Origin of the sequence: Capnocytophaga cynodegmi DSM 19736 (assembly GCF_000379185.1) — a bacterium.
GTDB classification, from domain to species: Bacteria; Bacteroidota; Bacteroidia; order Flavobacteriales; family Flavobacteriaceae; genus Capnocytophaga; species Capnocytophaga cynodegmi.
Map to the genome: position 1 here is coordinate 1 of NZ_KB900707.1, position 57,671 is coordinate 57,671.

A 57,671-nucleotide genomic window follows, 5' to 3' on the forward strand; every position below is an offset into this window, starting at 1 on the left:
GACAAAATGAAAACATTTATTTTGACGAAGAATTATATAAAAATCGGTTTAAAATAGAGAGGAGTTTTGCGTGGCTTGATGGTTTTAAAAGATTGATTATAAGATATGAAACCCTAAACACAACTTGGATGGCTATGTTGTATATAGGGATTATACTAACATTTATTCGAAAAGTTTAAACAAGTTTAATAAAAAAACTCGCAATTTCTTTGCGAGTTTTTTTTATATATTTCACTATTACAAACCTTTATTAGATAGTTCCTGCATTATTTCTTTCCCTCCCGAATTAAGAACTTTTTCAGCACATTTTTTACCAAACTCTTCAAAGTTATTCTCATTTGTTTTTTCAGAAATATACACTTTTTTTCTTCCATCTAACGAAAATAAGGCTCCCTCAAACAAGATTTCACCTTCCTTAATTTGAGCAAATGCACCAATCGGAGCTGTACATCCTCCTTCGAGTGTTTTCAAAAATTCTCGTTCTATATGTGTGCAAACATCTGTATGTAAATCGTTTAATTTAGAAACTGCTGCACAAGAAAAAGCATCTTTTTCATTCACAACCACAACCATAGCCCCCTGTGCTGGAGCTGGAATCATCCAATCTAAAATAATGTGATTTTGAGGTTTTTTATCAATTCGCTCTAATCCTGCGGCAGCAAAAATAGCTCCGTTCCAATCATTTTCGTGTAGCTTCTGTAAGCGAGTATTTACATTTCCTCTCAAATTTTCTACCTTATGTTCTGGAAATTTATGTAACCACTGAGCCTTCCTGCGTAGGCTTCCAGTAGCAATTATTGCTTCTGTTTGCAGAAAATCTAAACTATCTTTATATACCAAAATATCGTGAACATTAGCACGTTTTAAAACAGCTTTTTTCACAATTCCCACTGGTAATGAGGTTGGTACGTCTTTCATACTATGCACAGCAATATCAACTTTTCCAGTTATCATTGCTACATCTAAGGTTTTAGTAAAAATCCCCGTAATTCCCATTTCATATAAGGGCTTATCCAACACCAAATCGCCATCAGATTTTACCGAAATTATTTCGGTCTGATATCCTAAATCTTCCAATTTATTTTTAACAGTATGAGCCTGCCAAAGGGCAAGCTCACTATCACGAGTTCCAATACGGATTACTTTTGTCATTCTATTATTTTTTTATTCAACCACCTCTAATTGAAACACTTGTTGCATCCAATTAATACTTTCTTCTGAAGCCTGTGAATCTTTTAAATGGTTTACAAAATGTGTAGTTATCTTTTGAATGATACGACTACTAATTATCTCAGCTTGTTGCTCATCAAAATTCTGAATTTTTTTGCGTTGAAAATCCAACTCTGCCAATTTCAAACTTTCCAATTTCGACTTTAAAGCCTGAATAGTTGGCGCAAACTTTCTGCCATCAAGCCATTGAAAAAACTCAGATTTTACCTCCTCGATAATATTTAGAGCATCGGGTATGGCTTCTTTTCTTCGCTCAAGAGCCTCATCTGTAAGTTTTGAAAGAGCATCCATATGAACCAAAGTTACCCCTGAAATTCCCTCGACATCTTCATTTACATTTTTAGGAACGGATAAATCTAAAATAAGTATTTCTTTATCTTCAGGAATAAGTTCTTTATAAACAGTGGGTTGTGGTGCTCCTGTAGCAACTACAAGTACATCAGTTTTCTCAATCTCAGACTTTAAATCATCGTAACTTTTTACAAGCAAATCAAATTTTCCTGCTAATTGCTCGGCCTTTTCTTTAGTTCTATTTATAAGTGTAATATGCTTATTATGAGTATGTTTTATTAAATTCTCACACGTATTTCTACCAATTTTACCCACTCCAAAAAGCAATATATTCTTATTTGAAACATCAGGAACATTCCTTAAAATGTACTGAACGGCAGCAAAAGAGACAGAAGCCGCACCAGAGGAAAGCATTGTTTCATTTTTAATTCGTTTACTGGCATTAATCACGCTATTGAGGAGACGCTCCAAAAAAGAATTAGCCAATCCTTTCTTTCTTGAAAGTGAAAAACTTTGCTTTATTTGACCTATAATCTCAAAATCACCCAATATTTGGCTATCCAACCCTGTTCCTACCTGAAACAAATGTTGTACTGCATCTCTGTTTTTAAATACAAAGCCTACATTTTGGAAATCATCAACTGAACCATTCGAAAACTCACAAAGTAACTGAATCAATTGGAAAGGATGTTCGGCATATCCATACAACTCAGTACGATTACAAGTTGAGATAACCAAAAGTTCCTCAATGTTTTCGTTTTTTGCCTTATCCAATAGAAGTTCCTTATTTTCAGCAGATAAGCTAAATAATCCACGCATTGAAGCATCAGCTTTTTTATAACTTAACCCGATGCAATAGAAACTTTTATTTTTAGAAACACTGTACTGATTCATAACTATTTTTCCCGTTTTCAATGGCAAAAATAATGACATACGGAAAATAAAAATAACGCTAAAAGAACTTTTTTTGTCGTCTTGTGTTTGTCTTTCATTTTTTTGTTTTATATTTGCACATATCTTCATAATTATCAGAAGAATACGCAAAAAACACACAATGAAATATAGAATAAATCTAAATAAATTTATATGGAAAATTTAGAGCTTTTGTTTTCAAAAAATACCGCAGAAAGTCCCTCAGATGTACTCATCATTAATAAGGATATTATCTTCATCAAAACGGAAAATGACACTCACGAAAATTTTGAACTGAAAAAGGATATTAATCAAAATTATATTCAAATACACTTCAATATCAAGGGATTATCACAATTCTTATTCAACGAAGGACATTATAAAATACCACTAAATACCGAGCGAATGTTGTTACTCTACAACCCTCAAAGAGCTCTTCCTTTGCATCAAATCACGACTCCAAAATCACAAACTGCATCTCTTTTAATTTCAATTCATAAATTTCATTCCTTATTTTCAAATGAAGCTGGATACATTGATTTTTTGAGTTTGGAAAACAAAGACAAAAAATACTACAATGAAGATAGCATTTCACCTGCAATGATGGTGGTTTTGCATCAGATGTTACGTGCAAATTTTCAAAAAAACTTGCAACCTCTTTACATAAAAGCCAAGGTATATGAGCTGTTAGCCCTCTATTTCAATCGTTCCAATGAAGCTGATGTTGAACAATGTCCTTTTTTGGCTGATGAAGAAAGTATTTCAAAAATCCATCGAGCTAAAGAGATAATTATCAATAGGATGGCTGAACCACCAAGTTTACAAGAACTGGCTAATGAAATAGGATTAAACATCAAGAAACTAAAAGAAGGTTTTAAACAAATTTACGGCGACTCTGTTTATGCCTTTTTGTTTGATTACAAAATGGAGGTTGCTCGAAAAATGTTAGAAAGCAAAGAACTAAATATCAATGAAGTAAGCACAAAAGTAGGATACAGCACACCAAGCCATTTTATTGCTGCTTTCAAAAAAAAGTATGGAATTACTCCAAAAAAATACTTGATGAAAACCGAAAGATAATTTTGATAGAAAATTACTCAAAAAAACAAAAGATTGAAGTTTGTATATCAACTTCAATCTTTTTTGTTATTAATCAGATATTTATGAGTTGTTACTTTGCCAATCATTCAAAGCTTCAATTATAATATCACAACCTTCTTTAATTTCTTCTTCACTTAAAGTTAATGGCGGTGATAGACGAACGGCACGTGTTTCAAAAAGTAACCAATACACAATCAGACCTTTATCTTGAGAGTAGAGTACAACGTGATTAGCAATTTCTGCCGATTTTACGATAACAGCTAACATCAATCCCTTTCCGTTAATACCCTCAATAAGTGGATGTTGCAGATACTTTCGGAATAATTTTTCTTTCTCTAATGTTTGTTCCATCAAATTGGTAGATAAAAGTTCCTGCAAAGTTGCCAACGACGCTGCAGCAATTACAGGATTTCCTCCAAAAGTTGTGATGTGTCCTAACTTTGGAGAGTGAGAAAGCAATTTCATCAATTTATGTGATGAAACAAAAGCTCCCACAGGCATTCCACTTGCCATTCCTTTTCCGATTGCTATGATATCTGGCACAAAACCATAATTCTGAAAACCAAATAGTTTTCCTGTTCTTCCGAATCCAGGCTGAATTTCATCAATGATGAGCAATGCTCCAACTTCCTCGCATCGTTTTTTGACTTTTAAAAGATAATCGTTCTGCGGTTCAATAAATCCAGCTCCTCCCTGAATGCTCTCCAAAACCACACCTGCTGTACGATGCGTAATTTTCTGGATATCAACTTCGTTATTAAATTCAATAAAATCTACATCAGGAATAAGCGGACGAAAGGGCTGTTTACGCTCCTCATATCCCATCAAACTCATTGAGCCTTGCGTATTGCCGTGATAGGCATTTTTTGCTGCTATTATCTGTGTGCGTCCAGTGGCTCGTTTTGCCAATTTCACCGAACCTTCAATGGCTTCTGTTCCTGAATTCACTAAATACGTAGTGTCCAGATTTTCAGGAAGATTTTCAGCCAATAACTTGCAAAAATCTACCGCAGGTTTCTGAACATATTCTCCATAAACCATCACGTGCATATAGGTTTCTACCTGATTTTGAATAGCTTTTACTACTTTAGGGTGACAATGCCCAAGTGTACACGCCGAAACTCCCGCCACAAAATCAAGATATTTTTTTCCATCCGTAGTATAAATGTAACTACCACTGGCGTGAGAAACTTCCAGCAACATTGGTGAAGGTGAGGTTTGAGCCTGATATTTTAAAAAATCGCTTTTTTGTGTCATAGATTTCCTTTTTTCAAAAAGCAAAATTAGTCTATTAGTAAAAAAACTACAAATCAGAACTGATTTTTTTATTTTTTATCATTTGTAACATCGAAAATTTATTTAGCTGAAGTTTTGGTCTTCTTTTTTATTAATTTTGTAAAAAATCATTAACTTTGCTCAAGCGATAAAATTATTTATTTAATAATTAATACCATATATTTATGAAAAATTTTTTGTACATTGTTGCTTTATTAATTACCTCATTTCAAGAATTGTACTCTCAGGAAACGTCAGTTTTAGCATCGAAAGAAAAGGAAGAAAAAGTTTATGATGAAACAAGACCTCTGGATAGTTTTGCTTTATTTCCTTCTTGTGAAAATATCCCAAAGAATGAAGAAGTACAGTGTTTCAAAAGAAATTTGGACAAAACTGTTGAATTTCACATCAAATATCCTAAAGAAGCTCTTGAAGCAAAAATTCAGGGGCGTGTAAATGTAACTTTTCGCATCAACACAGACGGAAGCATTACCATTCTTCACGTCTATACTCGCCACAAAGTATTTGAATATGAGGCACGTCGGATTTTTTCCTATATCCCTAAGTTAATTCCTGCAAAACAAGACGGAAAAAACGTACCTTTGACTTTTACATATCCTATTGTTTTCAAGTTATAATTTAAATTAAACATATCACGTATGAAAAATTATCTTTTACTGATTATCATTACCTTATCAAGCTTTGGAGCTTTCGCTCAAAACAAAAATTCTTTTGTATTGAAAGGGAAAATTGAAAATCTCCAAAAAGGTGATACTCTGTCACTTTATCCTATTACAATATCCGAATTTGAAAAAGAAGATGAACACAGAACGCTGATCTCTAATCAAGAAAATACATTCTCTTTTACAATTCCTACAAAGCACTCGCAATATTACGGATTGACTTTTTCATCAAAAAAAGACAACGAGAGTCATAGTTTTTCTTTTTTTGCAAAGCCTGGAGATACTATTTCCTTAACAAAGGAAAAAGAAGCTCATTCTTCAATTAAAGGAGGCGTTTACGATACTCCTCTGTATGCTCGATTAGCTAATCTTTTCTTCTTGAAGGGATACAAAGAAGGTAATGTTTTAAAGAAAATAAAGGAGGCAATCAAAAATAATGATGATGAAACAGCTAATAGGTTATACGAAGAATACAGCAAATTACAAAATGATTTTAGCTATCACAACTTGATGGATTCCATTGCTAAAAACGTTAAAGATGGTGAGTTTGCCGTACTTATGTATTTAAGTGTTAGTTATTCTTGGAATTACCAGCAAGGAAATTCACATTACCAGCAGTTGCATCCCAAAGCAAAATCTTCGTACTACGGAAAGATTTTTGCACAAATTCTAAAAAAAGAACAAAAAGTGAGTGCTGGTGTACGAGCTCCAAAATTTGCATTAACTTCCTCAACTGGGAAAAAAGTTTCTCTTTCGGACTACAAAGGGAAATATCTGCTTATGTACTATTGGAATCCACTGTGCGGAGCTTGCATATCCACACGTCCCGAAATAGATTCAATTTATGAAAAATATGCTAAACAATTAGATGTACTTTCTATCACGCCATCACCAAAAGAAACACATTTAGAACGACAAGCTGATTTGTTTAAAACAGAAGGTATGAAGGAAAAATATCTTGACCCACCTTTTAACAAACCTTGGAATTTGGTTTTTACTTCTGATAAAAAAAACGCAAAAGCACTTGAAGTTTACCGATTACGAATGTTTCCAACACTCACACTGATTTCACCTGAAGGAAAAATTCTTTTCAGGACATACACAAACACTCAGAGACTTGAACGCATATTGGCTGAGCATTTATTGTAATTATTTTTAATAAAATTCAATATTTCTAACTAAATTCATAAATAACAAACACTATCGTAATTCGACATACATTATGGAAATTACACAGAAAAAAATAGAAGAACTTGCTCCTAATGCTGAAGCTGCCAAAAAGGGGCGAGACTTAGCAAAAAAAAATAAATTTTCGAACCTGAAAATTTCAGCAGAAAAAAACTTAATTTGGGGGGAATGTGCAGGGAGCGGAAAAAATCCGTATTATTGTTCAGCAGATTATATTGATGCTAACAATCCTGTATTTCGTTGTAATTGCCCTAGTAGGCAATTTCCTTGCAAACACACCATCGGGTTGCTTTATTGCTATGAATCAGATAATAAAGCGTTTGTTCCTGCCGAAATTCCTGAAGATATTCTTTCAAAACGAGAAAAAATAGAAAAAAAACAAGAAAAGAAAGCTCAAGAGAAAGAATCTATCAAAGAAAAAGCCGAAAAACCAAAGAAAATCAACAAAAACTCTATCATAAAGAAGATAGATACACAACTCACAGGTATTCAATTAGGACAAAAAATACTAAAAGATATCGTTCAAACAGGGCTCTCATCAATTGATGCAAAATTACACCGCACCTTACAAACTCAAATAAAAGAGCTTGGTAACTACTATATCGGAGGCATTCAATCAGCTTTTAACGATTTACTTTTAGAGTTAGAAAACGTTGCTAATGAAGAATATACATCAGTAGTAAATCAAATAAATTATTTGTTCGCCCTTCTGAAAAAAGCTACCGATTATCTCAACAAACGAAAAGAAAATCCTGAAGGAAACCCTGAATTGGACTCTGCCATTGAGGAGCAAATTGGGTATGTTTGGAAGCTGGTGGAATTGATGCAATACGGATTGTATGAGGAAAATGCTCAGTTAGTGCAACTTTCTTTCAATAGTTATGACAACGAAGCCAGACGAGAGTACGTTGACGAAGGTATTTGGCTAAATTTGAAAACAGGAAAGATATATAAAACAAAAAATTATCGTCCGTACAAGGCTTCAAAATATATCAAAGAAGATAACAGCCAGTTTGATGTGTTACAAATCAGAGATTTATACATTTACCCAGGCGATCAAAATCCGCGTATTCGCTGGGAAAATGACGGAGTTACAGAAAGAAAAATAACAACCGAAGACCTTAAAACTATCGTATCGTTATCCTCTGAAAACTACGCTGATATGGTTAAGTCAGTGAAAAATACAATAAAAAATCCGTTAATGGACAAACACCCTGTAACATTAATCTCTATAAGCAAATGTTATCTGAATGGAGAAAATTTAGTTGTAGAAGACAAAATAGGTAACAAACTAACAATCAAAGACATTGAAAATCAAAAAATATCATCAGCAACAAATCTGAAAGCCATTTTGCCCTCAAATACAGAAGGTTTTGCTCTTACAATTATGATGAACAATGATGTGCAAAGCGGACTACTTTCAGCACAACCAATGGCATTAATAACAAATGATAAAATTATCCGATTGTTATACTAAACTCAAAAAATGAAACAATGGAAATATTATACAATTTACAACAGGAAATCAATCGACTATTCATCGCGGGAAGCAAATTTGCAAAGGCAGATCCACGTTTGCAAAAGCACATACCAACCCTCAACAAATTAGGAGAAAAAGCTCCTGTATTTGCCAAATTAGCAAAGGATATTGAAGAACTCCTCCAAACAGATAGCCAACAATCAGCCGAAAAATTGATGGAAATTTCAACGCTTTTGTATTCTATCTTATACACTCAGGGACAAACTATTGAGGCTAATACAACACTAAAGGAACAAGTTCCAAATATTCCTCTTTCACAAATCAATACAGAATTCTCTTACCTACAATTAAAACCTGTTATTCAGGCTTTAACCACAAGTAATTCAGGTCGTTTGGAAATTCTAACAGATGCTTTTGAACGTAACATCTTCAAAGATTCACGCACGTTTCCTTATTTGAATATTGCATTGGCTGATAAATATTCCGATTTATGTGACTACATCGAAAATACAATTATTCCGTCTGTTGGCAAAGCAATTATTCCTTTTTTGGCAGAAGGTTTCAAATATGAAGACAAAACAGAAAACGTACGTCGTTTACGATTGTTAAATCATTTTGGATATGACCAAATCGCTATGATGATTGAAAAGATTTTCGAGGAAAATTTACCAAACCTACAATCAGAAGCGATTAACATCTTAAGTAATGATTCTAAAAATGAGGAATTTATAACAAATCTGACAAACGATAAAAATAAAACTATCAGAGGTGCCGCTTATCGTGCATTGGCAAAAATTGGTACACATTCAAGTTTGGAAAAATTATACAATCTTTACGCCAATAACAAGAATAAAACCAATCAAACTCTTTTGGCGGAGGCTCTTTCTATTGGAAAAATTCCGTTTTTCTTCAAACAAACTTATAATTTGGTGTTAATTCACTTTGAAGAGTTACTAAATATAGACAAATCCGATAAAAAAGCGCTTGATAATGCAATGGATAGATTCTGTACAGATATGGAACTATTCAAAAATAAGGATTATCCTGAGGTTTATGACTTCTTTGAGCGTATTTTTACTGATAAAACTTACACAGAGCTTATCAAAAAAGCGAAATTACATCATTATGATGACACAATTCACTCGAAAATCATTGAAGCTCTTAATACATTTGACACTTACAGAGTACTCAGTTTCTATGAAAGAAATATCAATAATCTACCTTCAAAGAATTGGTATTATTCGGCTTGGTATAATTATTTCAGTAAGGCTGTGAATTTCTATCCAAAAGAGAAGATTTTTGATATATTTAGTCCGCAATTCGAAAAGAATATTTCAATGAGCAACCTCTACGGAGTTTTCACAAATAATAAAGATTTCCGTTACAACGGGTTGGAAGTTTATACTGATAAAATAGCCCCAAGATGGATAGAAATCTTTTCAAACTACATTAAAAATAGCAAAAAATGGGATTATTCATATTTCCAAGCTCTTTTTATTGTCAATAAAATGGAGTATGATAAAGAAAAAGTACGTGATTTGATTGACATTGTACTCCCAAAAGTGCCACACGATGCACGAATCCCATTGTATGAAATCATAATGGAACAAGATTTTAAAGATAAATTCAAAATGATTTATGATTCCATTGAAAAAGCACCAAAAAATACTTACATTTACGCTTTTTCCAGAATAAAAGACGTTGGTTTTTGGACTCAATTCCCGAAAGAATACGCCGAGAAATTCAGGAATTTGTACGAGAAAACAAAAATGGAAGTATATAACGAAATTGCAGAAGAAATTGAAAGTCAAAAATAAATAATAAAAAAAGCCAAATTGGAATTCCAATTTGGCTTTTTCTTCTTTTCAAGATTCTTTACTTATCGGTTAATAAAACATTGACTTCCTTTGAAATATCCGAAAAGAACCGAAAAAAATCCTGTTCAAAATCGGTTTCATTATTTTGTAAAAATTGTGGAGCAAGTCGCATTTTGGAACGGAAGTCGGTACGTCTATCCATCTGATAAAATATTTTTTCGATCCCTTCCAAAGTTTGGTAACTTTCCAACCAATTTTCCTTTATCATATAAAAAATCAAATAGTTAGCACGTTCGTTAAGCAAATGTTTATGCTGCTGCAACAACATATAAAAATCCTGAACATACTCATTTAAAGGCTCTTCGGAATATTTTTGCCAATTTTTAGCCAAAAAGTAATCGTAAAAAATATCAACAATCACCCCAGAATAATGTCCAAACTCGGCAATCAAACGTTTTTTACTTCTTCTGAAAATAAGATGTTCATCTGTAAAAGTATCAATTCTCCGGTGAAGCAAAATGCCTTTTTGCATCATTTCTGGGTAATCCAAATATTGTTTTCCTCTGATGGTATCGGCAATGAAATTTCCTATCTTTAGTAAATCGTCGTTCCCTGATAAATAAATGTGTGCTAAAAAATTCAATTTCTGAAAAGTTTATATAGGCAAAATTAAATAAAAATGTACTTTTGCAAAACAAACATACATTTTTTAATCAATTTCATTATGCGTTGGCTTTTCCTTTTATGTTTTGTACTTTTGGGTTGCTCTGCCGCTAAGGAAAATTTTACGCACAAGCAACAACCTCCAAATATTATTCTTTTTATTGTAGATGATATGGGATGGCAAGATACTTCTGTACCTTTTGCAAAAGAAAAAACTTCTTTGAACAATACATACCATACTCCAAATATGGAACGATTAGCAAATCAAGGAGTTAAATTTACACAAGCATACGCTACGCCTATTTGTTCTCCTTCACGAATTAGCCTTTTAACGGGAAGTAATATGGCTCGTCATCGGGTAACTAACTGGACGTTAGAATATAACAAATCCACTGACGCAAAGGACGAAGACCTACAATTTCCTAATTGGAATATAAACGGATTTGCCACAGAGCCTAACATCCCAAATACATTTTACGCAACATCACTTCCTGAAATTTTACAACAAGCTAATTATCATACCATTCACGTTGGTAAAGCTCATTTTGCATCAATGGGAACTCCTGGAGCTGACCCTCTAAATATCGGATTTGATGTGAATATCGCTGGACACGCTGCTGGAGGATTGCAATCATACGAAGGAGAATCCAATTTCGGTAACATTCCATATAAATCAAGTTACTTTGCTGTTCCAGGACTTCAAGAATTCTACGGAAAAGACATTTTCATAACAGAAGCCCTCACTCAAAAAGCTCTAAAGGCTCTGGGCAAACGTCCTAAAAACAAACCTTTTTTCCTTCACTTATCGCATTATGCCGTTCACGTACCTATTATGGGCGACAAACGTTTTTTGCAGAAATATCTCGACAAAAAAATGCATCTTACTGAAGCTCAATATGCAACTTTAATTGAGGGAGTAGACAAAAGTCTAGGCGATTTAATGAATTATTTAGAAAAGAATAAACTTGATAAAAATACAATCATTATTTTTCTTTCGGACAACGGAGGGTTAGATGCTTTAGCCAGAGGACTTCCCCAAAATAGTTGTAATGCTCCTCTATCCAGTGGAAAGGGAACGCTTCGTGAGGGAGGAATACGAATTCCTTTAATTATTTCTTCACAGAATGGAGAAATAAGAATCAAAACTTCTCACGAAAATGTAATTATAGAAGACCTTTTTCCTACGATTTTGGAAATGGCAAAAATATACGATTACAAAACAATTCAAAAAATTGACGGAAAGAGTTTGTTACCTATTTTATCTGAAAAAGAACCTAAACCTCTTAGTAACAGACCTTTATTTTGGCATCTGCCTAACAAATGGTTCGACACCAATATGGAGCTTTCAATTGCTCCTTCAAGTGCTGTGCGTGAAGGTGATTACAAACTCATCTACTATCATAATACACAACAGAAAATGCTTTATAATTTAGCTACTGATATCGGAGAGAAGAATGATATTTCAGCCAAAAATCCTAAAAAAACAAAAGAATTATCAAAAATTCTTTCAGATTATTTACGAAATGTAGATGCACAAATGCCTATTAATAAGAAAACTGGGAAACAAGTTCCTTTTCCTGATGAAGTTAAATAAATCAACTAAAAAATAATTATTTATATGTCAAATAAGAAAGAAAATGTGCTACGGCTTCCTGCCGAATTGCTATACGCTCACGAATTGGAAGCACTCAAAATAGAAGATAAAAACGAAGAAAAGCCCTTAGGTTGGCAGCTTTCACCAAAAGCAGTACTAAAATTTATAATCGGAGGAAAAGCAAATGGTGTAGACATCACTCCTAAGTACATTGGTCATAATCGCTTGGTTGAAATTGCCATTGCTACCTTACTTACTGACCGCTCCCTTTTGCTTATTGGTGAGCCTGGAACAGCCAAATCGTGGCTCTCTGAGAATCTTACCGCTGCAATCTGTGGCGACTCCAACAAGGTAATTCAGGGTACAGCTGGAACTAGCGAGGAGCATATTCGTTATTCGTGGAATTATGCAATGTTACTGGCAAATGGTCCTTCTAACGAAGCACTTATAAAAAGTCCTATTTACAAGGCGATGGAAACAGGCTCCGTAGCTCGATTCGAAGAAATTTCGCGATGTGCATCAGAGGTGCAAGACGCCTTAATTTCAATTATGTCCGAAAAAACAATTGCAATTCCCGAGCTTGGAACAGAACTCTCTGCACAACGTGGATTTTCTATCATAGCAACAGCAAACACACGTGACAGAGGTGTAAATGAAATGTCATCTGCCTTGAAAAGACGTTTCAATATCATTGTGTTACCTTCTCCAGCAACGCTCGAAACCGAAGTTTCTATTGTTACAAAACGTGTTGCAGAAATTTCTAATAACTACCAGTTGAAAGCAAGTTTGCCAACCAATGAAGCCATTGAAAAAATTGTTACTATCTTCAGAGAATTGCGAAAAGGAATGACTCTTGATGAAAAGCAAAAATTAAAATCCCCAAGCGGCGTTATTTCTACAGCGGAAGCTATATCGCTCATCACCAATAGTATGGCTCTTGCGGGAAGTTTTGGAAATGGCTCGGTAACAGATGAAGATTTAGCCTCGGGATTACAGGGAGCCATCGTAAAAGATGAAGATAAAGACAAACTTGTTTGGAAAGAATATCTCGAAAATGTAATGAAAAAACGAGGAGCTTCGTGGCGAGAACTTTACAATCATTGTACTGAAATCAATGGATAAAAAATTACTTTCTTTTAAAGAATTTTGTATTCACAAGATAATTTTTCAATCACAAATTATAATAAGTAATTCAATATGAATACTTTTGGAGTTCGTCATTTATCACCTGGAGCTTCTTTCCATCTTCTGAAATTTTTGGAAAAACACAAACCAAAATGCATTTTGATTGAAGGTCCTTCTGATGCTACAAACCTCATTACACACATCACTCAAAAAGACGTAAAGCCTCCTATTGCGATGCTGGGATATACTACGGAACTACCTATTGAAACTGTTTTATATCCTTTTGCAAGTTATTCTCCAGAGTATCAAGCCATCTGTTGGGGAGTAAAAAGAAAAATTGATGTTCGTTTCATTGATTTGCCTTCGGAAATTATGCTAAAACTTCAACAAGAGCGTACTTACGAAAAAAATGATGAAAAAGCTGCTGATTATTACTCTTTTCACAACAAATTATACGACCAACTTGCTGAAAAATATGAAGAAACAGACTATGAAAGTTATTGGGAACGAAATTTTGAACACAATTTAAATGAAGATATTTTTCGTCAAGGATTGGACTATCAATCTGAACAAATCAGGGAACTTGTCATAGAAAAAGAATACGAGTCGGTTCCTTATGATTTTTCCTACAATATGATTCGGGAATCCTATATGAAACGAGAAATTCAAAAAGCACTAACTCATTACAAACCTGAAGAAATTGTAGTAATTGTTGGAGCGTATCATTTGGCTGGTATCCGTAGCAATTTACCTGCTATGACCGATGAAGAACTCAAAAAACTACCTCGAGCTACTTCAAAAATTACCCTTATGCCCTACTCCTACTTACGTTTGAGTAGCCGAATGGGATACGGAGCGGGAAATAAGGCTCCACACTACTTTGAATTAATGTGGCAGACAATGCAAAATGGAGAATTAAGCAATTTGTCCGCTATTTATCTTTCCAAAGTAGCCTCAGAATTACGAAAAAAAGGGGATAATGCCTCATCTGCAAGTGTAATCGAAGCCATTCGTTTGGCGAATGCCTTAACTGCAATGCGTGGTGGTACAATGCCCGTTCTGAAAGACTTGCACGATGCTGTAACTACGTGTTTTGGAGCAGGAGAATTATTTTCTGTTGCAGAAGCCATCAATAGGGTTGATATTGGGACAGCAATCGGAAGTTTACCAGAAGGTGTCGGTCAAACTCCTGTGCAAGAGAATGTAAATCAAGAATTAAAACGCCTAAAACTAACACAATATAAATCTGCTGTTGCTCAGGAATTGGTACTCGATCTTCGAGAAAATCTGAAAGTGAAAACCGAAGAAGCGGCTTTTATCGACCTTAATCGTTCTATTTTTTTGCATCGTTTAAGTGTTTTGGGAATTCTTTTTGCAGAAAAACGAAAAACATCGCAAGATAGTGCGACTTGGGCTGAAAAGTGGATATTACAATGGTCTCCTGAAGTGGAAATCCAAATTGTTGAAGCCAATTTAAAAGGAGAAACTATTGAAATTGCAACGGCTTTTCATCTTAAGGAACTACTAAACGAATCAGAAGATATCTCAACAGTGGCTTCCATTGTTCGACAGGCGTGTGAGTGTCATCTTACAAATTTATTTGAAAACGCTCTCAGCACACTTCAACATTTACTCATTGATTCGAACAGCTTTACAGAAGTTGCAAATGCTGCACACGAATTAGCCATACTAATACAATATGACGACCTTCGGCAATTTGACTTAGAACCGCTGAAACCTGTACTGCAACAATTATTCCTAAGAGCTTCTCTTTTGTTAGTAGACGCTTCATCTTGTGATGAAAAAGCATCAAAAAATGTAGCACAAGCAATTAACACGATGGAGCTTATTTCACAACATCAATATGATTTAGTAGATGTTGAAACTTGGCAAAAAGAACTTTCACATCTTGCTTGGAGAGATGATTTGAATACTCGACTTTCGGGAGTTGCTTTTTCTATATTATTGGAACACAATATAGTTTCAGAGGAGGATTGTGCAAAGGAAGTTTCGCGAAGACTGTCCATTGGAGTTCCTGCTGATTTGGGAGCAAGTTGGTTCGAAGGGCTTTCGGGCAGAAATCGTTATGCTCTTCTTTCAAGAATATCACTTTGGAAAGAACTCGATTTGTACATACAGCAATTGGACGATGATGAATTTCTCCGTTCAGTGGTGTTTCTTCGTAGAGCTTTTGCCGACTTTGAACCTAATCAAAAAAATAGCATCGCAGAGTTACTGGGTGACCTCTGGGGGACCGGTTCTGAAGCAACAGCCGAAACTCTACAAGCTGAATTAACGGAAGATGAAACCTCGAAGTTAGAGGCTTTAAACGACTTCGACTTTGATTTTTAATTTTTTTTTCTATATTTGTGCTTTAACCTAAAAAATTAAGACTATGTCATTTACATTACCGAAATTATCGTATGCTTACGATGCTTTAGAGCCTCACATCGATGCTCGTACAATGGAAATCCATCATACTAAGCATCATAACGCTTACACAACTAATTTAAACACAGCTATTACAGGCACCAATTTGGAAGGAAAAACCATTGAGGAAATCCTTAAAAATTTGGATATGAGTAACGGAGCCGTACGCAACAATGGAGGTGGTTTTTATAATCATAACCTATTTTGGGAAGTAATGTCCCCTAATGGAGGCGGAAAACCAACAGGAGATTTAGCCAAAGCCATTGACGAAAAATTTGGAAGTTTTGATGCTTTTAAAGAAGAATTTGCTAAAGCTGCTGCCACTCGTTTTGGTTCAGGATGGGCTTGGCTTTGTGTACACAAAGGTGGGAAATTGGAGGTCTGTTCTACCCCAAATCAAGATAATCCCTTGATGCCTGACACAGGTTGTGGAGGAAAACCAATTCTTGGATTAGATGTTTGGGAACACGCCTATTATCTGAATTACCAAAATCGTCGTCCTGACTATATCCAAGCTTTCTTTAATGTAATTAATTGGGAAAAAGTAGCTGAATTATTCGCTAAAAACAAGTAATTTAGAATATTACTCATTGAAAAAAAGCTCAAAAATCTGATGATTTTTGAGCTTTTTTATTTTTCTATTTATTTTCAGTAGAAGGCTCTTCTATAATTTTACCTCCTTTGCCAAAAACTTTATGTATCAATTCTTTAAAAGTACTAAAATCAACTGAATAAGTAATACCTGCACCTTGTGTATAACCTATTCTGTCCAATAAATATTGTTGCCACTCATTCTCTCTGAAGAAGAATTTTGCTGTGAGGTTTCCCGTCTCTGTCAAACGAAGTACAACCTCTGCATTTCCTGCCACAGCCGTTCGAGTTACGCCCCCAACAGGAATTCCCACCTTAGCATTTACAGAAGCCCATTCCGTAATTTGTGTAGAAAAGGTAAACCCTAAACGGTCGCTATTATTTATTTCCGAAGCACTATCTATCGTTCCAGCCTCGTATGAAACCCCTAAATTTAGTTTGTTATCTTCATCTGAAAGCAATTGATTGAAAAGTCCCGCAGCTGTCTCAAAAAGATTGTGTGCCACCAAACGATTATCTGTATTTCGCTCACTCATAAACGAGCCTTGAGCCAATAACGAAAACGCTTGTAATCGTTTTCGGTCTTCGTCTGCCATTCGATAGTTCAGTTCGGAAACCAAACTCGGGTTGCTATCTGGAAATGTAATGTCAAATAATGTTTCAGGTTGTAACAATTCTCCTTCAAGCTTAATAACTACCTGTGTAGGAATTTTTCGATTATATTGTGATGATTCCAACAACACTGACGGATTGGCATTCAAAGTGTAAGCCGCTTTCAAATCACGCAATGTTGCCTTTAGTGGGTCGCCACTCCAAGAAATAGAACCACCAGGAAGAACCGTAAACCTTTTATCAATAATATTTTCAAACTTAAAATTATAGTACCCTGAATACGTGATAAAGTCACCCCACATATTGAATTTTCCGTTAGTATTAATCTCAATAAGAAGTGTTCCCTCTCCGCGACCAACAAGATTACTACCTGTTTTCTTATCCATAATTATTTCAACTTCAGCATTAGGCATCACGTCCATATTGAACTTAAGTTCCAATCCTTTGACCGATTCCAGAGTGCGTTCTACCTTAATGTTTTTATTTCCTTCTTCAATGAATGTTATAAAGGAATCATCTCCTACCCCTTCTGAATCGGCAAGCGGAATTTTGAAAGCTGTTCCTTCCTCCGTTTTGGCATCTACTGATATAACTAACTCATCTATAGCTCCTTTAACTGTAGCTTCTCCTTGTATAAATCCTGTTCCGTAGAAAAGTGCGTCATCAGTATATTTCGTATTTAAAACTAAAAATCGCTTTCCTAATGACTTTAAAGTTAAATCAAAAAACCAATCAGACAGATTGTTGTGCCGTATCGAACCATCAAATAAAGCTTGAGTTTTGAAAGCCGTATCGTTAAGAGTCCAATTTCTGAGCTCAAAAGTTTGATTATTAACTTTTATTTTAGCATTATCCTGAAAATCAGCATTCAAATTTAAATATGTGATTCCCATTCCTCCTTTTTCAATTGAAAGCTCTCCGTCCATTTTAGGATTTTCAATTTTCCCTTTTATATCAATTCCTCCTGAAAGCCAACCTCTTAAATCAAATAAAATTCCTTCCGCAAACGGGTTGAAAGGAGCTAAATTGAAATCGTGGAAATTAGCTTTCAAATCTAATAGTGTTCCTTCTTTTCCGTCAAGATTAATTTTGCCTCCCATCTGGAAACCTCTCGTTTTTCCATTGACAAAATGAGCAGAAACATCGAAAGAAGATAAATCATCATTTCCGAAGATACTTGCCTCTAAATCACCATAATCATATCCATTCAAACGGAAATAACGAATAAACAAATCAGATGATGGATAAAACAATTTACCTTTTTGAACTAACGATAAATGTCCGTGCATTGTTCCCCTCAAATCTAATCCCTTCATTTCGGGAGTAACTTTTTCTAACGAAACATTATTAGCTACAATATGAATATTTTTATAATCATTTTTGGTCACTATTCCGCTCAAATTGATATGTTGGTTACGGTGAGCCATTCTGAAATTATCAATTTTGATAGTATCAGCAGCACGATTGATTATAATTTTATTTTGCTTGTTGGAATTATCCCGATTGATAAACCAAGCACTTTCCTTAAAGTTAAATAAGGATTTTTTTAAACCAATTATAGATTCTTGTTTTTTGTTAAGTGTATGATAGAAATTAAGTTCGTAAATGTCTTTTCCTGTATCTCCTCCCTTAAATTCTGTTCGGAAAAATAGCGTATCCTTAATTGTCGCGTTGATTAAATTAAAATCACTTATGGTATACATTCCTAAATCCACTTTTTCTATCTCAAAAAAGGTATTGTAAAGTGGATTTTTATTATCAATTTGAAAGTTTACATTATCTATTTGATAATCATACGCATTAATATCAGGAGATTTTAATTGCATTTTAAAACTTCCTTCATCAGCGACTATTTTCCCTTTCAGCGTTGTATTCTTCCCAATTTTAACTTTAGGGACAAATACTTCAACTATCTTGTTATATATATTAAAATTAAAATCAATATATTGGTTTTCAGATATTTTATATGGATTATAATGCGTATAAATACTACCTAAGGCATTTTGCAGAATTCTTTTAGCTTCTGCCATTTTAAATCTTCCTTCCAATTTACCACTGATTATGTCAGGTGAATTGATGGTAATTTTCTTAACTCCTTCCTTTGAAATTGAGGAAGTTACCTCAAAATCACTAAACGAAAATACATCAGCAGAATTGGTATATTGTGCATTTTTAAAACTTATGGTTCCAACAATATCATCCAAGTTATTTCCTTGAATATCAAAAACAATACTTCCTTTGAGTTTAGAAATTGAATCTGACTCCATAAACCTGAGTGCATACAAATCTGCTACATCAACATTAGCTTGAAAATCAAACTTCGAATTATTTTTTGAAAAATCTGCCAAACCACTAAAATCCATTTTAAGATTTATATCATTGGCTGAAATTCTTCCGTTAAAAACTTTATTTTTAAACTCTCCATCTACTGAAATATTATTGTACTCATACCCATTAAATTGGAAGGTTTCTGCTTTTCCGTATGCTTGCATTTTCAAAGAAGCCAAATCAAACCCACTTCCTTTCACAGTCATATGAGCTGTTAATTTTCCAAAAGAACGATCAGCAAGTAAGGCACCAAAATCAAGCCCTTGTGTTACTATGGTTCCTTCGTATCCCATATTATTTATATCTTCCAAATTTTCGAGCATTCCATCAACAGAAGCATTTCCTTTGTTGGAACGTAATTCCAAATTTGCTTCCAAAGCCGAGGTTGTGTACAAAAGGTCGCCGTGAATAGAAAACATTTCCAAACGCTGCACCTCTGACGGAATATTTTGCCCCAACAACACAGGCATCAATGTAGCCAAATCATTATAAATGGTTTCCAAATAAACATCTTTTCCTCTTATGATGATTTTTTTTCTGTCATCAAGTAAATTTTTAAAAGCAAAATTACCCTCAACAATTGTATTCTGGTAGGCAATTTCTCCTTCAGATACTTTCAAATCATTTAAAACACCTTGTATTGATAAATTTTTTATATTCAATGATTTACCTAATCCAAATCCATCATAAAATGTATTCAAATCTGTAGTTTCCAAACTTGCTTTTGAAATTTTAGCATCAAGAAGAACCTTATTTTCAAAGTCATCAAATCCTTCTTCGGTAGGAAATAACTTTACATACCCTTCAAGTGATGATTTATCGGTTTCAAAAACTAAATTTTCAACACTCATAAGTGAATATGTAAAAGCAAAATTTGTTTCTAAATTAGTAACATACAGATTTTTATCATATATGAAGTTTGCCTTTTGAACATCAAAAAATATTTCTGAATCTAAAATCTTGAAATCTTTCAAGTTAATATTCATATTTTCAACCCTTACAACAGAAGGATTCTCTTTATTTTCATCAGAAATATAACAGTTACTATTGGTCAAGTTAATAGACTTGGCTTTCATTACAAAACCTCCTGTACTGGGCTTACCTGAATCAAATTTGGAAACAAATACATCAAAATTTGATATTGTATCTCCTTTATGAGTTTTCATATTGAAAATCAATCTATCAGCCTGAAGTTTACCAAAATATAAATTTCCTTCTGTGAGTTGTTTAAAATTCAAAATTGACGTTTCCAACTCCTTTGCGGCAATCAAAGTATCTTTCCTAAAATCATTGATTAACAATTCTTTGATAGATACTTTACCATTTATTTTCAGATGTATCTTCTCTATCTGTATGTCCACATCATAGTCCGTGTTGAGCCAATTCACTACCTTTTTGGCAATAAACGTTTGAGTTACAGGTAACGTTAATAACAAAGCAACCACTCCTAAAATCAGGAGCGTAATCCATACAATCCGAAATAATATTCTACCAAATCTTTTGATTCTAAGCATCAAAATTTTTCTTTAAGCGTTAAATTTATAGATTGCAAATTTAGATTTATTCTTTAACAGCGACAAATTTTTTTATAAGTATTTACAAATCTATTGGTTAAGAGTAAAAAATCAAAAGTAATACAATCTAATATAAATAAATTTAAAAATAGTTAGAAAATTTCTTGAATATGAAGTTACTGAAAAGTCTAAAATTATAAAATCATATACTTTGTTGTAGTATTCAAAAGAAAATATAACAAAAGAAAAGTGCAACAAATCGTAATCATTAATATAAATTTTCTTTAACTTATTGATAACTAAACAAACGTCAAATATGTGTGAAAAAATATATAAAAATAAATTGTTTTTTGAATTTATATGTCGTACATTTGTAGTCCGCTTTTTTTAGCATTTTAATAAAAAATACGATAAAAAACATTTAAAAACAAAAAATAAAGACTATAAAAGCTTATTCAGTTAGAAAAAACTTAGAATTTTAAGAATAAAATTATTAATTTAAAGACGTAGATATGGTAAATTTGTTAAGAAAATCTGGACGTACTGGTACGCGATGGATTTTGCTTGCGTTACTCACACAAGGATTTTGGACAGTTTCTGCCTCTGAAAAAGTTGAGGCTCCTTTAACAGACATTCTTGTTCAACAGCAAACAAAAAAAGTCAGTGGTACCGTAACTGATGCTTCTGGTGTTCCTCTGCCAGGAGTTAGTGTTTTAGTAAAAGGTACAAGCATTGGTGTAGCTACTGATTTTGATGGTAACTTTGAGGTTAATGTCCCTGAAGACAAAACAGAATTATTGTTCTCATACATTGGATTCAAAGAGCAAACAATCAAAGTAAGTAAATCACAATCAGGATTGAAAATTGTTCTGCAAGAGGATGTTATGGAGTTGGAAGGTACCGTGGTAACTGCCTTAGGTATCAAGCGCCAAGAAAAAGCTTTGAGCTACAACGTTCAGCAAATAAAATCCGATGACTTAACCAAAGTTAAGGAAACAAACTTTGTCAATAGTTTGAATGGTAAAGTAGCTGGAGTTAATATTCAAAGGAGTGCTTCTGGTGTTGGTGGTGCTACCAAAGTGGTAATGCGAGGTTCTAAATCACTTGATGGTAACAATGGAGTGCTTTATGTAATTGATGGTGTACCGATGTTTAACTTCCAATCAAGAAAAGGTGGTGATGGAAAATTCGCTAAACCAACAGGGGGTGAAGGTATCTCAGATATTAATCCAGATGATATCGAAAGTATTAACGTACTTACAGGACCTTCTGCGGCAGCACTTTATGGTAGTGAAGCAGCTAATGGTGTCATCCTAATCAACACTAAAAAAGGTAAAGATGGTAAAATGGAAGTTAACCTTTCAAGTGGTGTAGAATTTATGACTACAGGTGTTGTTCCTGAATTTCAAACTACTTATGGAAGTGCTTCTGGTTCATCATCAAGCTGGGGAGAAAAGCTAGCTACACCTTCTAACTACGACCCCTTGAAGTTTTTTAGAACAGGGACTAACATAAATAATTCATTTACACTTTCTACAGGGAATAAACAAAATCAAACTTTTGTTTCTCTTTCACAAACAGATGCAGCAGGTATTGTCCCTAACAATGCATACTATCGTTACAATGTGGGTGCTAGAAATACCTCTTCTTTCTTAAACGACAAGTTGCATTTAGATATTAGTGCGAATTATATCCGACAAGGTGATCGCAATATGATAAATGGTGGTGGGTACTACAACCCTCTATTTGCTCTTTACTTAATGCCTAGAAGTTTGGATTACAGAGATTTTGAAGTTTACGAGCGTTACAATCCATCAAGAGGAATTTATGAGAAGTACAAAAATCCTTACACGGACGAAAACGATAAAATAGGAAGTCTTTTTGCTGAAAATCCTTACTGGATTGTTAACAGAGAGTTATTCCTATCTAATAGAAAACGTTATATGTTCTCAGCTAGTTTGAAATATGACATTTTGGATTGGTTGAACATTTCTGGACGCGTTCGTATTGATAATTCTGAAAACACTTTGGAGGAAAAAATATACGCAAGTACCACTCCTCTTTTGGCTATTTCAGAAAAAGGACGATATGCTAATTCAAGTTTAAAATATGATCAAACTTATGCTGATGTTATTTTGAATGCGAACAGAAATTTTGGAGAAAACTTCAATTTAACAGCTAACTTAGGAGCAAGTTATAATGACAGATACAACCACGGAATTTCAATCGGAGGCCCTTTGCTGTATGTTCCTAATTTATTCTCAGCTAACAACTTAGACCCTTCTAAACCAGGTCAAGGACAAACTTATGACAGAAATAAAAACGTTGCTATTTTCGCAAGTGCGGAATTAGGCTACAAAGGTATGTTATACTTATCACTAACAGGGCGTAATGACTGGTCTTCTCAATTGGTAAATTCTGTAGAGCCTTCTTTCTTCTATCCTTCAGTAGGTCTTTCAGGCGTAATTTCAGAGATGGTTTCACTTCCTGAATTTATTACTTACTTGAAAGCACGTGCTTCTTATACTGAAGTAGGTTCTCCTATCAGTAGAACAGGTCTTACTCCTGGTACTATTACTTATCAGTTAACTGCTGCTGGATTGCAATCAAATTCAACATATCCTTATCCTGAATTCAAAGCTGAAAGAACACGCTCTTTGGAGGCTGGGTTGAATGCCAAATTCTTCGGAGGAGCTTTAGGATTTGATTTAACTCTCTATAAATCTAATACATATAATCAGTTCTTCGAGCAAGAATTATCAGCTTCTTCAGGATTTACTAAATTCTTCTTACAAGCTGGTAATGTTGAAAATAGAGGAGTTGAATTAGGTGTAAACTTCAATAAAGACATTGTTAAAGATCTCAATTGGAATACATCACTTACCTATACTAGAAACGTGAATGAAATCATTGAGTTAGTACGTGATTACAAAAACCCTTTCACTGGAGAGTTGATGAATTTCACAGAAACACGAAGAGGAGGATTCTTATTGAAAGAAGGAGGAAGTATGTCTGATGTAACCGTTTCAGGAGTTTTATTACGTGACGTTAACGGAAGACTAATCGAAAACAATTCTGGCAAATACGAAGTTGACAAAACCCAAGAGATAAAAGTAGGACGCTCAACTCCTGATTTTTCAATGGGTTGGAGAAACTCTTTTTCTTACAAAAACTTCGACTTTAGTTTCTTATTTAATGGAAACTTTGGTGGTGTAGTTCTTTCTGGTACTCAACCAATGTTAGATGCTTTTGGAGTATCTAAAGCTTCTGGTGATGCAAGAGACAATGAGGGAGTTCTTGTAAATGGAGTTAAATACCCAGCACAAAAATATTATGAAAGTATTGGAGGAGAAGAAGCTTTATTAGGTTATTACACTTATGATGCAACAAACGTTCGCTTACAAGAGGCTTCTTTAAGCTATTCATTAGATGGAAAAATCCTTAATGATAAAATAAAAAGATTAACGTTTTCATTAACAGGAACAAACTTGTGGATGATTTACAATAAAGCTCCTTTCGATCCTCAACTTACAAGTGGAACAGGAACGTATGCAGCAACTGAATTCTTCCAAATCCCAAGTATGAAAACATATGGATTTAGCGTTAAATTGCAATTTTAATTAAATAAAGAAGATGAAAATGATAAATATAAATAGATATAGAACAATTTTACTATCATCTATATCGTCAATGGTTCTGCTTTCCTCTTGTACAAAGGATTTTGCAGAAGTAAATACAAATCAATTACTACCTGACGGACATCAAAAAACACTTGATGGATTAGCTTCAGGTGGGCTTTTCCCAGGATTCATTCAAAATGTAATTCCTACTCGTAGTCCAGGGCAAGATACTGACTTACCTAACAGATATCAAGTAGCTTTAAACTTGGCTGGTGACAACTGGTCTGGGTATTTTTCTCCAGGAAATAGTACTTGGAATGACAGTAAAAATTACACCAACTACTATGTTATAGATGGATGGTCAAACTATACATTTAGTACAATGGTGGAGAGAATAATTAATCCATTTATGGAGATTAAAGCCGCAATGCACGATGTGGAGATTGCAGAAGATAAGTCACTGATATATCGTAAGAAAGATTTAGCAAGTCAGAGTGTTTTCTCTGTTGCCCAAATCATTAAAATAATGGCATATCATAGAACTACAGATATGTTTGGACCAGTTCCTTATAGCAAAATTGGTGCAGGAAGATTAACAGTTCCTTATGATTCTCAGGAAGATGTATATCGCTCGTTTTTAAAAGAATTAGATGAAGCGGTAACTACATTGAATGAATACTTTGCTTCAGGAGGTTCAAAAATTATTGCAGATTACGACCCTGTTTATCAAGGAAATACTGCTAAATGGATTAAATTAGGAAACTCTTTGATGTTGCGTTTGGCTATGCGTGTTCGTTATGCTGATGCAGCCTTAGCCCAAGAATATATCAAAAAGGCATATGAAAATCAGGGAGGTCTGTTGGCAGGAAAAGAAGATACTGCTAAATTGCAAACAAATGGCAAATTCATTTACTTCAACTCTGTAGAGTTATTATGGAAAACGTATGGTGAGGTAAAAATGGGAGCTACCATTTACTCTTATTTGAAAGGATATTCTGATCCTCGTATTTCGAAATATTTCCAAAAAGGAGTTGATAGTGATAAGGAAGATTACTACGCAGTACGCTCAGGAATTACAAAAATTACAGATAACCGCTATAAAGACTTTTCTAACCCTAACATACAGGAAAGCACTCCTACTTACTGGATGAAAGCATCAGAGGTACAATTCTTATTGGCAGAAGCTGCTCTTTTTGGAATTATTTCTGGGGATGCTGAAGAGTTTTATAACAAAGGAATTGCACTTTCTTTCCAAGAAAATGAATTACCTGTGGATTTGTACACTTCTGTATCTGGTACTCCAGCAAAATATACAGACTCAAAAAATAGTGACTATAGTGCAGAGGCTGTGAGTAGTATTGACAAAAAATGGAAATCAAGCTATACAGAAGAAGAGAAATTGGAGCAAATTATTACTCAAAAATATCTAGCAATATACCCTGATGGTCAAGAAGCTTGGACTGAGTGGAGAAGAACAGGATATCCTCGTATGTTCAAGGTGCCTGTAAATAATTCAAACGTATCTGCAAAAGATATTAACGCATCAGGAACAGATGGAGGAATGCGCCGCTTACCTTTCCCTCTTAATGAGTATCGTTTGAATAGTGACAATGTGAATGCAGCAAAAGCCTTGTTAGGAGGAAACGATGATGCTGCAACAAATGTTTGGTGGGACAAAAAATCTAAAAAATAATGTGTATGAAAAAGTATATAACTATTTTAGCTGTTGCTTCTATTGCTTTTACATCGTGCAATAAAGAGTGGACAGAAACAGAATCAAAGGCTTCTGAATTTGAAGAAGTTGCTCTTAGTGATTTGAGAGAGAAGCGTGATAATGCTAAGTGGCAGGCAGAAGCCGAACGAACAGAAGAAAACAGGAGAGTTCTAGATGCTTATTGGGCACAATTGCGCGAATACAAACAAAAAGCTTGGCTAAATACAGGAGAAGAAGGCGGACAAGTACCAATGGTGTACTATTGGTTTGATGGGTCTTCTTGGAAAGCTGCTAATGGGATTGCACGTGGATGGCTACAATCTGTGCCTGACTCAGTAACAGCGGTATCTATTTGGGGAGGTCTTGGAGGTTTACATCCAAAAGACTTAGATGCCAATCGAAAGAAAGACGCTGAAATATTCCAGAAAAAGGGAGGAGCTATCTTGATGTGTTGGCAGACTCCAAGCGTTGGAACTTCTTTGCCAGGTAAAAAAGGTGATGAAAAAAGTAATGGACATAAATACTTCCGTGAAAAATATCCTTTTAGCGAAAATTATGCTCAGTGGCCACAAATATATGCCCGTGAGCTTTCACGTTACATCATTGCTTTAGGTTTTGACGGATACGATGTGGATTGGGAAACTTGCGGTGACCACGGAAGTGTAAGTGAAGAAGGAACACCTCTGATGATTTCAAAAAATAATTATGAGAACATAGCTAATTTTGTAAAGGAAATGGCTAAGTATTTCGGCCCTGTTGGTGAACATCATCACGTAAAAACACAAGCAGAAAGAGAAGCTAACTTAAAGGCTTTATTTGATGCTTCAACTGAAGGATTTCACCCTAATGAAAAAGAATTTATTGATGATTTTAAACCCTATGTACCGTCGGATTATTTAACAAGAAGGTATTATTTTTGTGCAGACGTTCCTTGTGATATAGCACCTATATTTGGTCATAACTCTCAAACACCTCTTTTGATAGCTGATAATCCTTTTGCTATTTATTTTGATAAACACTTCATGCAAGATTACACGAGAAATGGTGTAAATACTTCTGGGGCTTTTCCTCCAATGTTGGGTGGACCAAATTATAATTCAACTAGTGCAAATTTCCAAGCAGGAGGATTTAGCGTAATGATAGGTAAAGGAAAAGACGTTAAAGCTAGAAAAGTATGGGGCTTAGGAGCTTATCACGGACAAAGTGATTTTCCTGTAACAAGCGAAAGTGATGCAAACTTTAAAAAGTATTTACAAGAGAACAATCTTAAAAGAAAATACTTACACTATGCTTGGACACGTGAAGCAATCCGTATTGCAGATCCACGACCTGATTATTCAGGCTATGTCGAAAAAGAACCTTATATCATTACACCTTAATTTTTACTAAAATGAGAAAAGCAATAAAATTAGCTATGTTAGCCCTTACATTGGGCGTTATAGGATGTCAGGAAAAATTAGATACTATCAATACAGATGTAGAAAAAAATCCAAGCGGAGTATTTTTACATATGAATACTAAGACTGCCGTTTTGAAAATACCAAAATCAACTGAGGGAGGACAAGTATTTACAGAAATACGTATGTCGGGGTTGGCAAATAAAGACGTACAAGCCACCATTTCCGTAGTCGATTTCTTGGAGGAATACAATAAAGCTAACAATACTCGATTTCGGTTTTTACCCATTTCAGAGTATGAACTTTATGAAGTTGATAATCCTACGAATATTTCTTCCAATGGTAACCTAACAGTTACTATCAAAGCTGGGCAAATTTTTGAAAAAGTAGGTGTGCGTGTTAAACCTCTTAATGAAAAAGAGTATCCTATTGGAGTAAACTATAGTATTCCATTAAAAATTACAGGTACTTCTGCAAAACAAGTTTTGAGTGAAGACAAAGCTCTTATTTCTTTCGAACGTCCTTTTAAAACTTCTGTAGCAGAAATAAAACAGGGACATGCCATTGTCGTAAAATTAGCTCCTGAGGTAGAAGAAAGTGAAGAAATCACAGTACAGGGGCAATTTATGTGGAAAGCTTGGCATGCATATTCAGGATCAACAATGAATATGAGTGTTATGGGAATAGGTCCTTATACACGTATTTTCCCTGATCAACTTCAAGTAAAAGACGGAGGAGGAGATAACCCTGATGACAAAGCAAAATACAATTTTGAGCTTAACAAATGGCATCAAATTACATTTACTTGTAAAGACAGCTATTTCAAAGTGTACGTTGACGGAAAGCTAATACACACTTTCCAAAGAACAGGAGTTAAGCTTTCTAAAGAAATGCATATCCCAATTGAAAATCCTCAAACCTCATATTCAACAAACCGTTACTTCAGAGAGTTTCGTTTGTGGAACAGGGCGTTAACTGAAGCAGAAATAGCAGCTAATGTGTATTTACCTGTTGATCCTGAAAGTGAAGGACTTGTTGCATATCTTCCTATAAATGAAGATACCAAATTTGAAGATAAATCGAAATATAATAACGAGGTAATTTTTAGAAAAGGAACTGGAGGAACTAAAGGAATTCAGGATGGAGATAGTTGGCACATAGATGTTAAGTACGATGATTTTAAAGTAGAGTGGACAAAAAATGTAAAATTTCCATCGCCTGAAGGACATACAGGATTGTATATTGAAGAGGATTAAATAGTATTTTAGAAAATTGATTGTAAAGAAGATGATAAAAAAAGTCATTTATACAATAATTACCATAGGTCTATTTTTATCTTGTAACAAGGACGAAATCGTGGTTGAAAAAAACAATAGTACCAATTGGGGGATTGATAAAAAGATAATAGACGATGATATCCGTAATCGTATTGGATATGACCCTCGTTTTGAGTACATTCGTTTTAAAGAAACAGTAATTGATGCACCTATGCTTTCTTTAGGTGAGATTCCTTTAACTGGTCAGTACACGTACCAAGTTGTTTTTGAAAAAATTGGAGGTAATATCTCAGAAGATTTGCAAGTAACTATTAGTTACGATGCTTCTCTTTATGAGAAAATAAAAGGAGATTACTCAGGCTTTGAATTAGGAGAAACCTCATTAGTAAAAGTCCTCCAGTCAACAAAAACAATGACGAAAGGTACAGATGATGTAACTTTTGATCTTACTATCAACAATGGCTATAAGTTAGATAAAAAGTTTGTTATTCCTTTTTCAGTAAAAATGAATAATGAAAATGTCAAGGGAATTAGCAATAAGGACTATTTTGTAGTTAAAATTTTTCCAGAACAGGTTGAGTTAAAACCAATAAGTACAGAAATCGAGAAAACGATATTTCTTAAGAATGGAACTCTTTCAACAAATTCAACAGAAGTAGGGGTTACTTTTCGTAGTACTAAGGGGATGTTATCTGGTGTTAAAATAGGTTTGATTCGTGATGATAGTGTAAATCTAACAGATGGTCAGGTGTTAGTACCTAAAGCTATTGAAGGGACATTACCTAAAGTTGATTTTTCAGGAAGTGAACAAACACTAAACTTTAATTTAGATATAAGCAAATTGAATTCTGAATTAGGAGTTTACGTATTGCCTCTGAAATGGGTACTATATGATAGTAATGGAAAATCCTATGATTTAGGTAACAACAAGATATCTATCCGTATTGTAGTTAAAAGAAGTGAGTTGACACAAAATGAGGAAAACTCACAGGGTTCTCATAACGAACATCCGCTTGGAAAGTTGATTACGGATAAGCCAAACATTGCTTTTTCTTACTACGATGATACAGATACTGGTAACGATGAAAGAATGTTGGACGGAGATTATAATGAAACAACTTATTTCAGAGGAGGACCTGATCAATATCTTACTTTCATTTTTGATTCTGTAAAAAACATCAAATCTGTTCGTTTTAAAATGAAATCTACTCATGGTATGACAAGGTGTAACGTATATGGAGCACAAGATGAAGATGGGTATGATTCAAAAGAACAAGGTTGGGCAGATTTTACTGAGGAAGGAGAATTTTATACAATTACTTTTAAAGAAGCAATACCTGTTAAACATCTATATTTTACAAACTTTACCTCAAACACGAGGGGAGGAATGTTCGCTTGGTTTGAAATTTACGAAGTTGACTTCTACGAAGAATAAAATAACAGATGTTAATGAGTAAAACTTATTAATCTTTATGAAGAAAAATGTTTCGTTTATTTAGCAGAGTTTTTATTATTTAAATTGTTGGATATAGTGAGACATTTTTCTTCTAAATTTTGAAAAACCTCTAAAAAGAACTTGTCTGTAAGCAGTAAAATCTTTACTTAACTACAAGCAAAAAGTTTCTTTTACAATGGTTGGATATATTAAATATCATAAAAATGTCAAACGAAGAAATCGTGTGACCTAAAATAATTTACAATGAAGACACATATTTTAAAAACTACAGTTTTATCTCTTTTGTGTGTAGGCTTCTTTAATTCTTGTAATAAAGATGAAATTACAGTTGAAAAGAACAATAGCATCACTTGGGAGATTGATAAAAAAATAATTGACGATGATATTCGCACTCGCATCGGATATGACCCACGCGAACAACAAGTCTATTTTTATAAGTCGGAGACAGACATGCCTATGTTTTCTCTTTCAACACTAACAATTTCAAATGAGAATAAAGTCAATGCTGTTTTAAACTTTACAAATAAAGTTGAAAAAGAGTTTAAAGCTTCTTTAATCTATGATCCTACATTATATGAATCTCTCAAAGAACAATATCCTGATTATCAATTAGGAGCAGAAGATTTAGTATCCATTTCAAAACCAGAAATAACAATCACTCAGGGAAGTAGGACTGCAAGTTTTGAGCTTTCAACACAAAACAGAAGTGATTTTGATAAGCAAGTAATACTACCTTTTTCATTGAAAATAATAGGTGATGATAGTGTTAAAATTCTTAAAGGTAGCGAGTTTTTCGTGGTAAAGATTTTCCCTAAAGGAATAACATTAAAAATTAATCATCCGTATATTAATAAAACTGTTAATATAGACGCTGTTACGGGAGAGGCTTCTTTTCAAAATCCAAATGTAAGTTTTACAATCACGTCTGACAAGGGCATTCCTCAAGACATTTCGCTAGGTTTGGTGCGTGATGAAGATGGAATAATTGCACCCGAAGGTATAGAAGGAACGATTGAAAAAGTAGCTTTCAAAGATTTAACAAAGGCTGAAATTTCTTTTGAACTACAAAATGCCAATAGCATAACAAGAAGAACTATTTTACCTCTGAAAGTAGTTATTTACGGTGCAGATGGCAAAGAATATCCTACAGGCTTAAAAACAAGTATACGTCTTTATCCAGAAATAGTGTATCCTAAAGATTTCTTAGTAGGCTCTAACTCAATGGAAACTCCTTCTGGTACAAAAATTAGTGATATTTCTGGACCTTTTGGTAGCTACTTAAACATAGGTAACAGAGAAGGTTTTGAAAAAATGTCAGACGGAAATGAAAATACTTTTGGCAGTTTCTCAAATGATAATGTTATGTGGGGTGGAGATGAAGAACTAAGATTTAACTTTGTGGCAAACAAAAAAGTGAAAACAATTCGTCTCAAAATGGATCCATCTACTCCTACTGATCAAATAGTTATAAACGTGGGTCGTGAACGTATGGGAACAGCTACCTTTAGTTCTACCGATAATTGGTATGTGATTACGTTCAAAAGTGCTGTTTCTCTATCAAATCTTACAATGCATGGCTTCACAAGAGGAGGACAAAAATCTTATTTTAAAATCTACGAAATAGAATTCTACGGAGAGTAGAAAAAACAGGTAAAAAATATTTATGAAAAAATCTCACCTATAGAAATAAACTATCAACACATTTTTACTTCTGTGAGTGAGATTTTATTTATCATAAGAATTTTTGAAAAATTATGGGTAGAACATACAAATGTATAATCTAAAAAAAATACAATGAAGACACATATTTTAAAAACTACAGTTTTATCTCTTTTGTGTGTAGGCTTCTTTAATTCTTGTAATAAAGATGAAATTACAGTTGAAAAGAACAATAGCACCGCTTGGGAGATTGATAAAAAAATTATTGACGATGATATTCGCACTCGCATCGGATATGACCCACGTGAACAACAAGTCTATTTTTATAAGTCGGAGACAGACATTCCTATGTTTTCTCTTTCAACACTGACAATTTCAAATGAGAATAAAGTCAATGCTGTTTTGAACTTTACAAATAAAGTTGAAAAAGAATTTAAAGCTTCTTTAGTGTATGACCCAACATTATATGAGAGTCTTAAGGAACAATACTCTGATTATGAGTTAGGAACAAAGGATTTAGTATCTATTACGCAATCAGAAATAACAATTGCTCCTGGAAGTAGGACTGCAAGTTTTGAGCTTTCAACACAAAACAGAAGCGATTTTGATAAGCAAGTAATACTACCTTTTTCATTGAAAGTAATAGGTGATGATAGTGTTAAAATTCTTAAAGGTAGCGAGTTTTTCGTGGTAAAGATTTTCCCTAAAGAAATAACATTAAAAATTAATCGCACATATACTGTTAAAAGTGTCCATATAGATGCCGTTACAGGGGAATTCTCTTTCCCTGATCCAGAAGTAAGTTTTACAATTACTTCTGATAAAGGCATTCCTCAAGATATTTCTCTAGGATTGGTACGTGATGGAGAAGCAGAACTTGCCCCTGAAGGCATAGAAGGCACCATTAAAAGAGTATCTTTCAGAGATTTAACAAAAGTTGAAATTTCTTTTGAACCGCAAAATGCCAGTAGCATAACAAAAAGAACTATTTTACCTTTGAAAGTAGTTATTTATGATGCAAATGGTACAGAATATCCTACAAAATTAACAACCAGTGTACATTTCTATCCAACTGTGGTGTATCCTAAAGACTTTTTAGTGGGCTCAAACTCAGCTGATACTCCTTCAGGAACAAAAATTAGTGGAGTTTCTGGATATTTTGCTAGTTTCTTCAATGATGGAAATAGAGAAGGTTTCGAAAATATGTTAGATGGAGATGAAAATACTTTTGGTAGTTTTTCAAATGATCAAGCTTTATTTGGAGAAGATGAAGAATTAAGATTTAAATTTCAAGAAAATAAAAAGGTGAAAACAATTCGTCTTAAAATGGATTCATCTACTCCTACTGATGAAATAATCATAAGTGACAACGCATCCATAACAAAACAACAAATAGGGGTAGTTTCCTTTAATACTAACAAAGATTGGTATGTTATAACATTAAAGTCCCCTCTATCATTGAAGGATTTTTCTTTCCATGGCTTCACACGAAGAGGACAAAGATCTAACTTTAAAATCTATGAAATAGAATTCTATGAAGAATAGAAAATAAATTAGACTAATGTTTATAAAAATCTCACTTGTGGAAGTAAAATATATTAATAGTTTATTTCTACAGGTGAGATTTTAATATTACTACGGATTTTTTGAAAAACTACCCCTTTCCCTTTTAGAACTCTTTTTATTTCAGAGAACCACTATTTTGAAACTACCAAGAACATCATTTAAGTGAAGATAACAAAACTAAAACCTCAAAGTCTTGTAAAAACTAAAGTAGTAAGTTAAGTTAAGATAACTTCGATTCAATATTTTCTTCCTAATACTATTACAACAAGCAATACTTATTGAAAAAATCTCTTTCCTCAAAAAAATAAACTCTTATTTATCAGCAAATTACAAAAATAGTTTTTTACATTTCAAAAAAATTCACATTAATTAAGCAAATACATTTACTTTTCACATAAATTAACTACCTTTGTAATGTTAAACCAAATTTCTTTTTTCTATGAAAAATATAGCCTTTATTTTCCTATCTTTAGGATTAATGACTTTTACGAGTTGTAACAAAAAAGAAGCTAAAAAAGAGCTTCCACGCGTTGCTATAGCAGGTATTGCTATTGAATCAAGTACTTTTTCCCCAGCAGTTTCTCGAGAAGACGCCTTTCCTTTGCGTATTGGCGATAGTATTTTCTCATATTATAATTTTTTCGTTCCTGATTCAGGTGTTGTACAACGTGCTAAGTGGCTACCTACTTTGCGTTCACACGCTATGCCTGGTGGTATTGTTGAACGTGAAACTTACGAAAAAATGATTGCAAAAACCCTTGAAATGCTCAAAGAAGCTCTCCCTATCGACGGCTTATTTTTTGACATTCACGGAGCAATGAGTGTACAGGGATTAGAAGACCCCGAAGGAGATTTAATAGTTCGTATCCGAGAAGTAATTGGCAATGATGTACTTGTATCATCGTGTATGGACTTACACGGAAGTGTTTCTCCTCGATTAGCACAAAATATCGATATGATAACCTGTTATCGACTTGCACCGCACGAAGACGCTATGATTTCAAAAAAACGGGCTTTAACGAATCTTCTCGACAGGCTGGAAAGCGGCAAAGGAAAACCAGCTTACAAGGCTTGGATTCCAGTACCAATCTTACTACCAGGCGAAAAGACAAGTACACGTATTGAACCTGCTAAGAGTTTGTATGGTCAGATTCCAAATCTTATTGATGGTGATAAAGTAATAGACGCTTCAATCTGGATGTCTTACCCTTGGGCTGATGAACCTCGTAATCACGGAGTAGTTATGACATACGGAGATGACAAAGAAGCCGTCGCCAAGGCTGCCGAAACTTTAGCCCAACATTTCTGGAACGTCCGTGAGGATTTTGAGTTTGTAGCCCCAACAGCCTACCTACCCGAATGCATCTCTCAAGCACTAGCTAGTACTGAAAAGCCATTCATTATAAGCGATATGGGGGATAACCCTACTGCTGGAGGAGCAGGTGACGTTACTTGGACATTAACTGAGCTTTTAAAACGTCCTGAATTTAAAACTGAAAAAGGGAAAAATCTTATTTATGCTTCTATTCCTGATGCTGAATTCGTAAAACAAGCTGTGAACATTGGTGTTGGCGGAAAAATTGATGCTACAGCTGGAGCGAGAGTTGATAGTCGCTACGCACCGCCTGTTCGCATTACGGGTACAATTACCGCAATTAAAAAGGATGAAAAAGATAATACCATTGTAGTAGTTAAAAGCGGAAATATTTCTGTAATCGTCACAGAAAAAAGAAAAGCTTTTCATTTTGAAAGATACTTCACAGAGTTGGGTTTAAATCCGAGAGAAACAGATATTTTAGTTGTAAAAATTGGTTATTTAGTTCCTGAGCTTTACAATATGCGTAAAGGTTGGGTAATGGCTCTTACACCAGGGGGTGTTGATCAAGATTTACTGCGTTTACCTTACAAAAACATTCAACGTCCGATATACCCACTTGATGCTGATATGCCACAACCTAATTTAAAAGCTCGTTTTGTCCCTCTAGCTACAGACCCTGCGAAGACAAAGCTATAAAAAATACTATAATTCACTTTCTAAAGATGAAATTCGGGTGAGAAAATTTCTCACCCGAATTTTTTGTTAAATAATATGCTAAAAAAATGATAATATTTTAAATAGTAAAACTCTCTATTATAAAACAACAAAACAACTAAATAACTGATTTAAAATTCATTAAAAATTAAATACAACTAAATAATTAGAATTTGTTATATTTATAAAACTTTAAAAAAGTTAAATTTCTTTTCTATTAACATAATTTTTTTTATTTTCGACAAAGTTTATTTGTTATTATTAACCAAATTTAGAACAGTATGAAAAGAAAGCTTTTAATGATGTTTGTACTTGTTATGGGAGTTTTCACACATCCGCTACTTGCACAAACGCGTACAGTTATGGGTACTGTTACCGACGAAGCAGGAATTCCGTTGTCAGGAGTTGGTATTATGATTAAAAACACGACTCAAGGCGTAACAACTGATTTTGATGGTAAGTATTCCATTCAGGCAAAGCAGAGCGATGTTCTTGTGTTTAGTTACATCGGTTTTTCTACCCAAGAAAAAGTTGTCAAAAGTAGCAGTAATTCACTAACAATGAATATTGTACTAAAAGAAGACACTCAGCAATTGGGAGAAGTTGTAGTTACAGCTTTAGGAATTAAACGAAGTGAAAAAGCTTTGGGATATGCTTTACAAGAGGTTGATGGTTCAAAATTACTTGAATCGCGTGATGCGAATGTTACCAACGCTCTTTCGGGTAAGGTTTCTGGTTTACAGATAGTAAAGGGTGCAGGAGGTATGGCAGGTTCTTCTAAAATCATTCTAAGGGGACAAAATTCCCTCACGGGGGATAACCAACCATTAGTGGTTATTGATGGTGTACCCATAGATAATAAGGCAAGTGGAGCTGCTGATATTTGGGGAAACTCAGGAATGGATATGGGAAATGGACTACAAGACATTAATCCTGAAGACATTGAATCTGTTTCTGTACTAAAAGGAGCTTCGGCTGCGGCACTCTATGGTTCACGTGCAGGAAATGGAGTTATTCTAATAACCACCAAATCAGGCAAACAACAACAAGGCTTAGGTATCACAATTTCAAGCACCATCGCCACAGAAGATATTTTTGTCAGACCTAAGTTACAAAATAGTTTTGCTCAGGGAAGAGACGAAATTTACGACCCAAAAACTACGCTTAATTGGGGACCCAAAATTGAAGGGCAAATCGTAACTAATTGGGACAATAAACAAGTTAAGTTGGATACCTACGATAATATTGGGAATTTCTTCCGTACTGGAATCACTTCCACACAAGCAATTACTTTCCAACAGCAAATTGAAAAGACATCTGTTTATGCATCACTTAACTATATGGATAACAGCAGTATTGTACCTGAAACTGAACTTAACAGAACTTCAGCAACTTTGCGTACCTCTACCAACTTAGGTAAAAGCGACCGATGGAAACTTGACTTTAAAATCAATTATGTGAATACTGTTGCAAATAATCGTCCTATACAAGGGTTGAACCAATCAAACGTGTACAAAACTCTTAATATCTTCCCTCAAACACTTGATATTCGAGAGTTTAACCCGCCTATAATGAACGAAAAACAAGTATGGTACGACACTCAAACTCTACCTGATGATAATCCTTGGTGGACATTAAAATATAACAGAAATAATGATGTTCGTAACCGCTATATAAGTTTTGCTTCATTGAGTTACGAGTTTACTAATTGGTTAAAAGGAGAAGTTAAAGGAGGAATGGATTACTACAACACCAAAATGTTCCATCGTAAACATTCGGGAAGTCTGTCCGTCCCAAAAAATGGATTCTATTCCGAAGGTTCTAAAGAATTTATTGAGAAAAACCTTAGCTTTTTGTTCATTGCACAGAAAAATGATTTACTTAAAGACCTCAGCGGAAGCCTTACATTTGGAGGAAACTTGATGTCGCAACAAACGTCAGAAATGAGTGCCTCTTCAGGTGATTTACTTCTTCCAAATATATTTTCATTAAATAATGGTAAGGAAAAACCAGTAGTCAATTCGCTTCTTACTGAACGAAAAATGAATTCACTCTATGGCTCTGCTCAAATTGGTTGGAAAAATAGTCTTTACCTTGACGCTACTTTCCGCAATGACTGGTCTTCAACGATGAGCGTTGAAAATCGTTCGTACTTCTACCCTTCTGTTAGTTTTTCAGGCGTTTTTTCTGAATTATTATCTTTACCTGAGTGGATTACTTTTGCCAAATTAAGAGCCTCATATGCTGAGGTTGGAAATGATTTAGAGCCACATATGCTTTATAACAGCTATTCTGTGAGTAAAGATTTCTGGGGAACGCCCACAATTTCAACAAAAGAAATACTCTACGATAGTTCCGTTAGAAGTGAATTAGTAAAATCATACGAAGCAGGTATTGATTTGCGTTTCTTTAACAATCGCTTAAAACTTGATGCCGCTGTGTATCAGACCAATTCTACTCGACAATTACTACGCTTACCAATGGATGAAACCAGTGGATATAAATTCAGAATTATCAACGCTGGAAATATTGAAAATAAAGGAATTGAAGTTTCTTTAGGAGTAGGAATACTCAACAACCCAAAAGGATTAAATTGGGATACTTCAGTAAACTTCTCCAAAAATAAAAATAAAATTATTGACCTTTATACTGACGTAAACTCTTATGATCTTCTAACAGTTGATGAAATCACTGTTCTTGCCGAAAAAGACAAAGAATACGGAGCTATTTATGGCTCAAAAATCCGAAGAGTGAATGATGTAAATAGTCCTCATCACGGAAAAATGATTCTCAATAGTGAAGGACTTCCACAACGTGACCAAGTGGCTTTACACTACCTCGGACACCAACAACCTGATTTTATGCTGGGGGTTAGTAATAGTTTCTCTTGGAAGGGCTTTAATCTTGATTTTCTTGTTGATGCTCGTGTAGGTGGAAAAATATTTTCAATGACCAGAAACTTACTTACAGGTTACGGAATGGCTGCCGAGACAGCTCCAGGAGGAGCCAGAAAACCTTTTGTTGTTGAAGGAGTTATTGCAAATGCCACAGGAGGATATGATGTAAACACAAAAGAAGTAACTCCTCAAAGATATTGGGGTGCCTTGGCTCAAAATAATATTGGAATTACCGAAGCTAATATTTACGATGCTACCTCTGTGCGATTGAGAACATTAACTTTAGGATATAACATCAATAAAAAACATTTGGAAAGAATGCACATCCAAAGTTTGAAATGTTCTTTTACAGCTAATAATCTTTGGCTTATCCACACAGATGTACCTGGAATCGACCCCGAATCAGTTTCAGGAACAGGAACAAACGTAACAGCCTTAGAGTTTGGAGCTCCACCTACAACAAGGTCATTTACTTTTAATATCACTATCGGACTTTAAAATTCAAATAGTAAGGTTATGAAAAAAATAATTTCAAAAATAACAATCATAGTATCCATTGCTTTGTTCTGGCAATCTTGCTCAGATTTCGAAGATATAAACAAAGACCATAATGCTGCTGACCGAAACTCAGTTTTAGTAGAAGGACTTTTTAACGCTTCTGTTGCTGATGCTCAGCTCAGTTGGTGGAATCGGGATATTCTTTTTCATCGTACGTGGTTATGGGGGGCTCGTTACACCTATCGACCTATTCACGGACCACAGGTATTGCAAGACCAAAACAACTATATGACTGATTATTGGGGATCATTAGCTCAGTGGATTTACAATGCCAGTCAAGCCATTGAAATTGGTGAAGAACGTATTGCTTCAGGAGTGAATGCTTCTGCTGCAACGAATAATTACGTCCAAATGGCTCGTGTGTATCGTGCTTATTTATTTTCGGAAGCTGCTGATATGTTTGGTCCATATCCTGCTAAAAAAGGATTTAAAGGCAAGGTCGCAGAATACAATAGTGTTGAGGAAATTTATAGTTATATTGAAGATGAGCTCAAATTAGCCGTAAGTAAATTTGATGAAAATGCAACTATCAAAAATGATGCATTCGATGCTTTTTATGCAGGAGACATCAAAGCGTGGAAAAAATATGCTAACTCCTTGCGTTTGCGTTGTGCAATGCGTTTTTCAAATGTGGGCGATGTAGGCAAAACTCGTTTTGAAAATATCATACGAGAGGTGGGCGACGTTAGCGGATTTATTTCAGAAAATATTGATAACGCTTCCGTAGCTCAATCTGATATTGCTGACTTAGAAAATCCTGCCGGTTCTATTTTTGCACTGAGTTACATCGGAATGGAAATCACCTCAACACTTACTAACATTGGTTTTGGACTAGGTGGCATTTCTGTTCGTGAAATGGCAAAACACCCTGGCACATCAGCTTACGGACTGCCCGATGAGGCTCTCAATAATCATTTACGTTCACCTAACGAATATTTAGGATTATATATGCCAGAGGTACTTCCTACCAAAACAAATATAGAATCTGCTGGATATTTGTACGATTACATTCCTTCTGAAATTGACCCACGTATTTTGGTAAATTATCACATACCTGGACATCACGATGGCTTGGTAAATTTCTACGAAAAACGAGACAAAGACGCTGAACGAGAAGGGAAAAATTATCAAGAAATTGAAGTTCCAAGTGGCTCAGGAAACAAAATTAGTACCAAATATACTTTCTCTTCATTCACTTGTGGTGATTTGACAGGAAAAGGTGATGTTATCCGAAGTTTTCGCATTGCTTTAGGACGATTACCCGCTATTAGCAAACAATACAGAGGCGGAAATCTCAGACGTGTATATTTCGGAGCTTGGGAAACTTATTTCCTTCTTGCTGAAGCTGCCCATTATGGTTGGCAAACAGGCAGAACCGCAAAAGAATGGTATGAATTAGGCGTAAAAACAAGTTTTGAATATCATAAAATAGGACTTTACGCAGATGAGTATTTACAAAGTGAAAGCTACAATCGTATAGGAACTTCAGCTAAGTTTGATCATACTACCGAAATTAGTAGCACTCAACTAAAGCGTAAAGTTCATTCATCAAAAGCTGAGGAAACCATAACTTATAATTATCCAAAAGGGGTACATCCTACCAACAATGACGTCCTTTCAAAAATTATGACTCAAAAGTATATAGCTCAGAATCCGTGGCAACCTTTCGAAGTTACCAACGATTATCGCAGAACAGGATTACCTTTCTTTGAAAATCCGTTTTTAGAAGGATTGTTGCCTTTTATGCCTTTCTATACCGATGCTACAAAAGCAGACATCAAAAATGTATATCGTAGAGTGCGTTACCCTATCAATCTAAAAACAAAAAATCCAGCGGGATACAAACAAGCTTTGCAACTGCTCGGTGGGGAAGACAAACCAGAAACACCACTCATTTGGCAGAAAAAATAATCTTTTATCTTTTGAATAAAAACAACCCCATTAGTTTCGAACTAATGGGGTTGTTTATCAAAATTATTAAATAACTTTTACGAAGACCTCTTTTCTAGTTCAATCGCTCGTTCTTCACTGATACCCAACAAATTTGCCAAACGATTTAGTATTCTTCGCTCTCGATCAGATACAGTACCATCAGCTGTAAATATCTTAAATTTCTCCAAATATTCTTTTTCCTCTTTGGATAAATCTCCTCTGTTAATAACAATACTTTCCAAAAGTTTGGCTCTGTCTGGATTAATATTGTATTTTTTGTACATTTCATCTAAGTATATACGTTCTTTATCGTCAATTGTACCGTCATCCTCAAGAGTAAATTTTATATCTTCAAGATATTTGAGTTCATTTTCTGTAAATGTGTGTATCTGTGCTATAGCTTTTTCTTCTAATTCTTTAGCTCTTTCAGCATTGATGTTAAACTTTTTACACATTTCGCTTAAATATACACGCTCCTTATCATCAATAATAGCATCATCTTCAAGCATAAATTTAACTTCCTCAAAATATTGCTGTTCTTCATCACTTAACGAATTTTGAGAAATTTGTTTTAATTGTTTTTTCTCTTCCACAGGTACTGCAACAACCTCATCAAATGCTTCCATCGGTTTGAATACCACATTAATTTTCCATTCTACTTCACTATTTGTTTCTATTTTTTGTTCGCTTTCTTTTCTTCTACCAACTTTTATAGTAGCAAATAATATACTTAATTCAGCGTTTATATCTGATATTTCAGAGTTTGTAAGCACTTGACTTTGTGTTGAAGACATAAATTCACTATGCTCTAAAATGTTACCTGACATTCGTTGATCAATAAGACGTTGCCAACCTATTTCATTTGCTAACCACACTAAATTTTCAGGTACAAAGGGCTTTTTAGTTGGGTTGAACGACTGATTTCTTCCTATTTTTAATGTGCTTTTTGATAAATCTCCAGTCCTTTTATCATTTTCTGAATTAAATTTAATAGAATTTGCTCTAAGACCTACTTCTGCTTCTCTTTTAGTATTATTATGTTTTTGAGTATCTTTACTTTCTCCCCTACTATTTTCTATTGTAATAGAGGTTGCTCCCAAACATTGTAATAAATAACAATATTCATTGATTCTGTCATTGAGCAATTCATAATCGTAATTTTCTATGGGTAAGTAGCTATCCGTTTTGTATGGATGGCATACATAAGTATGGTCAATTTTAGGGTGGGTAATTGGGAAATGTATCTTAGGTAAATTACCCATATTCAAAAGGATTAAATGATTAGATTTGAAAAGAGATTCTGTTTTAGAAACCGTTATTATCTTGCGATCTTGATAATCTACTTTATGGAAATCATTTATAAAATTATTGTAACTCTTTTCTTTTTCCGCTTCATAAAAGGTCAATACATCTCTGTTTTGTGTGCTATTTTCTTTGTAAAAATTTGCAAGTTTATCATAAGAATAAGCCGATTCGTAACCATTTCCTTTTGCTTTATAAACTTCTGCCTCAATCATTAGGTACCAAGGTAAAGAAGCCTTATATTGATCAGGTTCTTCATCTTTTAGTTTTTCTAAATCTGTTTTGAAAACCTCAAACAATTTGAATGCTTCATATTGATAATTAAGCCCTAGTAATCCATATATTTTATAAAAATAATATTCTTCAAACAAGTCCTCTTCCTCTTCTTCTACCCTATCTATTAATTCTTGGTATCGCTGTTTATCTTTGAGTATATTCAATTCATTAATTAACTCTTTGTACCACTCTTCATTTCCTTCATATAACTCATCATATCCATCCAATACTTCATTAAGGAAAGGTTTTACTGTTTCTGTAATTCCGACACCCGTATATGTAAAATAAACATTAGGGATATTGATATAGGTACTATCTTCAACAGAATGAAAAACCAAACAATTAACTATATCTACTACTGCAAAAGCTGGATCATCAGAAATAAAATATGCATTAGGATTATTGCTTTCTATATCTAAATCCAAATTAGAAACATAACTAACATCTTCAATCTCTCCCCACGAAATAAACAAATGTCCATCAGGTTCTTTACGACTACCACTTGTTTGTATGATTCCTGCAAAGCTAACTCCGGATTCTAACACACAACAAGAAAAATGGTAAATTCGTGTCGCTGTAAAGAAATCACCTTCCTTTGTCTTTGTATAATAGAAAAAAGCATATATTGGAGTACTTTTATCAATACCGTGCCACCCTCTAACTCTTGACTCTTCATTTCTTGCCAAAGCTCCTCCCTGTGAGTTTCTCAATTCTCCATCTAAATTTGTATAAATATCTGCTACGTTTCTTGATTGTAATTTATTTATCCCAAACTTTTTAATTGCCTCTCTTATAATATTTTCCATACCAATAATTTTATTATTTATTCGTTCTTTTTCTAATTTCTGTTGTCCTTGTATTCTCGTATAAAGTATTTGAGCTGCCTTTTCCTCATCTTCATTGGATTCTTTTAACAGAGCATTACACTCATTCTCAGTTATACTTATAGGGTAACCCGCTATTTTTTCAAAATAGTCCTGTATTAACAAAATTTGAAGTTCCAATAACTCCTTCTCTTTTTCCATAAAACACTAATTTTTAACACAAAAATCAAGATACAATTTTGTAAATCAGGTATATTATTCCTGCACCAATTAAAACCAAAACGCAGCCACATCCTTTCAGAGTATCTTCAAAACAACCTTTAGCTCCATCTATTGTGTTGTCTATTGCATTATCTATCTGTTTGGATGTTTTCTCACTTTGCTTTCTCGATTCTATATCAGATGATGTCACCTGTATCTTCCCTGCTTTTTTACTAAACGACATTTTTAATATTTTTAAAATAAATTGTTTTACTATTTTTTATAATAAGATAACCCTATCCACTCCCAGATAAGGTTATCTATGGCTTTAGCCAATTTGGTCTGCTCGTAATGCTGATTTAAGGCTCCCCCAAATTGATGATACATCTATCCCATAAATTCGATAGAAAGCTGCAATAACATCAGCTCCTCCATTTACAAAAACAGGATTTGTAGCTAAACGTGTAGGAACATCAACAGACATTCCAGACTCTACACGGATTCCGTTTGAAAAAACGGTTCTCGTAACTGTTACTCTATATAACGGCATAATTAATTGGTTTATAAAGGGGATTCCCCTTTGGTTAATAATTCTTTATTCAATACATTGCAATATTTAGCATCAATTTATATGAAATTACTATATATATTTTTATCTTTTTATTTTATACATTAAATCTGCACAAGATTAATATAGCCAAATTAAAGGATAGCTTATCCAAAATTTTAGCAATTCCAGTCCCTTTTTGGGGTATTTTCACCAAAATTTTAGCAAAACTATCCCTTTCAACCGCTACATTTACCATAGTAAAAGGCAAACTAACTGTTGAAAGGGATATTATTACCTAACTTTCCGTTTGCGGGGTGGTTGGTGAGGGTTCTTGAGGGGGTGTTTGCTCCTTACTTCCTCTTTTAAAGTGTTTACGAAGCTCGGCAAGAATGGTTACTGCACTTGGAATATTCTGAGCAGCAAGGAATTTGATATATTTATAGTATAACAAACCTACTACATAATTGTCCGTATCTGCCAAAGTACGAGTATCTGTAAGCATCTCCAAAATACGATTTACTTTTCGTAAAGGCTCAGTCATTTGCGAACTAAGCCTGTAATCACGGTCAAATTCCGTCTTGTCAATCGTAGTTGGGATGGTATCAGGAGCTTGTTCCATATTCACTTTTACCTTTTCAATAAACATTTTGTTATAATCAGCGACATTTCCATACTGACGGCGTTCATCAGGTGTTAAATTAACCGCCTTCTTTTCAAGCACTTCAATAATTGCATTTAGTGCATCATCAATTTTCTTCATTTCTTCAGAAGAAAACTCCATTGAGATTAGATTATTTTTGTTCATTATGTAAAAATTTTAAAAATTAAATATCTAAAAACAAAAAAATCAGAAACAACAGCCTCCTAAGATGCTGTTATTTCTGATTTTTCAACAATATTCGTCTTGTAACAAAGACGAGTGTAATCTATTTAGTGTATAAGCTGTGCTGTGCTGTGCTGTGCTGTGCTGTGCTGTGCTGTGCTGTGCTAAGGCACGTACAAATATACTGATTTTATGTGAATTACACAAGTTTTCAGTCACTTTTTTCTGCATATTTTTATCTCCTTGAAGCAAAAATTTGATATTCTTCAAGGAGGTAAGAAAGTAGATACCGCTAAGTATGTACCTATATAATTTCATCGTAGTTGTAGTATTCTTTCAAGATGCAAAAATATATTAAAAAATTATAAAAGCAAACATTCTATACCATTTTTAACATCATAACGAACTACTATAAAAAGTCAATTATTAGCAATGTATTGCTAATTGATAATTGTTTTATACTTTTGTACAGAAAAGTTACTCGAAATGACAAAATCAAATGTTTATATATTAGCCATTGAATCTTCCTGTGATGACACTTCTGCTGCAGTACTTGAAAATGACAAAGTTCTTTCAAATATTGTTGCAAATCAGGAAGTACATAAACAATATGGCGGTGTTGTACCTGAATTAGCGTCACGGGCTCATCTTCAAAATATTGTACCTGTGGTAGATAATGCTCTGAAAAAGGTAGGTATCCCAAAAGAAAAGATTTCAGCCATAGCTTTCACTCAAGGTCCAGGGCTTATGGGGTCACTACTTGTGGGAACTTCATTTGCCAAATCGTTAGCAATGGGATTAGGTGTCCCCCTAATTGAAGTAAACCATATGCAGGGACATATTTTAGCCCACTTCATTGATGAGGGAAATCCAAAGCCTGAATTTCCTTTTTTAGCGATGACCATCAGTGGCGGACATACGCAAATTGTGAAGGTAAACAACTTCTTTTCAATGAAAATACTGGGAGAAACCCTTGATGATGCCGTAGGTGAAGCTTTTGATAAAACCGCGAAAATTCTTGGTCTGCCCTACCCTGGTGGCCCACTGATTGACAAATATGCAAAAGAAGGCAACCCAAAGGCATTCTCATTTTCGAAGCCACAAACCGAAGGGCTAAATTTTAGTTTTTCAGGACTTAAAACTGCTGTTTTGTACTTCATACAGAAGAAAACTCAGGAAAATCCAAACTTCATTGCTGAAAATCTTGCAGATATTTGTGCCTCTGTACAACACACCATTGTTGAAATTCTGATGACAAAACTACAAAAAGCCGTCAAACAAACAGGTATCAAACAAATTGCCATAGGTGGAGGAGTTTCAGCAAATTCAGGCATACGCAACGCACTACTCACTTTGGGAGAAAAATATGGATGGAAAACATATATTCCTGAATTTCAATATTGTACTGACAATGCCGCAATGGTTGGCATCGTAGGATATTACAAATTTTTAGAAAACCAATTCACTGACCAACAAACCACAGCCAAAGCACGACTTTCTCTTGAAAATTAATCACTTATAAAAACATAGAGGGATTTTCAGTTCATTAAAAATCCCTCTATACTAAAATTTACTTTTACTTTTTATAAACGTCCTTTTTCATCTTCATCAACTCCCTGTCCTTTGTATTTATTCTGAGTTGGATTAAATGTGTATTGTAAACCTATGTTAATTCCTCGATTATTTCCATCGAAAAAACGACGGTTTGTAATGTAAGAATTTTGCACAACAGTAGTAGCATTTGACATATTGAAGACATCTTGTGCCACCAAATACACCTGCAATGATTTATTAAAGAAAGTACGTGCAAGGGCTATCCCCGAAAAAATCGCAGATTTTTCACGATAAGTAACAGCCAAACTTCCTTTTGATTGATAATTTACATAAAAAAGACCTAACCAATTTTCTGATAATATAAATTGATTCATCATTTCAACAGCAAAAATAGGTTTGTTAGTATAAAAAACACCTTTAGTGAATTGCTTTCCGAAAGTAACGTCTAGCTTAGGCATCCACTTTCCGATTTTATGTTGTGCAGAAAGTACCATTTTAAGAGACTGAAAATCATCATAGTTACGAATTGTACGCTCAACTACATTCGGATTTGATGCCAACAAATTATAATCTTCATAGTAGGCATCTTTCATAAATGAATAAATAACTGAAGCTGAGATACTTTTGTAAGTTGCCAACAAACTAAATTCATCATCAAGTCGTGGACGCAAATCAGGATTTCCGCGATTGTACATAAATGGCGATTCATAAGCCGCATAATCGCTCAATTCGTAAAAGGCAGGTCGGCGGATTTTTTTGGTATAACTGATTGCCATTCTGGTTTTATCCCAAGGAAAAGAAAGCGACACATTAGGCAACCAATGCCCATAAGTTCGGCTTTTCACGTGGTCTTTTGTATGATTTTGGAAATACTCAAAATCAGCATATTCATAACGAACTCCTGTTTTTAGGTTCGCCTTCCCGATAGGTCGTGAAAAACTAACAAATCCCGATGAGCGAAGTTCTTTATTTTCAACGAGAGAAGTCGTTAGCACGTTGTCAGTGTAATTTTCATCGCGTGTAAGTGTACTAAATTCAGCACCATAGCTCAGTGTAGCTTTATTCAATTTTTGAGTGAAAGTAGTTTTGGTATGTAACCAATTGGCTTGAGCATTAGAATGAGTATGCACATTTTTTTGCGAATTTGCCAATAGATTTTTTTCTAAAATATTTGAAGTGTGGTCAGAATTTGCTATGGAATAATCCACGTCAGTATGAAGTTTGATTTTGTCGGAAAGTTGCCCTTCATAGTACGCATTAACTTCTATTTTTTTATCTTGGTTAAAGCGGTCGTAATGATTAAGTCCTTTACTGAAGAGCGTTGCATTTTGGAAAGTTTCCGTTTGTTGGTCGGTGAATGTATGCCCAGCAAACGGATTTACGTACGTCCACACGGTTGCCCCAACGGAATGTTTATCGTTAAACTCGTGATTTACACCAAGTTTTGCGTTTATATTCTTTCCGTTGTTTTTCTGTATATCTTCAGTACGTACTTTCCATTGATTTGTAGGTGTTTGCACAATGAGTTCTTGCCAATTATCATTACGCACTGCTTGACGAAAATTTACATTAATACTTCCAAAAATATCAGTTTTTCCCGTACGATAGTTCAGATTTGTTCCTAAGTATTGCCAAATTCCTTTTTTAAATTCATTGCCATTATAAATACTTCCGCTAAGCCCATCACCTTGTTTTTTCTTCAAGATGATACGAATGACAGCTCCCACATTGTTGTCGTACTCAGCACCAGGTTGAGTTTCCAACTCAATACTTTGAATATCTTGTGGAGAAAGTCGGTTAATTTCTTCAGTATTGTACACCCTTCGTTTGTTAATATAGAAAATAGGATTGCTTTTGCCAAACACATTGTAGCCACCACCTGTATAGGAAGTCGATACACCAGGCAAAAAGTTCAAAAGCATCTCCATTTTAGGCAAATCTTTCAGTGTAGAAGTAGAAATATCAGTAACGACAGCCGTTCCTTTCTGTTTCATAATAGGTTTTGAGACCGAAACAACTACCTCACCAAGTTCATTTATCGATTTTTGCAACAAAATTGTACCAAAATCAGTATTTTTCACTGAAATAGTTTGAGTTTTATACTCCAAATGCAATACTTTTAGTACTAAATTATCGTGTTTGGAGGTATTTATCAACTCAAAAATTCCTTCATCATTGCTAATCGCTCCTTTTACCAATGTAGAATCGGGCAGAGCTATCAAAATAATATTTGCATCGGGAATAACTCGTTTGGTTGTGGCATCAATAAGTTTTCCTTTGAATGTATTTTGTCCGAAAACTAACGAGCAAAATAATAGTAATGTGGTAAAGATGGTTAATTTTTTCATTTTTAATACTATTTAAATATTATAAATTAATTATTTTCAATTTTAACAAGCCCATTTTCAGTCATTTTAGCAACTCCTCCCCTACTAATGTCTATCCATTTATTGCTTCTGAACTCCAATACGGAAAGTTCTTCATCCGAACTTGTAATATGTTTTCCTTGAGGAAGATATAAAACAACTTCAATTCGTTGGTCTCTTATTTTTGGATTTTCGCCAAGTGAATACTTTTCAGGCAAAACAATTTTATTCTCCTCTATTTTCAAGTTGTATTTTATTTGTGAAGCTTTAGATTGAGCATCGGAAAGGTTTCTTCCTCTGGAATATTTCTTCAAAATGATATAAGATTCTTTTTCAGAAGTTTCCCCAATACGGAATCGAACAAAATCTCCTTTGGCAATAATTTCATTATCATCTTTTAAAATTGGACTACCAAAATTTAGTATATCATATTTGTAATATCTATAAGGCTGTTTTTCATACGATAACGAAATAGTATCAGATACGGCAAAAGGAATTCTTTCTTCAACAGAATCATAGGCTTGAAAATGTTTAAACGTATCAACACTCACGGTAATTACTCCCATTACCCCAAAAAAGAACAAAAAAACATTGAGTAAGATCCACACTTTAGATACTTGATAACCTTTTTTAGAAAATAATTTCAGACATAAAATCGAAATTACCAAAATAGGCAAAATAAATAGTGATGCTGCTGAAAAATAAGCAATCCAAAGCTGCCAATTTCCTTCTACAATAAATGAAAGATAATCCGTTAAGGTAAGTACACTGAAACCAACGCCCCAACCTGCAATACCTATCCCAAACAACGCCAAGAGTAGAGACAAAAGATTGAACAACAAAATGAGCAACACAAAACCAATAATAACATACAAAACGCCTTTGAAAAATCCGCGTATGATGCTCCAGATGCTAAAATCAGATTTTTTATACACAAATTCCATTTTCTGTTTTGGGGCGTTTTCCTGCGAAAAGTCACTTTCTGCATTAAAATCATCTTCAGTTAGATAATCATCTTCTTTTTCAAAAAAGGTTTTTCTTTTGTTCATTGACAACACCAGAAATACATAACATAAAATGAATACAAAAGTGAAAAAACCCTCAAATAAAGGAATAGTTGCCAATGTCAGTACCAAATAAGCAATACGTACGCCCGTTACATTCCAGCCATAATGTTTGCTAAGTCCTCCAAAAACTCCAAAGAGTTTTCGATTTTCAAGGCTTCGAGTGAGTTGCAAACCATTTCGCATTTTTATTTCCTTAATGGAAGAAATGGTATCAATATTTACTGCTTTTCCGCGCATTGCTAGTTTCTCTGCAGTGGTTTTTGCTGACGGAATTATCAGTGCCAAAAGCACATAAATTGCTAACCACGGAAAAAACACGACAATAGAATCTACCTTTGAAAAATAGAATATATGTCTGAAAATAAGTACGGAAAATGCAAACAAGCAAAGATAAGCAAAGCGCAACCACGTTTTTTCAATTGCTAAAAAATGCCCGAATCCTGCAAAAACACCCGCTAACAATTTGTTCTCCAAATCTCTGTATAGCCTCTTGTGTCGGAAAAATTCAACTATTCGGTTTTGTTTTTCATTAGCAGTAAATTTCGCTTCTTTTTGAGTTTCTTCTTCTAAGTCAACGTATTGTTCTGGTCGCCCTAGAACACTGATTAAATAATCAACATCTTGGTTTACAATCACTTCCCTACCCTTCATTTGAGCTTTGAGCAGTTCAGCCATTCGTTGTTCCACATCATAAATGATTTCGTTGGTATCAGAAGTATTTCCGAGTGATTTACGTACTTCGTTCAAATATCTTGAAAGTTCTTGATAGGCTTTATCTTCAATCAAAAATGAAAATCCGCCCAAACTGATATTATGTGTTTTGTCCATAACTAAATAATTTTATTAACCATTGTTTGTAGTTCTTGCCACGATTTCACGATTTCTTGCAGAAAAGTTGTGCCATTATCGGTCAGCACATAGTATTTTCGAGGTGGTCCCGAATTGGATTCTTTCCAATTATAGTCGAGTAATTTTTCATTCTTTAACCGTGTTAAAAGTGGGTAAAGTGTCCCCTCAACTACAATCATATCAGCAGATTTCAGAGCCTCAATAATATCCGAAACATATGCCTCTTTGTTTTTGCTGATTATGGAAAGAATACACATCTCCAAGATGCCTTTTCGCATCTGTGTTTTGGTTTTTTCTGTGTTAATTGTCTCCATATTATATAAGGTATTTTGTTAGGACAAATATATAACAATAAACAATACTATGCAATACATAGTACTAAAAAATTATTTATAAAAATATTAAAAATCTATTTTTCAGATAAATACATTACATAAAAAAATAAAACTAAAACACCTTTTCTTCTAAATCATATATTTTGAACATTGATTATCAAAAATATAATGATAATTTTTTCCAAAAAAGATTAATTATTTTAGGATAAATGGAGCTAAATTTTATGCTTTTCATTATGTAATTTGTTAAATCAAACTTCAAAATAAAACATAAAACACTGATTACAAACAATATAAAATTTTAACATAATAAAATTAAATCATTTTTTCTTGTTTGTTAAAAATATTTGTTTAGTTTTGCCCCCACTAATTTTAATTTTATATCAAAGATGAAAAAGATTATTTTATCATTAGCTGCAATTTTTGCATTTAGTGCTGTAAGTGCACAAGAGTTGGTTTCTTCTAAAGGTGAAGAATATCTACCAAAGGAAGGTGATTGGTCATTCGGTTTCAACGCCGGAAACGCTTTGAAATTCATTGGAAATGCTTTCAACAGTAACACTAACAATGAGTTTGGTGGTTCTGCTTTTGGCAAAAACAATACGGCTTTTGCTGTTCCTGGATTTGCTGAAGGATACTCTTTCTTAGGTAAAAAAATGACAAGTGATAACACTGCTGATCGTTACACTGCTAACTTCATTTTCAACTATTTAAAACCAAAAGACGTTGATGCTACAACAACTTTCGGTCTTGCAGTAGGATACGGAAAAGAGTGGAGAAAAGGTTCTACACGTTTGCAAGGGTTCTACGGAGCTGATGCTCTTTTAGGATTTGGAGTTCCTCAAAAAGATGCTTTCAGTTTTGCTATTGGTGCTCAAGGATTTGTAGGTGCTGAGTACTTCATCTTCCCTAAAGTTGCTTTAGGAGCTCAATACTCTTATGCTGTTGCTGTTAGCCACCAATCAAGCAAAGATGCAGCTGGAAACAAAACAAGCGTTTTTGGTTTTGGTTTCGGAGGCGAAAACGGAATTGGAGTAGCTTCATTGTTATTCAATGTTTACTTCTAAGATTTAAACAAAATGTAAATATAAAAAGGTCGGGTTATCCGACCTTTTTTAATTTATAATCAATATATTTACAATTTTATTCTACTTTTTTTTACTTTTGTAAGGTAATTCTTTTTGAAATGGGTATTGTTTTTCGGCAATCGGTTAAAAATATACTAATTACTTATCTTGGCTTTGCTTTCGGAGCCGTCAATACACTGTTTCTGTTCGTATACTTTCTTTCAAAAGAAGAATACGGACTGGTAGGCTATGTTACTTCAACAGCAACTATTCTATCACCTTTGGTAGCTTTTGGTGTGCATAATACTTTCATTCGGTTTTACTCTTCTTACAAAGAACCTCAAGAGCTTTCCAAGTTTAATTTTATGTTGTTTGTATTGCCTTTGTTAGCTATTGTTCCCTTTGGTTTTGTTGGAATTTTAACTTATGAACAAATTGTAAAATGGCTTTCTCAGAAGAATGAAGTCGTGGGTGATTATGTCGCTTTGATTTTCATCACTTCAATTACGATGGCTTATTTTGAAATTTGCTATTCGTGGGCAAGAGTTCAATTCAAAACCGTATTTGGGAACTTTCTGAAAGAAGTTTTTCAGCGTGTTGGTATCACGTTTCTTTTGATATTATTTTATTTCAAAATCATTGATTTCAAGCAATTTATGTATGGCGTTTTTGGAATATATCTATTGAGAATGATTTTTATGGCTCTATCTGCTTTTCGTGTAAAACGCCCTACTTTTTATTTCGGTTTGCCAGAAAATAGAAATGAAATTCTTAAATATAGTCTTTTTAGTATTTTATCGGGGTCAGTGGCAAGTTTGCTGATGGATATTGATAAATTTATGATTAACCAATATCTGCCTATTTCACAAATTGCTATTTACAATGTAGCCATTTTTACCGCAACGGTTATTGCTATCCCTTACAGAGCTATGTATCAGATTGTAAGTCCCTTAGTTGCCAAACTTCTTAACCAAAAAGAAACAATCCAGCTTAATGACTTGTACAAAAAAAGTACTATAAATATTTATTTAACAAGTGTTATTATTTTTATCCTAATAATTTCTAATGCAAAGCAATTTTACGAATTACTTCCTGATAAAGAATACGTTAACGGAATAGTTGTGTTAATTCTTATCTCTGTTGTTAAACTTTTTGATTCGTTAGTGGGCATCAACAATGCAATTTTGTTTAACTCCATTTACTACAGAACAATATTATATTTTGGCGTATTTTTAACCTTTTGCACCATTATTTTAAATATCTGGTTGATACCTATTTATGGCATTAATGGAGCTGGTTTTGCCACCTTGTGTGCTTTTTCTATTTACAATTTCTTAAAATTATCTTTTACATATAGTAAATTCAAATTAAGTCCTTTTTACAATGAAACTATGAAAATCACTCTCTTTGGAATAATCACAGTAATTAGTTTCTATTTTTGGGATTTTCCTTTCAATCCAATTTGGAATATTGTTCTAAAATCGCTGATAATTCTTGTTTTTTGTGGTATAATCCTTTGGAAATTTAAACTTTCGGAAGATTTGATAATCCTACTTGGTAAGATTAGGCATTGAAATAATTTTTTGAAATAAAAAAGACCTTGAACCGATAATAGCTCAAGGTCTTTTTTATAAACTAATGAAAAACAACTATTTTTTATTGTTCTTCAAATTTTCTTCTAAGAATGTATCTTGTTCCCAAAGGGTATGTAAAATACTTTCTTTGGCTCTATAACCGTGACTTTCAAGCGGAAGCAACACCATTCGCACGGGAGCTCCTAAATTTTTAAGAGCTTGGAAGTAACGTTCTGTCTGGAAAGTAAAAGTACCAGCATTATTGTCCGCTGCTCCGTGTATTAACAACAAAGGCTTTTTCATTTTGTGAGCGTTCATAAACGGAGACATTGTATTGTAAATCTCTGGAGAATCCCAGTAATTTCTTTGTTCGGACTGAAAACCGAAAGGTGTTAACGTACGATTGTAAGCTCCACTTCTGGCAATTCCACAAACAAATAAATCGGAGTGAGTCAATAGGTTAGCCGTCATAAATGCTCCGTAAGAATGGCCTCCCACAGCAACTCTTTTTCGGTCGATATATCCTAATTTATCTACAGCATCAATTGCAGCTTCTCCATTGGCTACCAATTGCTCAATAAAAGTGTCGTTAGGCTCTTGCGTACCTTCTCCCACTATCGGAAATGCAGCATCATCTAAAACTGCATAACCCTTTGTAACCCAATAAATAAACGACCCATAATGCGGATATGTAAATTCATTAGGATTGGCGGTACTTTGCCCTGCAGTATCCTTGCTTTTATATTCTCTCGGATATGCCCAGATAAGTAATGGTAATTTTTCTTTCTTCTTAAAATCATAATTTTTAGGAAGATAAAGCGTCCCACTAAGAGCTACACCATCTTTACGTTTGTAATTAATCACCTCTTTATGAACACCTTTAAGAGCTTCAAACGGATTTTTGAAAAATGTAAGTTGTGTTAGCTTATTGTTTTTATAATTTTTAATATAATAATTTGGGTATTCTGTTGGAGATTGCAAACTGATAAGCAAACTATTTTTCTTGGCATCTAAATCGTGAATATTTTCTTTTTGGTTTTTCACGTTGGAAGTGTATAAACGTTTCTTGTTCAACGTTTTCAAATCCAATTCATCAAGAAAAGGGAACTGCCCTTCTTTAGTGTATCCGTCACCTAACCAATATGTTTTCCTGTTTTCAATTTGAAGAACATATCTTCCCCATTTATTTTTAACCGTTTGTGGTACTCCAGGATTGTTGTAAACATCTTGATAATTTCGGTCAACAATTACCTTTTGTATGCCATTTTTAGGATTCAATAAAATTATCTTACTATTGCGAGTATCATACCAAGCCTCAGAAACCAAAACATTTTCTTCATCTCCCCAAGTAACTCCTTGAAAACGTTGCTTCATCTTCATCAGTGACGTCGGCGATTTCGTAAACGGAGCTTCCCAAACAAATAACTCATCACGAAAATCGGCTTTTTTATTTTGGTCTCCTCCATCTAAAGCCTCGACAAAATACAATGTGTGTGGCTTATCTGTACACCAAGTCATAGAGCGTTTGCCTTGATATGTTGATGAAAAACCTTTTGGCATATTTTCAATTAACGGCAAATTATTTACTTTGGCAATTTCTTTTCCTTGAACATCATAAACCTTTGATTCTCTTGGAAAACGACTATAAGGTACAATGTACGAAAAAGGTTTTTTAATCTCCGTTATCAGCAAATATTTTCCATCGGGAGAGAAACTCTCAGAAAGATACATTCCTGCTTCTTTAAAGGACGTTTGATTTCCATTCAAATCTATTTTTTTTAATTCAGAAGTAATTAAAACCTCAAAATTAAATTCATCAATTTTATTTTTCAGCAAATCTTGATACGTTCTATTTTGTGAAACTTGCCCACTTCCAACAGAAACAATAGGGCCTGTAGGGATACTTTTAGCTTCACTTTGCAACGCAGGACGATTTTCTACCAAAGTTTTGATAAGCAAAAAAGAGGCATCAGGCGACCAAGTATAAGGAGTTCCAAAATTAGCATTCAATAACGTATCACTTAAACGCTTAGCGGTAGCTGTTTCCAAATCAACCAACCAAAGTTCTAACCCCTTTTCTGTTGTATTTGTGAAAGATATTTTCTTCTCATCAGGAGAAAACATCACATAAGCTATCTTTGCATTTTCGGGTAAATTTTTAATCTGTTGAGCCTGTTTTGCCCCTACTTTTTGAATTCTCAGATTAGAAATATAGTTTAAGTTACTTGGAGTATTCACGTTAGGGTTCATTCTAAGTCCTCCTAAGCGAATTTCCTCTTGATTTAATTGTTCTAAACTAAGATACGTGGAGCGATAACTAAAAACCATCCACGTGCGCTGGTTGTTCATCATTACCGATGGAGCTCTTTCGAAATCAGCTAACTGCAAAATCTCCTCCGATGGTTTTTGGTACGTCAGATTTTCTTGTGCTGTTAAATATCCCATTGATGAAATGAGCATTAATGATAATATTTTTTTCATTTTTAGTTGAATTATTTTTTCCAATTTTTCAAAATATCTGAAGGAACTCCATCTTTATGAAGCATTATAGCTGTAGTTTTGTAGGTTACGAATGCTTTGGTAACGTACAAATACCCTTGATGGTCGTTACTTACTCCCCACGAATTTTTGACGATGTAATACTCTCTTCCATTTTGGTCTTTAGCAAGTCCAACGATGTGCATTGCGTGGTCATCGGTAGTTTCATAATTATCAAACGCTTTCTGACGCATTTCTTTAGTGATGCTTCTTTCCTTTGTTGGAGGATTATCAAACAATGTTTTTTGTTCCTCCATTGTCATTTCTTCCCAATGCTTTTCAGGAACAAATGCAACACCATTTTTCCAACTGAAATAACGCTCACTAACATCTGAAGCCCAAGCTATTGTAAATCCTTTTTTAAGAGCATTATCAATAACTTTCACAAAATCAGTCATTTCAACATTATATGCTTGATCAAAGCTCCAGTTATCTGGAACAGCCATCAGTACGTTTTTGTACTTTGGTTCGTGTTCGTACGAAAGCATTTCAACATAATCGTTAGGATTAATTCCTACCACTTCTTTAGCAAAAGATTGGGGTGTATATTTTTTATTTCCGAACAAAAATGTTTCAGGAATTTCTCCTAAATAGGCATCAATAGCAGCAGTGAAAGCTTTTTCCCAATTGGGAGTTAGCTTTTTAATATTAGGTCGCTTAACCAATCCTTCCAAAAATCCTTTTAAAGCTGCTTGCATTTCTGAAAAATTGTTACGAGTAGTTCCGTAATTCAATCCAGTGTAAATATACTGAGGAACAGCCCCATACTTAGCATACATATTGATAATATCGTGCAACTCTCCTCCATCGCCATAATCCAAATTTCCGTGAAAACGAACATATTGTTTTGCTTTTTCAATGTAGGTGTTTCTGGCAGTATAAATCTCAGCCAAATCCACAGGTTTTTTACCCATACGGCTCATTTCACTTTCCAAAAAAGATGCACCAGCATAGCTCCAACAGGTACCACTGCTCCCTTGGTCTTTCACTTCCATTCTTTCGAGATTAATTACAGGAGTAAACTTAAATCCTGCTTTTTCACTTTGGTTTCCAGCCACTGCGTTAATCAAATTGTCTTGCCCCGAAACCATAAAAAAAGTTCCGAAAGCAATAAATAATGCTATTCTTTTCATCTTGAAAACTTAATTTATTTTTATTCCACAAATATAAATGATAATATTGGAAAATCTGAATAAAATCATAACAAAATAAATATTTTTTCATTAACAACTTGCATTCATATTTTTATTTATATTTGCATTTCACATATTTTAATAGAATATTATTATGTTTAAACATTTTTTAACCCTTGAATGGAAAGCTTTTACGCGTTCAGCAACCTTTGGGAGAAGCCTTGCTTTGAAGATTTTTATCGCTTTCATAGCTATTTACTTCCTAAGTAT

Annotated in this window: 39 protein-coding genes (1 of these 39 running past the window's edge); 24 read left to right on the top strand and 15 right to left on the bottom strand. The window is 34.1% G+C overall.

Annotated elements, in window-relative coordinates:
- The first annotated feature begins 14 nt into the window (after positions 1-14).
- Entirely contained in the window at positions 15-179 is a 165-nt protein-coding gene (locus tag YW9_RS0103370; protein ID WP_026193775.1) for a transposase, read from the top strand.
- A gap of 58 nt (positions 180-237) precedes the next feature.
- On the opposite strand, the gene hemC is transcribed toward YW9_RS0103370, so the two are convergent.
- Together hemC and hemA are read right to left on the bottom strand one after the other, a co-directional pair.
- The gene (gene hemC / locus YW9_RS0103375; protein ID WP_018278777.1) at positions 238-1,152 is read right to left on the bottom strand and encodes a hydroxymethylbilane synthase; all 915 of its coding nucleotides are present in this window, start codon (positions 1,150-1,152) and stop codon (positions 238-240) included.
- 12 nt (positions 1,153-1,164) lie between these two features.
- Positions 1,165-2,415 (bottom strand): glutamyl-tRNA reductase, encoded by a 1,251-nt coding sequence (hemA, locus tag YW9_RS0103380; protein WP_026193776.1) that lies wholly within the window; start codon positions 2,413-2,415, stop codon positions 1,165-1,167.
- Between the two features lie 192 nt (positions 2,416-2,607).
- On the opposite strand from hemA, the gene YW9_RS0103385 reads away from it, so the two are divergent.
- Positions 2,608-3,513, top strand: coding sequence for an AraC family transcriptional regulator (locus YW9_RS0103385; RefSeq protein WP_018278779.1), 906 nt, complete (start codon positions 2,608-2,610; stop codon positions 3,511-3,513).
- 81 nt (positions 3,514-3,594) lie between these two features.
- On the opposite strand, the gene YW9_RS0103390 is transcribed toward YW9_RS0103385, so the two are convergent.
- Entirely contained in the window at positions 3,595-4,791 is a 1,197-nt protein-coding gene (locus YW9_RS0103390) for an aspartate aminotransferase family protein (protein WP_018278780.1), read from the bottom strand.
- Positions 4,792-4,994: 203 nt separating this feature from the next.
- Between YW9_RS0103390 and YW9_RS12490 the strand changes: the two genes are divergently transcribed.
- The 4 genes from YW9_RS12490 (at position 4,995) to YW9_RS0103410 (ending at position 9,977) form a co-directional block, all read left to right on the top strand.
- Entirely contained in the window at positions 4,995-5,447 is a 453-nt protein-coding gene (locus YW9_RS12490; RefSeq protein ID WP_018278781.1) for an energy transducer TonB, read from the top strand.
- Between the two features lie 21 nt (positions 5,448-5,468).
- Entirely contained in the window at positions 5,469-6,641 is a 1,173-nt protein-coding gene (locus YW9_RS0103400; protein ID WP_018278782.1) for a peroxiredoxin family protein, read from the top strand.
- A gap of 70 nt (positions 6,642-6,711) precedes the next feature.
- A complete protein-coding gene (locus YW9_RS0103405; protein ID WP_026193777.1) occupies positions 6,712-8,157 on the top strand; it encodes a hypothetical protein in 1,446 nt (481 codons plus the stop codon).
- 17 nt (positions 8,158-8,174) lie between these two features.
- Positions 8,175-9,977: a HEAT repeat domain-containing protein gene (locus tag YW9_RS0103410; protein ID WP_018278784.1), complete on the top strand. Its 1,803-nt coding sequence runs from the start codon at positions 8,175-8,177 to the stop codon at positions 9,975-9,977.
- Positions 9,978-10,035: 58 nt separating this feature from the next.
- Here the strand turns inward: YW9_RS0103410 and YW9_RS0103415 are convergent, their stop codons facing one another.
- Positions 10,036-10,620, bottom strand: coding sequence for an acyl carrier protein phosphodiesterase (locus YW9_RS0103415; protein ID WP_018278785.1), 585 nt, complete (start codon positions 10,618-10,620; stop codon positions 10,036-10,038).
- An 81-nt stretch (positions 10,621-10,701) separates the two neighbouring features.
- Here YW9_RS0103415 and YW9_RS0103420 point away from each other — a divergent pair, with 81 nt between their 5' ends.
- From YW9_RS0103420 to YW9_RS0103435, 4 genes are all read left to right on the top strand, one after another.
- Entirely contained in the window at positions 10,702-12,234 is a 1,533-nt protein-coding gene (locus YW9_RS0103420; protein WP_018278786.1) for a sulfatase, read from the top strand.
- A 24-nt stretch (positions 12,235-12,258) separates the two neighbouring features.
- The gene (locus YW9_RS0103425) at positions 12,259-13,356 is read left to right on the top strand and encodes an ATP-binding protein (RefSeq protein ID WP_018278787.1); all 1,098 of its coding nucleotides are present in this window, start codon (positions 12,259-12,261) and stop codon (positions 13,354-13,356) included.
- A 75-nt stretch (positions 13,357-13,431) separates the two neighbouring features.
- On the top strand, positions 13,432-15,711 hold the full coding sequence (locus tag YW9_RS0103430) for a DUF5682 family protein (RefSeq protein ID WP_018278788.1): 2,280 nt from the start codon (positions 13,432-13,434) through the stop codon (positions 15,709-15,711).
- Between the two features lie 43 nt (positions 15,712-15,754).
- On the top strand, positions 15,755-16,363 hold the full coding sequence (locus YW9_RS0103435; RefSeq protein WP_018278789.1) for a superoxide dismutase: 609 nt from the start codon (positions 15,755-15,757) through the stop codon (positions 16,361-16,363).
- Positions 16,364-16,427: 64 nt separating this feature from the next.
- Here the strand turns inward: YW9_RS0103435 and YW9_RS0103440 are convergent, their stop codons facing one another.
- Positions 16,428-20,834, bottom strand: a complete 4,407-nt coding sequence (locus YW9_RS0103440) for a translocation/assembly module TamB domain-containing protein (RefSeq protein ID WP_018278790.1) — start codon at positions 20,832-20,834, stop codon at positions 16,428-16,430.
- Positions 20,835-21,346: 512 nt separating this feature from the next.
- Between YW9_RS0103440 and YW9_RS0103445 the strand changes: the two genes are divergently transcribed.
- The 10 genes from YW9_RS0103445 (at position 21,347) to YW9_RS0103490 (ending at position 40,921) form a co-directional block, all read left to right on the top strand.
- Positions 21,347-24,454 (top strand): SusC/RagA family TonB-linked outer membrane protein, encoded by a 3,108-nt coding sequence (locus YW9_RS0103445; RefSeq protein WP_018278791.1) that lies wholly within the window; start codon positions 21,347-21,349, stop codon positions 24,452-24,454.
- Between the two features lie 19 nt (positions 24,455-24,473).
- Positions 24,474-26,147, top strand: coding sequence for a SusD/RagB family nutrient-binding outer membrane lipoprotein (locus YW9_RS0103450; RefSeq protein ID WP_231555502.1), 1,674 nt, complete (start codon positions 24,474-24,476; stop codon positions 26,145-26,147).
- Between the two features lie 5 nt (positions 26,148-26,152).
- On the top strand, positions 26,153-27,547 hold the full coding sequence (locus YW9_RS0103455) for a glycoside hydrolase family 18 (protein WP_026193780.1): 1,395 nt from the start codon (positions 26,153-26,155) through the stop codon (positions 27,545-27,547).
- A gap of 11 nt (positions 27,548-27,558) precedes the next feature.
- The gene (locus YW9_RS12495; RefSeq protein WP_018278794.1) at positions 27,559-28,821 is read left to right on the top strand and encodes a BT_3987 domain-containing protein; all 1,263 of its coding nucleotides are present in this window, start codon (positions 27,559-27,561) and stop codon (positions 28,819-28,821) included.
- 31 nt (positions 28,822-28,852) lie between these two features.
- On the top strand, positions 28,853-30,277 hold the full coding sequence (locus YW9_RS0103465; RefSeq protein ID WP_018278795.1) for a hypothetical protein: 1,425 nt from the start codon (positions 28,853-28,855) through the stop codon (positions 30,275-30,277).
- Between the two features lie 264 nt (positions 30,278-30,541).
- The gene (locus YW9_RS12500; RefSeq protein WP_018278796.1) at positions 30,542-31,939 is read left to right on the top strand and encodes a DUF1735 domain-containing protein; all 1,398 of its coding nucleotides are present in this window, start codon (positions 30,542-30,544) and stop codon (positions 31,937-31,939) included.
- A gap of 153 nt (positions 31,940-32,092) precedes the next feature.
- Positions 32,093-33,502 carry a DUF1735 domain-containing protein gene (locus YW9_RS13010; protein ID WP_081615886.1) on the top strand — a complete coding sequence of 470 codons (1,410 nt, stop codon included), beginning with the start codon at positions 32,093-32,095 and terminating at the stop codon, positions 33,500-33,502.
- A 460-nt stretch (positions 33,503-33,962) separates the two neighbouring features.
- On the top strand, positions 33,963-35,537 hold the full coding sequence (locus YW9_RS0103480) for a M81 family metallopeptidase (protein ID WP_018278798.1): 1,575 nt from the start codon (positions 33,963-33,965) through the stop codon (positions 35,535-35,537).
- Positions 35,538-35,836: 299 nt separating this feature from the next.
- Complete coding sequence (locus YW9_RS0103485) at positions 35,837-38,950, top strand: SusC/RagA family TonB-linked outer membrane protein (protein WP_018278799.1); 3,114 nt, start codon at positions 35,837-35,839, stop codon at positions 38,948-38,950.
- 18 nt (positions 38,951-38,968) lie between these two features.
- Positions 38,969-40,921: a SusD/RagB family nutrient-binding outer membrane lipoprotein gene (locus tag YW9_RS0103490; protein WP_018278800.1), complete on the top strand. Its 1,953-nt coding sequence runs from the start codon at positions 38,969-38,971 to the stop codon at positions 40,919-40,921.
- 77 nt (positions 40,922-40,998) lie between these two features.
- Here the strand turns inward: YW9_RS0103490 and YW9_RS0103495 are convergent, their stop codons facing one another.
- The 5 genes from YW9_RS0103495 to YW9_RS0103520 all read right to left on the bottom strand — a co-directional run bounded on the left by YW9_RS0103495 (position 40,999) and on the right by YW9_RS0103520 (position 45,149).
- The gene (locus YW9_RS0103495) at positions 40,999-43,545 is read right to left on the bottom strand and encodes a tellurite resistance TerB family protein (RefSeq protein WP_018278801.1); all 2,547 of its coding nucleotides are present in this window, start codon (positions 43,543-43,545) and stop codon (positions 40,999-41,001) included.
- A gap of 25 nt (positions 43,546-43,570) precedes the next feature.
- Positions 43,571-43,789: a hypothetical protein gene (locus tag YW9_RS0103500; protein WP_018278802.1), complete on the bottom strand. Its 219-nt coding sequence runs from the start codon at positions 43,787-43,789 to the stop codon at positions 43,571-43,573.
- 84 nt (positions 43,790-43,873) lie between these two features.
- On the bottom strand, positions 43,874-44,095 hold the full coding sequence (locus YW9_RS0103505; RefSeq protein WP_026193781.1) for a DUF6140 family protein: 222 nt from the start codon (positions 44,093-44,095) through the stop codon (positions 43,874-43,876).
- Between the two features lie 295 nt (positions 44,096-44,390).
- Entirely contained in the window at positions 44,391-44,900 is a 510-nt protein-coding gene (locus YW9_RS0103515; RefSeq protein ID WP_018278805.1) for a hypothetical protein, read from the bottom strand.
- A gap of 84 nt (positions 44,901-44,984) precedes the next feature.
- Positions 44,985-45,149 (bottom strand): hypothetical protein, encoded by a 165-nt coding sequence (locus tag YW9_RS0103520; RefSeq protein WP_218915119.1) that lies wholly within the window; start codon positions 45,147-45,149, stop codon positions 44,985-44,987.
- 255 nt (positions 45,150-45,404) lie between these two features.
- Between YW9_RS0103520 and tsaD the strand changes: the two genes are divergently transcribed.
- Entirely contained in the window at positions 45,405-46,430 is a 1,026-nt protein-coding gene (gene tsaD, locus YW9_RS0103525) for a tRNA (adenosine(37)-N6)-threonylcarbamoyltransferase complex transferase subunit TsaD (RefSeq protein WP_018278807.1), read from the top strand.
- 71 nt (positions 46,431-46,501) lie between these two features.
- Here tsaD and YW9_RS0103530 read toward each other — a convergent pair whose 3' ends face one another.
- The 3 genes from YW9_RS0103530 to YW9_RS0103540 are packed head-to-tail and all read right to left on the bottom strand — an operon-like array spanning position 46,502 to position 51,068.
- Entirely contained in the window at positions 46,502-48,820 is a 2,319-nt protein-coding gene (locus YW9_RS0103530; protein ID WP_018278808.1) for an outer membrane beta-barrel family protein, read from the bottom strand.
- Positions 48,821-48,846: 26 nt separating this feature from the next.
- Complete coding sequence (locus YW9_RS13015; RefSeq protein ID WP_018278809.1) at positions 48,847-50,733, bottom strand: PspC domain-containing protein; 1,887 nt, start codon at positions 50,731-50,733, stop codon at positions 48,847-48,849.
- A gap of 2 nt (positions 50,734-50,735) precedes the next feature.
- Positions 50,736-51,068 (bottom strand): PadR family transcriptional regulator, encoded by a 333-nt coding sequence (locus YW9_RS0103540; protein ID WP_018278810.1) that lies wholly within the window; start codon positions 51,066-51,068, stop codon positions 50,736-50,738.
- A 410-nt stretch (positions 51,069-51,478) separates the two neighbouring features.
- Between YW9_RS0103540 and YW9_RS0103545 the strand changes: the two genes are divergently transcribed.
- Positions 51,479-52,156 (top strand): hypothetical protein, encoded by a 678-nt coding sequence (locus YW9_RS0103545; RefSeq protein ID WP_018278811.1) that lies wholly within the window; start codon positions 51,479-51,481, stop codon positions 52,154-52,156.
- A gap of 119 nt (positions 52,157-52,275) precedes the next feature.
- Positions 52,276-53,730, top strand: coding sequence for a lipopolysaccharide biosynthesis protein (locus YW9_RS0103550; RefSeq protein WP_018278812.1), 1,455 nt, complete (start codon positions 52,276-52,278; stop codon positions 53,728-53,730).
- A gap of 75 nt (positions 53,731-53,805) precedes the next feature.
- Here the strand turns inward: YW9_RS0103550 and YW9_RS0103555 are convergent, their stop codons facing one another.
- Together YW9_RS0103555 and YW9_RS0103560 are read right to left on the bottom strand one after the other, a co-directional pair.
- Positions 53,806-56,211, bottom strand: coding sequence for an alpha/beta hydrolase family protein (locus tag YW9_RS0103555; RefSeq protein ID WP_026193782.1), 2,406 nt, complete (start codon positions 56,209-56,211; stop codon positions 53,806-53,808).
- A gap of 11 nt (positions 56,212-56,222) precedes the next feature.
- A complete protein-coding gene (locus tag YW9_RS0103560; RefSeq protein WP_018278814.1) occupies positions 56,223-57,401 on the bottom strand; it encodes a C1 family peptidase in 1,179 nt (392 codons plus the stop codon).
- 154 nt (positions 57,402-57,555) lie between these two features.
- On the opposite strand from YW9_RS0103560, the gene YW9_RS0103565 reads away from it, so the two are divergent.
- Positions 57,556-57,671, top strand: partial view of a DUF5687 family protein gene (locus YW9_RS0103565; protein ID WP_018278815.1) — the 5' portion only. 1,366 nt of this gene lie beyond the right edge of the window; 116 of the gene's 1,482 nt are visible here — the first part of the coding sequence; its start codon is at positions 57,556-57,558; its stop codon lies beyond the right edge, outside the window.

Bases quoted from the DNA above. Each gene is read 5' to 3' on its own strand.
- YW9_RS13015 (WP_018278809.1), bottom strand. From the start codon at position 50,733: ATGGACAAAACACATAATATCAGTTTGGGCGGATTTTCATTTTTGATT.
- YW9_RS0103400 (WP_018278782.1), top strand. From the start codon at position 5,469: ATGAAAAATTATCTTTTACTGATTATCATTACCTTATCAAGCTTTGGA.
- hemA (WP_026193776.1), bottom strand. From the start codon at position 2,415: ATGAATCAGTACAGTGTTTCTAAAAATAAAAGTTTCTATTGCATCGGG.
- YW9_RS0103550 (WP_018278812.1), top strand. From the start codon at position 52,276: ATGGGTATTGTTTTTCGGCAATCGGTTAAAAATATACTAATTACTTAT.
- YW9_RS0103545 (WP_018278811.1), top strand. From the start codon at position 51,479: ATGAAAAAGATTATTTTATCATTAGCTGCAATTTTTGCATTTAGTGCT.
- tsaD (WP_018278807.1), top strand. From the start codon at position 45,405: ATGACAAAATCAAATGTTTATATATTAGCCATTGAATCTTCCTGTGAT.
- YW9_RS0103425 (WP_018278787.1), top strand. From the start codon at position 12,259: ATGTCAAATAAGAAAGAAAATGTGCTACGGCTTCCTGCCGAATTGCTA.
- YW9_RS0103505 (WP_026193781.1), bottom strand. From the start codon at position 44,095: ATGCCGTTATATAGAGTAACAGTTACGAGAACCGTTTTTTCAAACGGA.
- YW9_RS0103450 (WP_231555502.1), top strand. From the start codon at position 24,474: ATGATAAATATAAATAGATATAGAACAATTTTACTATCATCTATATCG.
- YW9_RS0103495 (WP_018278801.1), bottom strand. From the start codon at position 43,545: ATGGAAAAAGAGAAGGAGTTATTGGAACTTCAAATTTTGTTAATACAG.
- YW9_RS0103500 (WP_018278802.1), bottom strand. From the start codon at position 43,789: ATGTCGTTTAGTAAAAAAGCAGGGAAGATACAGGTGACATCATCTGAT.
- YW9_RS0103520 (WP_218915119.1), bottom strand. From the start codon at position 45,149: ATGCAGAAAAAAGTGACTGAAAACTTGTGTAATTCACATAAAATCAGT.
- YW9_RS0103410 (WP_018278784.1), top strand. From the start codon at position 8,175: ATGGAAATATTATACAATTTACAACAGGAAATCAATCGACTATTCATC.
- YW9_RS0103435 (WP_018278789.1), top strand. From the start codon at position 15,755: ATGTCATTTACATTACCGAAATTATCGTATGCTTACGATGCTTTAGAG.
- YW9_RS0103465 (WP_018278795.1), top strand. From the start codon at position 28,853: ATGATAAAAAAAGTCATTTATACAATAATTACCATAGGTCTATTTTTA.
- YW9_RS0103445 (WP_018278791.1), top strand. From the start codon at position 21,347: ATGGTAAATTTGTTAAGAAAATCTGGACGTACTGGTACGCGATGGATT.
- YW9_RS0103385 (WP_018278779.1), top strand. From the start codon at position 2,608: ATGGAAAATTTAGAGCTTTTGTTTTCAAAAAATACCGCAGAAAGTCCC.
- YW9_RS0103560 (WP_018278814.1), bottom strand. From the start codon at position 57,401: ATGAAAAGAATAGCATTATTTATTGCTTTCGGAACTTTTTTTATGGTT.
- YW9_RS0103555 (WP_026193782.1), bottom strand. From the start codon at position 56,211: ATGAAAAAAATATTATCATTAATGCTCATTTCATCAATGGGATATTTA.
- YW9_RS12490 (WP_018278781.1), top strand. From the start codon at position 4,995: ATGAAAAATTTTTTGTACATTGTTGCTTTATTAATTACCTCATTTCAA.
- YW9_RS0103455 (WP_026193780.1), top strand. From the start codon at position 26,153: ATGAAAAAGTATATAACTATTTTAGCTGTTGCTTCTATTGCTTTTACA.
- YW9_RS0103540 (WP_018278810.1), bottom strand. From the start codon at position 51,068: ATGGAGACAATTAACACAGAAAAAACCAAAACACAGATGCGAAAAGGC.
- YW9_RS0103480 (WP_018278798.1), top strand. From the start codon at position 33,963: ATGAAAAATATAGCCTTTATTTTCCTATCTTTAGGATTAATGACTTTT.
- YW9_RS0103485 (WP_018278799.1), top strand. From the start codon at position 35,837: ATGAAAAGAAAGCTTTTAATGATGTTTGTACTTGTTATGGGAGTTTTC.
- YW9_RS13010 (WP_081615886.1), top strand. From the start codon at position 32,093: ATGAAGACACATATTTTAAAAACTACAGTTTTATCTCTTTTGTGTGTA.
- YW9_RS0103390 (WP_018278780.1), bottom strand. From the start codon at position 4,791: ATGACACAAAAAAGCGATTTTTTAAAATATCAGGCTCAAACCTCACCT.
- YW9_RS0103430 (WP_018278788.1), top strand. From the start codon at position 13,432: ATGAATACTTTTGGAGTTCGTCATTTATCACCTGGAGCTTCTTTCCAT.
- YW9_RS0103420 (WP_018278786.1), top strand. From the start codon at position 10,702: ATGCGTTGGCTTTTCCTTTTATGTTTTGTACTTTTGGGTTGCTCTGCC.
- hemC (WP_018278777.1), bottom strand. From the start codon at position 1,152: ATGACAAAAGTAATCCGTATTGGAACTCGTGATAGTGAGCTTGCCCTT.
- YW9_RS12500 (WP_018278796.1), top strand. From the start codon at position 30,542: ATGAAGACACATATTTTAAAAACTACAGTTTTATCTCTTTTGTGTGTA.
- YW9_RS0103530 (WP_018278808.1), bottom strand. From the start codon at position 48,820: ATGAAAAAATTAACCATCTTTACCACATTACTATTATTTTGCTCGTTA.
- YW9_RS0103515 (WP_018278805.1), bottom strand. From the start codon at position 44,900: ATGAACAAAAATAATCTAATCTCAATGGAGTTTTCTTCTGAAGAAATG.
- YW9_RS0103440 (WP_018278790.1), bottom strand. From the start codon at position 20,834: ATGCTTAGAATCAAAAGATTTGGTAGAATATTATTTCGGATTGTATGG.
- YW9_RS12495 (WP_018278794.1), top strand. From the start codon at position 27,559: ATGAGAAAAGCAATAAAATTAGCTATGTTAGCCCTTACATTGGGCGTT.
- YW9_RS0103490 (WP_018278800.1), top strand. From the start codon at position 38,969: ATGAAAAAAATAATTTCAAAAATAACAATCATAGTATCCATTGCTTTG.